The organism is Gilliamella sp. B2923 (assembly GCF_026536565.1).
Taxonomy (GTDB): domain Bacteria; phylum Pseudomonadota; class Gammaproteobacteria; order Enterobacterales; family Orbaceae; genus Gilliamella.
In genome coordinates this window covers 576,715-627,132 of the sequence record NZ_JAFNNZ010000001.1, presented here as the reverse complement: position 1 = coordinate 627,132, position 50,418 = coordinate 576,715, and the positions used below count along the sequence as shown (strand labels likewise).

The 50,418-nt window shown below is 37.7% G+C and carries 47 protein-coding genes and 1 riboswitch (1 of these 48 only partly in view); of the genes, 17 read left to right on the top strand and 30 right to left on the bottom strand.

All coding sequences use genetic code 11. From position 1 onward, the window contains the following. The 3 genes from J3U42_RS02695 to J3U42_RS02685 all read left to right on the top strand — a co-directional run. Positions 1-222, top strand: a 222-nt coding sequence (locus J3U42_RS02695; RefSeq protein WP_267335390.1) for a hypothetical protein, incomplete at its 5' end; no start/stop codon positions are given. A gap of 267 nt (positions 223-489) precedes the next feature. Further along, a complete protein-coding gene (locus tag J3U42_RS02690; RefSeq protein ID WP_267335388.1) occupies positions 490-1,080 on the top strand; it encodes an imm11 family protein in 591 nt (196 codons plus the stop codon). Between the two features lie 285 nt (positions 1,081-1,365). Continuing rightward, positions 1,366-1,911 carry an imm11 family protein gene (locus J3U42_RS02685; protein ID WP_267335386.1) on the top strand — a complete coding sequence of 182 codons (546 nt, stop codon included), beginning with the start codon at positions 1,366-1,368 and terminating at the stop codon, positions 1,909-1,911. Positions 1,912-2,104: 193 nt separating this feature from the next. Here the strand turns inward: J3U42_RS02685 and J3U42_RS02680 are convergent, their stop codons facing one another. From J3U42_RS02680 to J3U42_RS02655, 6 genes are all read right to left on the bottom strand, one after another. Beyond that, positions 2,105-2,239 carry a YhcH/YjgK/YiaL family protein gene (locus tag J3U42_RS02680; RefSeq protein ID WP_267335384.1) on the bottom strand — a complete coding sequence of 45 codons (135 nt, stop codon included), beginning with the start codon at positions 2,237-2,239 and terminating at the stop codon, positions 2,105-2,107. After that, positions 2,226-2,690 (bottom strand): YhcH/YjgK/YiaL family protein, encoded by a 465-nt coding sequence (locus J3U42_RS02675; RefSeq protein ID WP_220217673.1) that lies wholly within the window; start codon positions 2,688-2,690, stop codon positions 2,226-2,228. Before J3U42_RS02675 ends, J3U42_RS02680 begins: the two co-directional genes overlap by 14 nt. Positions 2,691-2,766: 76 nt before the next feature. Continuing rightward, positions 2,767-3,951: a sialidase family protein gene (locus J3U42_RS02670; RefSeq protein ID WP_267335381.1), complete on the bottom strand. Its 1,185-nt coding sequence runs from the start codon at positions 3,949-3,951 to the stop codon at positions 2,767-2,769. A gap of 28 nt (positions 3,952-3,979) precedes the next feature. After that, positions 3,980-5,368: a sodium:solute symporter family protein gene (locus J3U42_RS02665; RefSeq protein ID WP_267335379.1), complete on the bottom strand. Its 1,389-nt coding sequence runs from the start codon at positions 5,366-5,368 to the stop codon at positions 3,980-3,982. 41 nt (positions 5,369-5,409) lie between these two features. Further along, entirely contained in the window at positions 5,410-6,288 is an 879-nt protein-coding gene (locus J3U42_RS02660; RefSeq protein WP_267335377.1) for a dihydrodipicolinate synthase family protein, read from the bottom strand. 25 nt (positions 6,289-6,313) lie between these two features. Continuing rightward, positions 6,314-7,450, bottom strand: a complete 1,137-nt coding sequence (locus J3U42_RS02655; RefSeq protein WP_267335375.1) for an iron-containing alcohol dehydrogenase — start codon at positions 7,448-7,450, stop codon at positions 6,314-6,316. A 227-nt stretch (positions 7,451-7,677) separates the two neighbouring features. Here J3U42_RS02655 and J3U42_RS02650 point away from each other — a divergent pair, with 227 nt between their 5' ends. Genes J3U42_RS02650 through J3U42_RS02640 form a run of 3 tightly spaced genes read left to right on the top strand, consistent with a single transcriptional unit; the run spans position 7,678 to position 10,747 of the window. Continuing rightward, entirely contained in the window at positions 7,678-8,961 is a 1,284-nt protein-coding gene (locus J3U42_RS02650) for a four-carbon acid sugar kinase family protein (RefSeq protein WP_267335373.1), read from the top strand. A gap of 12 nt (positions 8,962-8,973) precedes the next feature. Further along, on the top strand, positions 8,974-9,954 hold the full coding sequence (gene pdxA / locus J3U42_RS02645; RefSeq protein WP_267335371.1) for a 4-hydroxythreonine-4-phosphate dehydrogenase PdxA: 981 nt from the start codon (positions 8,974-8,976) through the stop codon (positions 9,952-9,954). Between the two features lie 31 nt (positions 9,955-9,985). Beyond that, the gene (locus tag J3U42_RS02640; protein WP_220217680.1) at positions 9,986-10,747 is read left to right on the top strand and encodes a DeoR/GlpR family DNA-binding transcription regulator; all 762 of its coding nucleotides are present in this window, start codon (positions 9,986-9,988) and stop codon (positions 10,745-10,747) included. 96 nt (positions 10,748-10,843) lie between these two features. Here J3U42_RS02640 and ndk read toward each other — a convergent pair whose 3' ends face one another. From ndk to coaA, 9 genes are all read right to left on the bottom strand, one after another. Beyond that, entirely contained in the window at positions 10,844-11,266 is a 423-nt protein-coding gene (gene ndk / locus J3U42_RS02635) for a nucleoside-diphosphate kinase (protein WP_220217681.1), read from the bottom strand. Positions 11,267-11,281: 15 nt separating this feature from the next. Continuing rightward, positions 11,282-13,579: a penicillin-binding protein 1C gene (pbpC, locus tag J3U42_RS02630; protein WP_267335369.1), complete on the bottom strand. Its 2,298-nt coding sequence runs from the start codon at positions 13,577-13,579 to the stop codon at positions 11,282-11,284. 120 nt (positions 13,580-13,699) lie between these two features. Next, positions 13,700-18,787, bottom strand: a complete 5,088-nt coding sequence (locus tag J3U42_RS02625) for an alpha-2-macroglobulin family protein (protein WP_267335367.1) — start codon at positions 18,785-18,787, stop codon at positions 13,700-13,702. Positions 18,788-19,066: 279 nt separating this feature from the next. Beyond that, the gene (locus J3U42_RS02620; protein ID WP_220217684.1) at positions 19,067-19,753 is read right to left on the bottom strand and encodes a 7-cyano-7-deazaguanine/7-aminomethyl-7-deazaguanine transporter; all 687 of its coding nucleotides are present in this window, start codon (positions 19,751-19,753) and stop codon (positions 19,067-19,069) included. A 117-nt stretch (positions 19,754-19,870) separates the two neighbouring features. Continuing rightward, the gene (locus J3U42_RS02615) at positions 19,871-21,031 is read right to left on the bottom strand and encodes an acyltransferase family protein (protein WP_267335365.1); all 1,161 of its coding nucleotides are present in this window, start codon (positions 21,029-21,031) and stop codon (positions 19,871-19,873) included. 21 nt (positions 21,032-21,052) lie between these two features. After that, positions 21,053-21,712 carry a 7-cyano-7-deazaguanine synthase QueC gene (gene queC, locus J3U42_RS02610; protein WP_267335363.1) on the bottom strand — a complete coding sequence of 220 codons (660 nt, stop codon included), beginning with the start codon at positions 21,710-21,712 and terminating at the stop codon, positions 21,053-21,055. Between the two features lie 27 nt (positions 21,713-21,739). After that, positions 21,740-22,213, bottom strand: a complete 474-nt coding sequence (gene queF, locus J3U42_RS02605; protein WP_220217687.1) for a preQ(1) synthase — start codon at positions 22,211-22,213, stop codon at positions 21,740-21,742. Positions 22,214-22,215: 2 nt separating this feature from the next. Then, positions 22,216-22,260, bottom strand: a riboswitch (PreQ1 riboswitch). Between the two features lie 256 nt (positions 22,261-22,516). Beyond that, positions 22,517-22,954 carry a DUF1090 domain-containing protein gene (locus J3U42_RS02600; protein ID WP_267335361.1) on the bottom strand — a complete coding sequence of 146 codons (438 nt, stop codon included), beginning with the start codon at positions 22,952-22,954 and terminating at the stop codon, positions 22,517-22,519. 17 nt (positions 22,955-22,971) lie between these two features. Then, positions 22,972-23,907, bottom strand: a complete 936-nt coding sequence (gene coaA / locus J3U42_RS02595; protein WP_220217689.1) for a type I pantothenate kinase — start codon at positions 23,905-23,907, stop codon at positions 22,972-22,974. Between the two features lie 165 nt (positions 23,908-24,072). Here coaA and yihI point away from each other — a divergent pair, with 165 nt between their 5' ends. Next, positions 24,073-24,573, top strand: a complete 501-nt coding sequence (gene yihI, locus J3U42_RS02590) for a Der GTPase-activating protein YihI (protein ID WP_220217690.1) — start codon at positions 24,073-24,075, stop codon at positions 24,571-24,573. A gap of 289 nt (positions 24,574-24,862) precedes the next feature. Next, entirely contained in the window at positions 24,863-26,263 is a 1,401-nt protein-coding gene (gene hemN / locus J3U42_RS02585) for an oxygen-independent coproporphyrinogen III oxidase (RefSeq protein WP_267335360.1), read from the top strand. Between the two features lie 218 nt (positions 26,264-26,481). On the opposite strand, the gene rsmC is transcribed toward hemN, so the two are convergent. Beyond that, a complete protein-coding gene (gene rsmC, locus J3U42_RS02580; protein ID WP_267335359.1) occupies positions 26,482-27,519 on the bottom strand; it encodes a 16S rRNA (guanine(1207)-N(2))-methyltransferase RsmC in 1,038 nt (345 codons plus the stop codon). A gap of 89 nt (positions 27,520-27,608) precedes the next feature. Between rsmC and J3U42_RS02575 the strand changes: the two genes are divergently transcribed. From J3U42_RS02575 to cyaY, 6 genes are all read left to right on the top strand, one after another. Next, entirely contained in the window at positions 27,609-28,010 is a 402-nt protein-coding gene (locus J3U42_RS02575) for a DNA polymerase III subunit psi (protein WP_267335358.1), read from the top strand. Next, positions 27,985-28,446 (top strand): ribosomal protein S18-alanine N-acetyltransferase, encoded by a 462-nt coding sequence (rimI, locus tag J3U42_RS02570; RefSeq protein ID WP_267335356.1) that lies wholly within the window; start codon positions 27,985-27,987, stop codon positions 28,444-28,446. Before J3U42_RS02575 ends, rimI begins: the two co-directional genes overlap by 26 nt. Before the next feature lie 19 nt (positions 28,447-28,465). Continuing rightward, on the top strand, positions 28,466-29,101 hold the full coding sequence (locus J3U42_RS02565; protein ID WP_267335354.1) for a thiamine diphosphokinase: 636 nt from the start codon (positions 28,466-28,468) through the stop codon (positions 29,099-29,101). A 72-nt stretch (positions 29,102-29,173) separates the two neighbouring features. Further along, entirely contained in the window at positions 29,174-29,947 is a 774-nt protein-coding gene (locus J3U42_RS02560; protein ID WP_267335352.1) for a hypothetical protein, read from the top strand. Continuing rightward, positions 29,947-30,486, top strand: a complete 540-nt coding sequence (locus tag J3U42_RS02555) for a surface-adhesin E family protein (protein WP_267335350.1) — start codon at positions 29,947-29,949, stop codon at positions 30,484-30,486. The genes J3U42_RS02560 and J3U42_RS02555 overlap by 1 nt, the downstream gene beginning before the upstream one ends. Positions 30,487-30,591: 105 nt before the next feature. Continuing rightward, positions 30,592-30,903: an iron donor protein CyaY gene (gene cyaY / locus J3U42_RS02550; RefSeq protein ID WP_220217698.1), complete on the top strand. Its 312-nt coding sequence runs from the start codon at positions 30,592-30,594 to the stop codon at positions 30,901-30,903. Positions 30,904-30,980: 77 nt separating this feature from the next. On the opposite strand, the gene uvrD is transcribed toward cyaY, so the two are convergent. The 13 genes from uvrD to pmbA form a co-directional block, all read right to left on the bottom strand. Beyond that, on the bottom strand, positions 30,981-33,203 hold the full coding sequence (gene uvrD, locus J3U42_RS02545) for a DNA helicase II (RefSeq protein ID WP_416380434.1): 2,223 nt from the start codon (positions 33,201-33,203) through the stop codon (positions 30,981-30,983). 198 nt (positions 33,204-33,401) lie between these two features. Further along, positions 33,402-34,115 carry a 5-amino-6-(5-phospho-D-ribitylamino)uracil phosphatase YigB gene (gene yigB / locus J3U42_RS02540; protein ID WP_267335345.1) on the bottom strand — a complete coding sequence of 238 codons (714 nt, stop codon included), beginning with the start codon at positions 34,113-34,115 and terminating at the stop codon, positions 33,402-33,404. Further along, positions 34,115-35,038: a tyrosine recombinase XerC gene (gene xerC, locus J3U42_RS02535; RefSeq protein WP_267335343.1), complete on the bottom strand. Its 924-nt coding sequence runs from the start codon at positions 35,036-35,038 to the stop codon at positions 34,115-34,117. Before xerC ends, yigB begins: the two co-directional genes overlap by 1 nt. 9 nt (positions 35,039-35,047) lie before the next feature. Further along, positions 35,048-35,782, bottom strand: a complete 735-nt coding sequence (locus tag J3U42_RS02530) for a DUF484 family protein (protein ID WP_220217702.1) — start codon at positions 35,780-35,782, stop codon at positions 35,048-35,050. A gap of 104 nt (positions 35,783-35,886) precedes the next feature. Then, positions 35,887-36,711 carry a diaminopimelate epimerase gene (gene dapF, locus J3U42_RS02525; protein WP_220217703.1) on the bottom strand — a complete coding sequence of 275 codons (825 nt, stop codon included), beginning with the start codon at positions 36,709-36,711 and terminating at the stop codon, positions 35,887-35,889. Positions 36,712-36,835: 124 nt separating this feature from the next. After that, positions 36,836-38,083, bottom strand: coding sequence for a diaminopimelate decarboxylase (lysA, locus tag J3U42_RS02520; protein ID WP_267335341.1), 1,248 nt, complete (start codon positions 38,081-38,083; stop codon positions 36,836-36,838). Between the two features lie 17 nt (positions 38,084-38,100). Then, on the bottom strand, positions 38,101-38,235 hold the full coding sequence (gene lptM / locus J3U42_RS12380) for an LPS translocon maturation chaperone LptM (protein ID WP_220217705.1): 135 nt from the start codon (positions 38,233-38,235) through the stop codon (positions 38,101-38,103). A 917-nt stretch (positions 38,236-39,152) separates the two neighbouring features. Beyond that, positions 39,153-41,246: an ATP-dependent DNA helicase RecG gene (gene recG, locus J3U42_RS02515; protein WP_267335339.1), complete on the bottom strand. Its 2,094-nt coding sequence runs from the start codon at positions 41,244-41,246 to the stop codon at positions 39,153-39,155. Positions 41,247-41,251: 5 nt separating this feature from the next. Then, positions 41,252-43,360 carry a bifunctional GTP diphosphokinase/guanosine-3',5'-bis pyrophosphate 3'-pyrophosphohydrolase gene (spoT, locus tag J3U42_RS02510; protein WP_267328989.1) on the bottom strand — a complete coding sequence of 703 codons (2,109 nt, stop codon included), beginning with the start codon at positions 43,358-43,360 and terminating at the stop codon, positions 41,252-41,254. Positions 43,361-43,379: 19 nt separating this feature from the next. Next, positions 43,380-43,670, bottom strand: a complete 291-nt coding sequence (gene rpoZ, locus J3U42_RS02505) for a DNA-directed RNA polymerase subunit omega (protein ID WP_220217708.1) — start codon at positions 43,668-43,670, stop codon at positions 43,380-43,382. A 141-nt stretch (positions 43,671-43,811) separates the two neighbouring features. Further along, entirely contained in the window at positions 43,812-45,035 is a 1,224-nt protein-coding gene (locus tag J3U42_RS02500; protein WP_267335337.1) for a CinA family nicotinamide mononucleotide deamidase-related protein, read from the bottom strand. A gap of 43 nt (positions 45,036-45,078) precedes the next feature. Then, on the bottom strand, positions 45,079-46,818 hold the full coding sequence (locus J3U42_RS02495) for a SulP family inorganic anion transporter (protein WP_220217710.1): 1,740 nt from the start codon (positions 46,816-46,818) through the stop codon (positions 45,079-45,081). An 8-nt stretch (positions 46,819-46,826) separates the two neighbouring features. Beyond that, the gene (gene pmbA / locus J3U42_RS02490) at positions 46,827-48,179 is read right to left on the bottom strand and encodes a metalloprotease PmbA (protein ID WP_267335336.1); all 1,353 of its coding nucleotides are present in this window, start codon (positions 48,177-48,179) and stop codon (positions 46,827-46,829) included. 77 nt (positions 48,180-48,256) lie between these two features. Between pmbA and yjgA the strand changes: the two genes are divergently transcribed. The 3 genes from yjgA to J3U42_RS02475 all read left to right on the top strand — a co-directional run bounded on the left by yjgA (position 48,257) and on the right by J3U42_RS02475 (position 50,001). Then, positions 48,257-48,793 carry a ribosome biogenesis factor YjgA gene (gene yjgA, locus J3U42_RS02485; protein ID WP_267335334.1) on the top strand — a complete coding sequence of 179 codons (537 nt, stop codon included), beginning with the start codon at positions 48,257-48,259 and terminating at the stop codon, positions 48,791-48,793. Positions 48,794-48,865: 72 nt separating this feature from the next. Beyond that, on the top strand, positions 48,866-49,396 hold the full coding sequence (ppa, locus tag J3U42_RS02480) for an inorganic diphosphatase (protein ID WP_220217713.1): 531 nt from the start codon (positions 48,866-48,868) through the stop codon (positions 49,394-49,396). Between the two features lie 395 nt (positions 49,397-49,791). Further along, the gene (locus J3U42_RS02475; protein ID WP_025315032.1) at positions 49,792-50,001 is read left to right on the top strand and encodes a cold shock domain-containing protein; all 210 of its coding nucleotides are present in this window, start codon (positions 49,792-49,794) and stop codon (positions 49,999-50,001) included. A gap of 138 nt (positions 50,002-50,139) precedes the next feature. On the opposite strand, the gene gapA is transcribed toward J3U42_RS02475, so the two are convergent. After that, on the bottom strand, positions 50,140-50,418 hold the final stretch of the coding sequence (gene gapA / locus J3U42_RS02470) for a glyceraldehyde-3-phosphate dehydrogenase (protein WP_220217714.1). 717 nt of this gene lie beyond the right edge of the window; only the last 279 of its 996 coding nucleotides appear in the window; the start codon falls outside the window, past its right edge; it ends in the stop codon at positions 50,140-50,142.

The following is a 50,418-nucleotide window of genomic DNA, read 5'->3' as shown; positions in this document are numbered from 1 at the left end:
AAACAGGCGTCAATCGGTGTCAGTGTGATGGTGGGCACGCAGCGCACTGAGCGGGAGGTCAATCAGGAGCAACATAATGTTATCAATAGTACACGATTATCTATTAGTAATGAAATAACTCGGTTTTTAGCATTTAAAACCCATACACATTACAAAATCCAGCTGTGCTTCTTGGCACTTTTGTGCCGGCTGGATTGTAGAAAGGTACCAATCGAAAAATAATAAAAGAGAAATACGTTGTAAAATAGATAGTATGCTAAAAATCATCTGAATTGATAAAAGTTCTCTTTGTACACTCACCACCGACCGATTTGATATTCAAAAATAAATATGGTTATTGAGATCCAAATTCCCTACCAACTACAAGATTTAAAAGAAACTATTGAGTTAATTTAAATTAATAAACAAATATGATATTGATTGAAAATTAGACTGGATTCAACAATAATGATGAAAAACCAATAACATTAAATAAAAGGAATATGAAACATGAATAGTACAAATGACGAACTTGAGTATTACGTACTACAACGTAATCCAAGTCATTCCTATCCCTTAATTATGTGTGATCCTGATTCGGAACATACGGAAGAATATCTATATGATTACGAAAATGAAAAAATTCCCAAACCGAAAGTGATGGAATTTACATTTAGTGAACCCTATTTTGCCAGCCCAGTCATTGGTGATTATTTTTCCCAACCTGAATCAGTAATCTCAGATAAGTTAAAAAAAATATTGTCTTCACTCAATATATTTGGAATTCAACTAATTCCAGCTATGATTACAAGTAATAAAGGTGATATTTTTAAGGATTACTTTTATATACATATTTATAATATTATTAATGCAATGGATAAACTAAACTCTAAATTCGACGAAGGGGATGATTGCTATTTTATCGATAAATTTAAGCTTGATGAAAATATTTTAAAAAATATTCCGTTAGAAGAAAGATTAATTTTTAAATTAGGAGAAGATCACACAATAATGCTTTATCACCGATCTATAGTTGAAGCATTAATGACTGTTAAACCAACTGGTTTAAAATTTATTAAAGTAAAAGATTGGCATATTTAAGCCATTACTGAGCCAAATATTAGCCTATCATTTAGCGCAATTTAAACAGTTATATGACTAACAAATAGCGTTCATGAATATATCAACAGAGAGCATATAGAAGGAGATTAAACCCAATCTCCTATTTATTTTGTTATTCAAAGCTTTGAAAAACATAATAGATAGGTAAAATAATTACAAAAATAACCACTTCAGAAAACATACTTCATGCTACTATTTTAACCAACAATCAGCAAATCTATTTTATCCCCCCAAAAAATACAACCTGTTAAAGAGAAATAAAACATGGAAAATTATTATTTTATACAGAGAAAATCCGACCAAGCCTATCCATTGATTCGAATAACCAATCGCGATGCTCACTTAAACCCCACTTTAATAAATTTGGAATTTAATGGAACTATACCCTCTCAGCCCGTTATGTCTGATTTTTTGTCTGGCCCTGAGATTTTTATTACCGATAAAATTGCCAATGTCATTAAAAGCTTTAAGCCTAAAGGGATAAAAATTATTGACACTGAATTAACAACCCCACAAGGTAAACTCATTAAGGACTATTTTTGTCTACTTTCTGACAACATAATCGAGGCTTTAGATAAAGATAAATCCGATTATGAAAAGCCTAGAAGAACATATTTTATAAAAAAACTCATTTTAGACAGAAAAATTTTAAATGAAATTTCTTTGGAACAAAGATTAGTTTTTTTATTAAGAGAATCGCTTCACATCGTTTTTCATGAAACATTAGCCAAAGCCATCATGGCGGTAAACCCTACCGGTATGGAATTTATTAATATTGAAACCGACGGAAAACCGTTAGAAGTAAATTAATATTCTTAACTATGGTTCGATATAAAGTTAGTTTATATCGAAATACACAGCATCTTATTCAGCAAAAATTTAGAGAATTAGAAGCGAAAAACACCAATTAATTTTTAATAAAGCAAGTTGTATATTTTCACTTGCTTTAGAAACAGAGATTTAATGAATCTAAAAAATGGCCGTAACTGAAACGGGTAAACCGTTAAATAATATCAATCGGTACCTTGAACACCGCTTTACGTACTTTTTTAGGTTCATCAACCATGCATGACGCTTGATGTAGCTCGCCCGGATAAAAGGCCGTAACTGAAACGGGTAAACAGTTAAATAATGTCAATCGGTACCTTGAACACCGCTTTACGTACTTTTTTAGGTTCATCAACCATACATAGCGCTTGATGTAGCTCGCCCGGATAAAAGGTCACAAACTCACCTTCGGTTAAATGAATAAAGTTATTTAAGCTGGCTTGATTAACAATAAACAGATCAGTTTTCTTTTCATAACAAGGTAAATGTGAGGCATCTAGCAAACTGTAGGCAATAATCTCTTCACCTCTGAGGATTAATTGAATATCTAAAAACTGTTTATGAAATTCACAGTGCCGCTCCTGCCTAGGTGAAGTCCAAGCATCACCAATGGTGTAAAACCATTGTTCTCCTTCCATTTGATAACGTCCGTCGGCCTGATTTTGAAGTGCATTCAAGCTTAGCTCAGCGCTCGATAATATTGTGTATAATGTATCTGGTAAAGTTGCTAACTTTAGATTGTTTAAGTGACCGGCAATCATCTTTCATCTCCTTATACTGCATTATTCTACAGTGTCAAAATGTTGCGCACCTATCATGCGATAAGTGCACAAGCGGTTAGTTGAAATTTTTAACCCAATTTTCATCAATCACAACATATTTAATAGCCATACGAAAATAGGTATAAGCAATATGTAATTTGCCGTCTAAACCCTGCTTAATAGTGGGATAAGAAAATTCACGATTTAAGCTATCTTTAGAATTATTTGTCATGCAGTAACCGTCGCCTTCATCCATATGCCGGATATAAGGCCAAGTTTCACCATTATCCATTGAAATTGCTAATGACATAGGTGCTCGTGGTGCGCCCCAAAAAGCATTTTTTTGCCCGTCAATAATTTCGGCCTCTTTTTTATTGGCACAACTTTCATCTTCAATTTCATCATAAAGTGATATACGCCTTGCAATTGCATCTTTAGCACTCGATTGATTAAACACTAAGGCAATATGCCCGTTATTTAAAACGGTGGCTTGAATGGAGGAGTTATTATTAGGTAAATTGGTGGCTATTGGTGTAGACCAATGATATCCGCCATCGGTCGATCGGCTAGCATAAATATTATCTGCCCAACGACTGCGGAAAAGCGCATACAAACTGTTGTCTTTCAATAATAAAATATTCATATGCACACAGCCTAAACTATCGGGCACATCAACATTAAACCAAGTTTTCCCGTTATCTTTAGAGATCATCACACCACTTGTATCATAACTTCCTACCCATTTTTCACCGGGTTTTGCAATACAGTAAAACACCGGTAATAACCAATCCCCGTTTGGCATTACTGTAATAGGCTGACGAATAAAAATACCTTTATTGGGATCTTCCAGTAACGTTTTAATTGGTCCCCAAGTTTCACCAAAATCATGCGATTGACGATATCGTACAATTGCCGTATCTTGATTGCCGGCGATTTGCGCGGTATACAGTAGCCACAATACATTATCTGGAGCCAGAAAAAACAGTGGGTTTTGTTCTGATCTTGTTGCGTCATTGGAAAGCTTGACCGCTTTAGTCCAAGTTTGACTGCCCTTTTTTAGTCTTGAATAATAAGCGGAAATATCAGCTATCCCCTCTTGCGTACCGCCAAACCAAGTGCAAAGTAGATCACCATTTGGTAATGGTAGTAAATTAGCCGCATGGTTTTGTACACATTCGGTTGGTAGAAATGCCTCAATTCGGGCACTATCATTTTTATTAATACTCAATCTGCCGCAGCAGTCCGGTTTAATTTGGGTCATGAGGTAATCTCCCTATAAACAATCAACATTATTTTTTAGATTTAACAAAAGGGCTAATTAAACATTTGTCTAACAGCATGATTACAGCAGGCGAAAGAAGCGCAACATACATGTTATTCACGCCTAATGGATCGCCTAAGTAAAACCAAACCGATGTAATAATAGCCGCCCCAATCAAGGCCATATTTGCTGCTCGGGTACTATTTAAAAAAGGTAAATAGAAAGCAATCATTGCCACAATAGTGATTGATAGCCGAATAGCACGAGTAAAAAATGAAAGCTTTAACACTTCCGGAAATGCCAGTACTAACAGCAAAGGAGCAAAACCAACGAAAACCGAAATCACTTTGGTTGCTTTAAACTCTTTTTCTTGTGAAGGTTTGAAATATGGCACATAAAAATCTTTAACAATCAGTGAGGCAATCGCTAAAGCAACGGTACTGACGCTAATAAAAATTGAAGCGACTAAGGAAGTGGTAATCACACCGGCCATAAATGGATTCATATCCTGTATAAACACCGGTAAAGCATATAAGCTATTTATATCCGGATGAAGAAATTTGGCACAAACTCCAATTACCGCAATAGCTATAGCAATAGGCAGGCAGAAGAAGAAAGCATACCAGCAAGCACGTTTTGCCGATTTGGCATCTTTCGTTGACGAGATAGCTTGAATCACAAATTGAGTACAAAAGATCGAGCCAATAGTACCGATTAACCAAGCAAAAATAGTACTGGCACCGATTGAACCGTCCCAAGTCCAGTAGTGTGGCGGCATCTGTTCAATCATGGGTGATATACCACCGGTTAAATACAATGCCGTTGCTAAAATAAATAACACCCCAAAATATTTCACGGCACTATGGATGATAGTGACATAAGCCACCCCTTTGAGTCCCCCGAAAGCAAAATAGAATGTGCTGACAACAGCGGTAATAAAAGCGGCAACCGGTAACGAAATTTGCAGCACGGTTGAAATCGCTGCCGCACCGCTTATATAGTTACCCACATTAACCAATAGCAGAGCATAAATCATAATGATCGAAATAAGATTTTTAGTTGAATGCCCATATTTTTGAGCAATGGCTGCTGAAATAGTGATTTCCCCAGTGTTGTAAATCTTTTTAACTAATAACAGACCAAACAGCGGAAAACCAATTGCGGCGCCAATCACTGACCATGACGCGGCAATCCCATTATCAAAAGCTGATTGCGCAGTACCTATAGTCGACTTAGCGCCAATATATTCGGTCATTAATAAAACACCGACAACGATTGCAGGTACCGCACGCGATCCTTCCATAAAATCACTATTATTTTTACTTCTTAAAAAATAGGTCATTGCAGAAGTAGCTAAAATATAAATCACCACAATACTTATAATAATGATTGTGTCCATTGTTCCAAAGTAATGCATAAATCACCTTCTTTACTTTATCAGTGCATGTTAAATAGTTATTACAATCGCTTCACAAGATCGTTAATTGTGGCAATATCAGAATCAGAAAATAGGATCGGATAACGGCTTTCACCCACCTGCTCGCCCATTAATGACAACGCTTTTTTGACAGCAGCCGGCGAAAATACCGTGGCATAAAGACGCTGCCGCAAATCACCGACCAACTCTTGCGCCGCTTTGGCGTGGTCAAGATCACCGGCTTTAAAGTGTTGCCAAATCGCCTGTATATGTTCCGGTACGACATTGGCAAGGCCTGAGATAGAGCCAACGGCTCCGCCAACAAAACCTTGATAAATTAAAGAGTCGGGTCCAGTTAACACATCAAACCCTTCAAATTGTTTGGCTATATCAATAAACCCTTGCAAACTTTCAATACTGCCCGCACTGTCTTTGATACCCCAAATATTCGGATGTTCTGCCAGTATGGCGGCGGTTTGCGGTTCGATTTTATTGCCCGTTCGAGCAGGAATGTTGTACAAATAAATCGGTACGGTTAATGCATCGGCGACTTTGGTGTAGTGGTCGATTAGCTCTTGTTGTTTTAATGGAATAAAATATGGGGCAATGACCGACACGGCATCTACGCCTAATTTCGCTATCTGTTTACCCAGTTTTATTGTTTCCTGACTTGAGATCTCACCTATATGCGCCATGACAGGGAAGCGCCCGCCAACTTCATCAACACAAACTTCAGCAACTTTGATTTTTTCTTGCTGAGTTAAAACGAAAAATTCGCCATTGGTGCCGTTACAAAAAATACTATTTCCATGGTGTAATTGGCGCTTAACTTGTTTACGCATCCGACTGGGGCAAAAATTGCCGTTATCATCAAACGTTGTCACAATAGCGGTTAAGATTCCTTCTATTTTTTTACTCATGTTAATTACTCCTGCTTAAAAGTTTTTATAAAAGCGATTGATAGATAGCCAATACATCTTGTTCGGTAATGGGTTTGGGGACATTGTTCATTAACCGTTTTACATTAAGTGCGTTATCAACGAGATAAGGGAGGTCATGGCTTGAAATGTTTAATTGCTGTAATTTAGTCGGCAATCCAAGCCGAACAATTAATTGGCTGAAATAGTCAACTAAAGCATAGGATTTTTCTTCTGTAGTCAGTGCCAACTGCGCATCGGGTAATAAATCGTAAGCTAAGGCAAACTTATCGACAACCGCATCACGCACAAAAGCCATGCAAGGCACAAGTAATATGGCATTGGCCACACCATGGGCAATATGATATTTGCCACCTAGCGGGTAGGACATTGCATGAACTAAATGGGTACCGGCATAAGTAATAGCTGCACCACCATAGTAAGATGCCCAAAGCATGTTGAGCCTTGTGCCAAAATTATCTTTATCCACAACCGACTTTTCGATAGCGGCAAACAATTTCGACAAACCTAGCATCGCATAATTATCACTGACGGCATTGGACAAGTTAGAGGTTAAACACTCAATTAAATGGCACAATGCATCAACACCTGTTGAAGCGGCAACCATTTTGGGCATTGAGCTAGTTAGTTCGGGGGCTAAACAGACATAATCGGGTAGCATTACCGATGAAATAATACCTTGTTTGGTGGCTTTTTCAGGTATGGCTAAAATAGCGTTAGGCGTCGCTTCAGATCCGGTACCGGCAGTAGTTGGAATCAACAATGATGCACAACGCCTTAGCGGTTGCACCCCGTCTAATAGCTGCTTCAAGGTCAAATTGTTATTTGCTATAGTTAAAACTGACACCAATTTAGCCACATCAAGAACACTGCCACCACCCACACCTATTACAAAATCCGCAACAGGAAGCGATAATTTTGCTAAAACGTTGGCAACATCATGTTGGCTAGGCTCTGGCGGGATATCATCAATGCAGGTTACAACCGGTACGATTGTCTTAATTGTTGCAAGCAAAGAGGATACTTGGGGTAAATTAATGACATTTTTATCGGTAATAAAGACAACATGATGATGTGCTTTAAATAACCAATGAAGATCGTTTAAAACCCCCTGCCCACTTAAAATTGTACTATTTATGTGCATAATTCGCTCCCAAAACACAAAATAAAATGAAACATTTAAATCACATTGATTTAATTTAATCATTTAATATTATTTTATGTGCTAATTTTGATCAAACTTAATATTTAAAATTGGGATCATGATCACAATACAATTAAAATGATTACATTCAATCAAAATGTTAGTGTTTTTTAATTGGAAATCGGTATAATTGCAGAAATGACAGATTTTATGATTGGAAATAATCAATGGTTAGATTAATTATTGCTGATGATTTCACCGGATCCAATGATGCCGGTGTGCAACTGGTCAATAAGGGATTAGCGGTAAATGTCGTTTTTGATTGGCAAAATGCTGACTTAGCAAATTCTTTCACACTAAACCTCGGCCAAGACGATAACAACGCGGTCATTGTGGTCAATTCAGAAACTCGTTCAACCTCAGTGATTGAAACCAAAGCAAGAATAAAAAAAGTGTTAGAAAACTTTTCCCACTTTAAACCAATTTATAAAAAAATAGACTCTACTTTACGTGGCAATATTGGTACTGAAATTGAAACATTATTAGACCATAGTGAATACCAAGCAGCACTAGTTATACCTGCTTTTCCGAAGATGAATCGTATCGTCAAAAATGGGCTATGTTATGTTAACGGCGTTGAGTTACAAAACACCGAATTTGCAACCGATCCAAAAACACCAGTGCTATCTTCAAACGTAAAAAATAACATTGACCAGCAAACACGCCTTTTATCTGCACAAATTAATTTAGAAACATTGAGAAATAATCAGCTAAAACAGACGATTGAAAATTTAATCTCTGCAGGTTATAAAATTCTGATAGTAGATAGTGAAACAGACAACGATTTACAGTTGATTTTAGGGCAGTTAAAGCCACTGCTTGATAAGCTATTATTAGTTGGTTCGGCCGGTTTGCTGGATTTTATGCCCAAAGCAAAAGAAGAAAACAAACAGCAAAAAACTAAAACCAGCAACGCACCACTTTTAGTTATTGCCGGTTCAATGAGCGAAATGACTCAACAGCAGATAAGTTACGCAATGGAGAATGGTGGCAGTAATTGGAGACTTTTTACTATCAACATAATTGATTTACTCAACCACTCTATTTCTCACCAATTAACACCTTACCAGACCGAGATTCAAGCGAGTTTAGACTCAGGTCATCACTGTATTGTCAGTACTTGCGCCAGTTATCGTGATCGGTTTGCAATTGATCTGCATTGCCAGCACTACAATCTATCGCGGATTGAGCTTGGTGAAAAGATCGCTACGGCTTTAGGCCAGTTAGTTAACCAATTAAAGTTTGATAATCTTTTTTTAACCGGTGGCGATGTGGCAATATCCGTAGCGAAATCTTTAGGTGCTAAAGGTTTCACTATAGAGGGAGAAGTCTGCCATGGCGTTCCCTATGGCAGATTGATTAGCCAACCCCCACTGACCTACCGAGTATTTACCAAAGCAGGCGGCTTTGGCGCTAAAAATATTTTATTGAAATCATTAGCATTTATTTAAAGGAGGAAAATTGTGTCAAAAATTATTGCTATCACCATGGGCGATCCAGCCGGAATTGGTCCGGAGATCATCATCAAGGCGTTACAATCCGACGTTTTAAAAAACACCCAATCAATTGTTATTGGATCGGTCGATTTGCTAAAAAAACAGTTAAAAATGGGACTATTCAATAATGTTATCATCAACCCCATAGAGCAAGTAACTGATGCCAAATTTAGTGCCAACGTGATTAATGTGATTGACATTGCGTTAGCTGACATTCATGCACTTAAGCCGGGAATAATTCAGCCACAAGCTGGTGATCTGGCATACCGATGTATTAAAAAAGCAACTGAGCTGGCCTTAAATGGTGAGGTATCGGCCATTGCCACCGCACCTTTAAACAAAGAAGCATTGCACGCAGCCGGTCATATGTATCCCGGACATACTGAATTATTAGCTCAATTAACCGATAGTAAAGATGTTGCCATGGTGTTATACACCGAAGCACTTAAAGTTATTCATGTTACAACACATGTATCATTGCAGAAATTTTTAACGACTTTGAGCAGCCAACGAATTGAAAAAGTGATAGGCATTGCCAACGATTTTTTGCAAAAAATTGGTATTGATCAGCCTAAAATAGCGGTTGCCGGTGTTAATCCACATGCAGGAGAACATGGCCTATTTGGTGATGAAGAGATCAAATTTGTGACGCCGGCTATCGAGAAAATGCAACAAATTGGCATAAACGTTGTGGGGCCTTGTGCACCTGACACTGTTTTTTTACAAGCTCATCAAGGGAAGTTTGATATAGTTGTGGCAATGTATCATGATCAAGGACATATTCCACTCAAACTGCTCGGTTTTTATGACGGGGTGAATATTGCAGCCGGCTTACCCTTTATTCGAACATCCGCTGATCATGGCACAGCTTATGATATTGCTTGGCAAGGTGTTGCTAAAGCAGATAGTATGATAGAATCGATTCGCTTAGCAGAGCTATTATCTTAACGACTGATCGATTAATAATGAGGATTAAACGGTGGCAAAATATAATCGACTTGATCAAATCATGGAGTATCTTAAAATTCATAATCTGGTGACAGTCGAACAATTAGTTGTGGCAACAGAAGCTTCACCTGCCACAATTCGTCGTGATCTAATTAAATTAGATCAACAAGGCGTAATAAGCCGTACCCATGGTGGGGTGACCTTAAATAGATTTATTCCTGCGCAACCAACAACTTCTGAAAAGCTACATAAAAGTTTTATCGAAAAACAGCGAATCGCAAAGACCGCAGCCCAGCTTATTAAAGCTGGAGATTCGATCGCTTTAGATGCCGGCACCACAACTCGTGAAATAGCCAAAAGAATTACCCAAATACCCGTTAGAGTTATCACTTCTGATCTGCATATTGCTCTTTTTTTGTCAGAGTTTAAGCAGATTGAAGTGACGATTATTGGCGGTAAAATTGATGACAGCAGCCAATCTTGTATTGGTGAACATGGGCGTTCACTATTGGAGCAAATCAATCCCGATATCGCATTTATTAGTTGTAACTCATGGAGCCTTAATAAAGGCGTTACTGCACCAACTGAAGATAAGGCTTTAATTAAATCTAGCTTTGCCGCTAAAGCCGATCGAGTAATATTGGTCGCCGATAGTAGTAAATATAATTGTCACTCGTTATTTACTGCTATTGCCCTCAATCGCTTTAGCGATATTATTACAGATAGTCACTTAGATGCAGAAACAAAACATCTTTTACAATCACAGCCGTTTAAGTTGCATATTGCAAGTTAATAAGATTTTACTTTAATTTCAATGATATGCTAAATACAATCATGATAAGCGCCATGCTACCGGTCAAAGAGATTTGTAATTAGCAGTAAAACTTGATTAAGCAACAATCTCACTATCTACAAAAAAATAAGCAATTTCTCTTTGAGCGCTTGCCAATGAGTCAGATCCATGGACAGCATTTTCAGTTACACTATCAGCAAAATCGGCACGTAGAGTGCCGGCATTAGCTTTAGATAAATCTGTTGGTCCCATTAGATCACGATAACGCTTAACAGCGTCTTCACTTTCCAGTACCTGCACAATAATTGGGCCGGATGTCATAAATCTAATCAGATTATCAAAAAAAGGTTTTCCTTGATGTTCGCCGTAAAAACCTTCCGCTTGCTCTTTAGTTAATCGAAGCATTTTTAAGGCTACAATTTTGAATTTAGCTTGTGAAATTCTCATTTCGATTTCACCAATTAGGTTTTTTTTCACCGCATTAGGCTTTATGATTGATAGTGTTTTTTCTATTGTCATGTTTCACCAATCCTGTTAATCAAAGGTAAATTTGATTCGAACAATTTGTCCGCTTTCATCTATTACCAGCAATTTATGATTTCCTCGTTTAGTTATCGGTAATGCGATCTTTTCATTACCTTCAGATTGGACAATAAAGTTGCCATCTAAAAACCACGTTTTTTTACCATACCCCCCATCGGAATTTAAATCAATAGTCACTTGAGTTTCACCCGGTAGCGCTCTTATCAATTGATTTTCTTCCAGTCCGTCAACGCTCAGAGGAGAAAATATATCTTGTCCCATAACAGGGCAATTGGGATCAACCGGTGGCAATAGGTTTTCTCTACGTTCTTTCGATAATAACCAGTTATCCAGTGAAACAGGCCATAAGGCTAATGTTTTCTTTTTAGCGCCTTCACAGTCAGAGGCAACACGTTTATTTTCTTCATTGACCCAAATATCTACCCAGCCAGAACGATAAGCACTATTTTTCAGTTGATTTAATGTGGCAAGTGTTGGTGGCACCATATGATTAAGTACAAAAGCTCTTTTTTGTCGGTGACAATTTTCGTCATCAGCAGGCAATGGTTGCCCGATTGGCCAACAAATTGACTCTACCGTCACTGAATCGGGTTGTTTAAACACCGGAAGTGGGCGATTAAGTCGCCTTTCTTTATTAAGCAATAATGAATTTACTTGCAATAAAATCGGTAAGGCTGATACAGAGCCATATTGTCCTAAAACTGGCGTTCCGTCGGGGCGCCCTATCCATACACCCACGATATAGCGTGGGTTAATTCCCACAGCCCAAGCATCACGATAGCCATAACTTGTACCGGTCTTATATACCATTTGTTTGACATTTCCCAGCATTTTCTGGATCATCCATGCACTACCTTCTGAGATAAGCGGACGGCTCGTTAATGGTTCGTTTTGGATAAAACGCAGTGAGCTGGCATTACCTTTTCGAGCAAAAGCACTATAAGCACTCACAAGTTCATCCATTCTCAATGAAGCACCACCCAAAATATAGGAAAGATTAGGAATATTTTCGATTGAGGATAAATTCAAGCCAACAGAAGCTAGTTTACCGGTAAACCGTTTAGGTCCATAGAGTTCTATTAATTGCACTGCTGGCAGATTTAACGATTTTTTAAGTGCTTCAGAAGCGCTAACTGGTCCATAAAAACCGTCATCAAAATTGGTCGGCCGATAATCTGTACTCATACGCGGAACATCTTGCAATAGCGATTCAGAATGGATCATACCTTCATCGATAGCAAAGGCGTACATAAAAGGTTTCAAGGTTGAACCGGGTGAACGTAAAGCACTGATCATATCGACCTGTCCATACCTATTTTGATCATTAAAATCAACAGAGCCGATGTAAGCTTTAACGTTCATATCGGTATGGTCTACAACCAAAATAGCCATTGACGCATTAGGCGGTAACTGTTTTTTGCGGTTAATGACCATATCCTCTAAATTTCTTTGCAATGACAAATCGATAGTTGAATGGATAATTTCATCATTTGGATACTGTCGTGAAAGTCGATAAGCCAATAACGGGGCATTTTTTGGCGCTTCACGAGGTTTAACCCAAACTTCATCTTGTCTAGTTTGCTCGATAATCTCTTTAGGCCATACTTGAAATTCTTCCATACGATCTAAAACTTTATCTCGAGCTTGCTGAGCACGCTCAGGATACCTGTCAGGACGCAATCGACTAGGAGCTTGAGGTAACACCGCAAGTAAAACAGCTTCACTACGACTTAACTTACTTGGTGGTTTGCCAAAATAAGACCAACTGGCCGCACCGATACCTTCGATAGTTCCGCCATAAGGGGCATGGTTTATGTATAAGTTAAGAATCTCTTTTTTACTATAATGTAACTCTAACTGTAGCGTTCGAAAAATCTGCTTAAGTTTGCCCGTTAGCGTGCGATCATGAGGATATAACAATCTGGCTACTTGCATTGAAATCGTGCTACCGCCAGATACGATTCGATTATTGCTGATATTTTGCCAACCAGCACGAAATAAGGATATCGGATTGACACCAAAATGGTTGTAAAAGTGGCGATCTTCATAGTTCAATAGCACATCAAGGTAGTAATCGGGTACTTCTTCAAGAGTGACCGGATAACGCCAAATGCCATTTTCATCAGCAAAGCGCCATAAGGGTGTATTATCTTGCGCAACAACCGTTTGAGTATTTTTCTTAGCTGTTACAGAAATTGGAAAAAGGAAATCTGCAATAAAAAAAACAGCGATTAAAAAAAGGATAAAAAGTACAAAAAACTGAAAAATTTTCTTAAGACGCTTTTTCATTTTTAGCTGTCACATTTAATTAATAAAATTATTTTAATTATAAAAATACCGCCAATTATTATTGGCGGGTATTTAATTGTTTGTATCGTTCAATCACTTCAATTCAGTGATACTGACTGATTATTCAACTTCCGGTTGTTCCGTTTGATCGGATGTAATTGTAATAATTTCCGGTGATTGGCCAATAGCAAATATCGATGGGCGATACATAGACTCAACATATGGATTTGGTACCACAAAATTACCCGGTGTCACTGCTCTTACAAGATATGCGACACGCTTGTGATAAGTATATTGGCCATTACTTGTGTAGCCATCAACATCAACTGCCGCCACATATCTATCATCGCGGAACTCTTGATATTTCACATTACTGCTATCTTCACCATCGAGTAAGTTAGCAAGTTGAGGTAGTGATGATAGATTAATACTGCTATTAGTTAAGTTTTGATTTTCAAGTTCTAAACCAGCAGGTAAGTAATCGATAATCATTGCATCAGGAATATCTTTTTTGCTTGATACTTCTAACACAACCGCCATTAAACTATTTATTTTTAATTCAGAAGGATCAATTTTATTGCCTTTCAAATCATAATAACTACGTTCAATTTTAATCTCATTACCTGTTTCTGTTGGTACAGGTGGAATTTTATTATAACCAGATACCGTCAATTTAACATAAAGCAGTTTATCATTTTCTGTATTGGTTAGGGTTAATCCATCAATGAGATCATCATAGTCATAAGATTTGTTTAAAGTTGAACCCGCATTTTCGGTTTCCGAATTAATTTTAAACGTAAAACTATCTTTACCACTATTTTCCTCAACTGACAGACCTGCAATAAATAAAGCCCCCAATTCTTGCGTTGATAAATAACGATTATCCATGAGTAAATCGGATAAAGTAACAAGATAATCAGAGATATTATTAGAACTTATTTGGTTACTAACTAATAATGCCAATACTAATGCATTATCACGTATTTCACTGCCATAATCTCCAACCCATTCATCTGTATCTTGATAAGAAGTCTTCATTGCTGTTTGAAGCATATCTTCATAGATTGTTTCAAAACCTGCTTTTTTAGCCGCAACAGCTAACTGCAAGACAGGTAAAGGTGATATTACGAAATTCTCGTCGTTTCTTTTGACTTGTTGATACAAAGAATTGATTTCGTTACGCACCGATGAGTCAAGTTGATTTTGTTTAGCTAATACCATTAAGGCATAAGCTTTAATAGCAAGTTGATTATAATGAATGACTTTACGACTACGATAATAATTATCTCTATCATCTATTGATGAGTTGTCATAAACATATTTTTTAAGTTGAGAAACTGCTTTGTCAAGTGGATACCAAGGAACGTCATAGCCTCGTTCTTTCGCTTCCAACAAGAAGTCTGTTGCATACACAGTTAGCCAAAACTCTTCTTCACTTTCACTACTCCACAATCCAAAACCGCCATTATCTCGTTGCATACCTAATATGCGTGAAATGCCTCTTTGAATTTTCGAACGGCGAGTTTCATTTGATTCTGTAGCAATTCCCATTGCTGCAAGAGCGGAGTTATTAGCAAATAAAGAAGGATATAATCCGCTAACGGTTTGCTCTAAACAGCCATAAGGGTATGCATATAACTCTTTAATGTATTGTGCAATATTAAGTGGTGGTGTAGTTGAGACAACCAATTTTGCATCAACTGAATTACTAATCAAATCATTTAAGACATTAGTATCCATTTTCCACTTCTCGCCACTATCAAGTGCAAATACATAATTTATGTTAGTAGGAGAATAACCAGGTCTGACACCGATTGTCCATTGATCATTAGTTTCATATTTATGATTTTCATCACCTATTTGTTTAATATTGGTATTTACAGAAAAATGCCCTAAACCATAATCGGCGGTAACCGGAATGTATATGATATCTTTTTGTAGACTATCAAGTGTCACTTCAGTTGTTTGAGATAAATCCGGGAATATTAACCCATCACTTGAAATGTTTACTTGCAAAGTTTGCTTTTCATCGGTCATATTATGTAACTTCAAAGCTAATAATGCTTTATCGCCACCTGCCATGAATCGCGGTTTAGTTAACTCGACAACAATCGGTGCTGCAATGGTCATAGTTTGTTCAGCTTTACCAAAACGGTCATCATCCCATGCTTGCGCCATAATGCGTAGTTCACCATTAAATTTTGGTAATGGTAAGTCAATTATGCCTTCGCCATTCTCATCAAGTTGAACGGTATCGAGTTGTTGAGCAATAATTTTAACATCATTTAGTGGTTTCTTCTTACTGTTTTCAAATACGGCATCACCACCAAAGCTGAGATTTACATTTCGACCCGAGCCTTCAATTAATCTGCCATAAACATCATAGTAATCAACATCAAAACGTTTACGACCTAAGAAGTAGGCATAAGGATCAGGTGTGGCAAAATTAGTAATATTTAATACACCAGAATCCACTGCTGATACCAGAACAGTTATATTGCTATCTTCCTTAATAAATTGTTTATCCAATTTAATTTTAACCGGAATAGTTTGTTCAGGCTCTGTTTTTGCTGGTAAATCCATAGTAAAAGTTAATTGGCGTTCGCTAGTATCGATAGGTAAATAAAGTAAACCAATTGCACGTTTTACTGTCTGAACTTTACTATCAGTTGTCGGGCGTACGATCATCGCATTAATGTAAACATCATGACGTTCCCAATTTTCAACTGGTATTTCAACCTCAAGCCCTTGTTCATCAATCGTGATATCTTTCTTCCAAATCGTTCCATCATTAGTTTCGAGTGAAATATAGCCCGAACCTGCAACTGGTGCTTGAACATGAACTTTAGCTATATCGCCTGGTTTATAGCCTTTTTTATCAATACTTAATTTCACTTGATCTGGGCGTAAAGCATTTGTACCATCAGTATTATCTTGCCAATCATAGCCTGACCAAAAACGCAAGCTTGATTTCGCACCTGTTTTGTTATCAACAACCTCAATTAAATATGAACCATATTCATTAGGTTGAAAACTTACTCTTGCAACATTATCAGAGGCAATCGATAATTGTTCTTCTTGAACGACAAACTGATTGGTTTTATATTCTTGTCTCCATCCACCATAATTCTCCCAAGACCAATAATAATTACGGCGTTCTCTGATAATGCGTGTGGTAAGATTATTGGTCGCCAATTTTTCACCGTCGGTATTGATGTACGCTATATCAAATTCAGCGGTCTTATCCTTATCTATTGTGTAGCGTTCATTATAACTATCTGATCTATAATTATAATATTCGCTTTTAGAAAACATTGGACGGATAGCTGGCATGTTTTCTGTTGGCCAAACCTGTTGAGTTGCATTACGAGTAACAGGTCGACCGCCAGGATCGAGTAAACTAACTGACACACCAATTAATGTTGGTTCTTTAAAGTCTTCTGATGAAGTCTTTATTACTGTCTCACCATTTGAATCTAATTTTTTTTCTTCATCGAAAAGTTCATCAAAATCTCTATCTTCAATATACTGACCTATTATGAAATCATTTAAACCGGCAAGCTTATCAATTTTTTTCATGTATGCTCTTACTTCAATCGTATTGCCCGAAGTTGGAGCCCCATATAGATAACGACCTTTAATATCAAATTTAACATCTTCATTAGCTAATATAGGTTTAGATGACGACGAATTAATGTCCAAAGCCATTCGTTCCGGCAAAAATTCTTCTACATTAAAATAGGTAATATTTTCTTTATCATCACCTACATTAAATTGAAGCGACCATTTACCGGTTGCTGCATCAAGAGGGATAGTATATTTGAATTGATATAATCCATGGTTATCAGATTGACTTGGTATAGAACCATTCCCAATAGATCGTCCTTCTGGTGTTTTTATTTCAACAACAATTGGTTGATCAGGTAATATCTGACCGTCGGCATTACGCAATAGCGCATTGTAAAAGATTGTTTCACCAGGACGATATAAATCACGAGGACCAAAAACAAAAAGTTGTTTATCCCTATATCGATCACCGGAAAGATTAAAATCCGTCAGATTTAAACCATTAAATCTGACGTCAACAAATGAAATTTGCTGATCATCGCTTGCCGTCAAATAATAATAACTGCTATCTGGCATTGAAATTTCTGCATAACCTTCTGCATCAGTTCTTACAGTGATAGGGCCCTTACTATCATCAATACTATGTAATGTTATTTTAATATTGCCTAATGGTGCTCCATCATCTAGTGCATGGGTCATTACCAGTAGATTTTTATTTGAATACTTATGAACTGAAATACCAATATTACTAATTGAAAAAACAGAGGATGGAGCGGCTCTGACGAGATCGCCAGTCTTAGTCATTATCGCTAAATAGACACCTTCTTCTTTAAGCTCAGGTATATTAGAAATATTAATTAACATATTTTCCTGAACATTTGGTTTAGGATTTAGCTCAAAGCGAGAGGAATAAACTAAATCGAAATATTGTTTCATATAATTAAAATCGTAAGCATCAACAGAAGTTGATAGATTACGGCTGTTCGAAAAAAAAGAGGCGAATTTTTCTGGCTTCACTTTAAAAAAATTAATATCAACTTTATTGACATTCAACGTTGTTACAGGGATTCCACTCATTGATTTACTTGGTAGTAAAATACCTGAACTAGTAAATTTGATGATAGGCTCGCGAGAACTTGTCGTCAAATAAGTTTGATAAACACTTTGTAAATGACTGTCATTGATGCCTGATAGCAATTTATCAATTGTTAATAGTAATCTACGATTTGGTTCTAAATATCGAAGTCTTAATTGCAATCCATCGTTTGATAGTTCCCATGCACCATCAACAGTCCCTTTTTCAGTATCCACTAGTCTTAGTAAATTAGAAAAATTGAGTTGTGGATTAATAGGAACAGAGAAAGTAACGACCAATGTGCTTGAACCATCAATAATTGCTTCAGAAGCATCAATAACTTTCAATTGTTTGCCGTTATACTTTTGAATTAATTCAGATGTAGGCGAAAAATTCGGTTTGTTGGTGGATTGTTGTTCAGTGGGTGCAATAGAACTACTAGCCGACTGCATTTGGGAATTGTTATCGATTGGCTCACTTCCAACATTTTGATTCTGATTGCTATCATCGCAACCGGAAAGAGCCAGAAATACACTAAAAACAGCTAACTTCTTGATAAATTTCATTATTTCACCGTTCCTTAATTATTTTAATTTTCTTTGAATTATATATACTACTTTTTGTATATATTATGCACTGTACTGACCAATAGACAAAGCGCTTTCTAAAAAATTTTGAAAAAAAGAGAATTAATGAATAACCCTTTTGAGATAAAGATTATTTAGAATTCGAATCTTTGAGAGAAAACTCATCTAAATGGGCAAAACATAAGATGAGTTTTTTAGGATTTTTTAATGATTTTTGCGGTTTAAATTCAAGTAAGTTAACTTAATTAAAGCAAAGAATTAAAATTGACTCACTTTAGGCTTCGAAATTAATCTTTTTAAGATCAAATTTAAAATTACACCATAAAGCGGTAAGAAGAATAATCCACAAATCAAAATTTTAAAACTATAGTCAATTGCAGCAATCTCGATCCAATGATTGGCCATAAATTCGTCGCTACTTTGATAAAAGGCAATGGCAAAAAAGACGATAGTATCTATACCATTACCTAACACCGCTGATGCCGAAGGGGCAACCCACCATGCTTTATTTTTACGTAAATAATTAAACACAGTAATATCCATAAGCTGCCCAACCAAATAAGCGGCAAAACTGGCTAATGCTATTCGAAAAACAAAAGTATTAAAATCAGATAAAGCTGAAAATCCCATCCAATGCCCTTCAAAAAACACAACCGAAATGGAATAAGAGAACAGTAATGCCGGTATCATAACAACAAAGATAATTTTTCTGGCAAGACTAGCACCAAATACCCGAATGGTTAAATCGGTGGTTAAAAAGATAAATGGAAAGGTAAATGCTCCCCAAGTGGTATGAAAACCGAAGATATCAAATGGGATTTGTACCAGATAATTGCTTGATGCAATAACTAAAATATGAAAAAAAGAGAGCCAGCAAAGCGCCTTGCGCTGCTGAGCTGAATTAAATTTGTTCTGAAGTGTTTCAGAGTGAATATTCAAATACATATTCGTTTCCTTTTTTAAATGGGGTGAGAGAACCCATAATCTTTAACGTAAAAATGATGTAATTAAGGTTAAAAATGTCGGATAAGCCGAATTTAATTACATCGATATCTAATATTTTTAAATTGTTATAAAAAAATGCTTTTTATATAAAATAAAAGCAATCAACCAACAAATCACGACAATGAATAAGGCATAGATAAAAGAACTGGGATAGTTTCCAAAATATTGCGCTAAAACTTTTGAATACAGAAATTGTCGCAAACTGAGTGAATCAGAATGAAAAACCAGCGTCATTCTACGCGTTATAATCGAAATAATACCGGCGACAACAAAAATGAATAAAGAATTCATGCCAAAGGGGATAAAACAATGAACGGCGTTTTTGTATTTTTTGATATCAATCAACCAAATTAATAAGGCAAATAAGACACAACCTATAGCACAAGTCACCAATACAAATGACGGTGACCAGATTTTTTTATTAATTGGGCAGATAAAACTTAAAATAAACCCTATTATTGAAAAAATTATTCCGTATTTAATCAAGATTTTTATTTTGTCGACATTGACATTAGTTGCAAATATTTGTTTGGCTATACAAAAGCCGATAAGGACTTGAGCAATGGCCGGAAAAGTACTTAATACCCCTTCCGGTTCAAAATACATACCATTATCCAGATACATACGCTCTTGACCCAAAATCATTCTATCGACTTTAGCAATAATGTTGTTATTTTTTTGCTCAAACCCGTCGCCCAAATATAAGATGAAAAAATAAAAGAGTAATATTTGAACGATCAGAACAGGCAAATATTTTCTATCAAAACATAAAATAATAAGAGAAGAAAACAAATAACAGATCGCTAAACGTTGTAAAATGCCCATAATTCGGATTTGATCTATGCAAGACAAAGATTCAACCATCCGCTCATGAAACGGCAGCCAATTAAAATGCTTATACAAAGCAAGAAAACCCGAAAACCAAGCAATGAATAATCCAATAGCAAAAATGATCAGCGTTCTTTTCAAAATTTTAATTAGCAGAATCTTATTAAGCTTAAATTCTAATTTATTTAAGGAAATATAAGTCGACACTCCCATAATAAACATAAATAATGGAAAGATGAGATCGGCAAAAGTCAGCCCGTTCCATTTAGCATGCCTAAGTAAAGGATAAATAGCATTTGGCGACCCGGGATTATTCACTAAAATCATTCCTGCAATGGTCATTCCTCGCAATACATCCAATGAGACTAATCGTTGATGATTGTCAGACATGCATTTCCCCTTTAAATAATGCTATCTAGTGCTATGGGTTAGATACTCATTTAACCCTTTGTCACGTAACTCGCAACTAGGACACTGACCACATCCGCCGTCAACCCCATAATAACAAGTGTGAGTGTGTTGCCGGATATAATCAAGATAACCGAGTTTATCAGCCATTTCCCATGTTTGCGCTTTAGTCAGATACATTAATGGGGTGATGATGTTAAACGTGTAATCCAAGGCTAAATTCATCGAGACATTCATGGATTTAATAAAGATATCTCGACAATCCGGATAACCACTGAAATCGGTTTCACATACGCCAATAATGATATCTTTAATACCTTGCTGTTTGGCATAACACCCGGCTAACAATAAAAATAGCATATTACGCCCGTCAACAAAAGTATTAGGATAATTCCCTTCTTGAGCTGATTTAATCTCTTGCGAGTCATCAATCAAGGCATTATTGGTCGTTTGTTTAATCACTGAAGTGTCAATGACGGTTTGCTTTACACCAAGATCGTCAGCAATCCATTTGGCTTTTTCAAGCTCAATGGCATGTCGTTGACCATATTGAAAGCTGATTGTTTCAACGTTTTCACGCCCATAATCAGCAATTGCTTGCAGTAGGCAAGTGGTTGAATCTTGCCCACCAGAAAATATCACAAGTGCTTTACGATGTTGCATTAAAAATTTCCTGTTAGGATGATGAGATTAACGATTATCGACTTTTTCAGGATAAAGATCGTGATTAGCTAAACGATTAAGCGCAATTTGTTCCCAGTTAGTGCCGGGTTTACCGTAATTTGCATATGGATCGATAGAAATACCGCCACGAGGTGTAAATTTACCCCAGACTTCAATGTATTTTGGATCCATTAATTTAATCAAATCTTTCATGATGATATTAATACAATCTTCATGATAATCACCATGATTACGGAAGCTGAATAAATAGAGCTTAAGTGATTTACTTTCGACCATTTTAATATTCGGCACATACGAAATATAAATCGTCGCAAAATCAGGTTGACCTGTGATAGGACAAAGGCTGGTAAATTCCGGGCAATTAAATTTAACAAAATAGTCATTACCGGGATGTTTATTGTCAAACGTTTCGAGAATTTCCGGACAATAGGTAGTTGGATAGCGAACAGACTGATCGCCTAGTAGTGTAACGTTACTCATAATTTTCCTTAGTTTTTTTGCGTGGGAGGTTTACGAACCACGTGATAAGGCGCACACCTTACCTTTTTTTGTTCTAAAAGTCCAGCCTGCTTGTGAATAACTAACCATAACGGTGTGAAGGCAAATTACACTGGATTTAAATTAAACTGGATTTACATAGAAAACGCCGTCATTTTGCTTATTCAATATCAATGCGTATTAAGTTAATGAGTTGTCATCATAAGCAAAATAACTCACATAGTTACTCTGCTTAGGATGACTAATTTGTAGGATAATAGAGATTAAAGCTTGCAAAAATAGCGTTTATTTTGATTTCAGTTCTTTGTAAAAATTGTCTAATTTGTCTTTAGCTTGCGCTAACTCTTTTTCAGCATCATTTAATTTCGAGGTTTTTTGGGCAATTTTTTGCTCATCGCCTTTGAGTTTTGCTTCAGCTAAATCTTTTTGTCGTTCGGCAACTTTTTCAGTTTTTTCATTAATATCTTTTTTATATTCGGCCTCTAAACTATCATCATTACAATGCATTTTGACATTTAATAATGCTTTTTCTAATCCTTGAACAGGCTCAAGATTAGCGGTTTTTTGTGCCTCAGCAATTTGCGCTTCAATCGCCTCTTTTTTGCCGGCACAAGTCTGCCCTTGATGATCATCAACGTTTGCTGCACAAACACCTAGGGTAAGTGTTGTTAAAAATGAAAGCAGTGTAAACTTACTTACAGACGACTTAATTATTGATTTCATAATGTTTCCTCTTAAGTTTATTTTCTTAACTGCACACAATCCACTTGGTGATTCTTACCTTTTGTTAAAATTAAACTGGCTCTTTCACGAGTCGGTAAAATATTTTCAATTAAATTTAATTCATTAATCTCGTGCCAAAGCCGGTTGGCAATATTAATCGCTTCTTGTTCCGGGAGCTGAGAATAGTGATTAAAATAAGAGTTAGGATCACTAAATGCCCCTGCTCTGAATTTTAAAAATCGATTGACATACCAATCATGTAAAAGCGACAACTCCGCATCGACATAGATCGAAAAATCCACATAATCAGAAACAAATACTCGATTATTCGCTTGCGGATAGTTAATGGTGCCTTGTAACACGTTTAAACCTTCTAAAATGAGAATATCTGGGCTATCAACAATAATCTCTTCGTTTTCAACAATATCGTAAACTAAATGTGAATAAACCGGCGCTTTAACTTTCGCTTGACCGGATTTTACATCGGCCACAAAGTTGATCAGCTTTTTAATATCATACGATTGCGGAAAGCCTTTTTTATTCATAATACCTCGTTCTTCGAGATATTTATTGGGATATAAAAATCCATCAGTAGTCACTAATGCCACTTTTCGATGTTCAGGCCAACGTGTTAACAGCGCTTGTAATACGCGCGCTGTCGTACTTTTCCCTACAGCTACACTACCGGCAATGCTAATGACATAAGGTATTTTTTGGCTTTTACCTAAAAATTTGGCCAATACTGCCTGTCGACTAAAACAGTTGTTAATATAATAATTGAGCAATCTGGATAAAGGTAAATAGATTTCACTTACTTCATCCATAGATAGATCTTCATTAATCCCTTGTAAGGAGCTTAGCTCGGTTGAGCTTAAAGTCATTGGTACCGCATTACGCAAGCTTGCCCACTCTTGACGGCTAAATTGCATATAAGGGCTCAAATGATTGTTCATGTTATATTCTCACTGCTTCACACTAACAAATTATTGGGCTCAGATTATACACAATTGCCATGTTTTACAATCAGAATTTCACTTAGCGTGTTCATCATAGCTATATTCATCAGTTACTGTTAAAATATAGCAGGTAAATATTTAGTCAAATTAGACAGAGATTGTATGTTAAAAAATAAATCGAAACAAAAACCCAAAAAAACGCGTCAAGAGATTAATGAAGCATCTCGTGAATTGAAGCGTAAACGCAAACACAAAGGGTTACCGAGCGGCTCACGCTTTAATGGCGATAGTGACAATCGCCAAAAAAAGGCAAACTCAGTTAGTCAAGACCCTCGAATAGGCAGTAAAAAACCGATATCATTAGTGGTTGAACCACAAGCAACCCACACTCCGGCTGTTAAACAATCTAAGCCTGTTAAGCAAACCTTAACACCACAGCAAGAGCTAGAACAGTTGGAAAATGATCCAAAACTTGATCAGCTACTCGATCTGGTTGAACAAGATCATAAGCTAACTGCCGAACAGCAAAATTATCTGGATAAGCAGTTAAATCGTATCGATCAATTGATGCAAGAGCTTGGTTATACCGACGAAGATTTTGACGAATTTGAAGACGAGCTAGACAAGAAAGAAGATATAGTCAGTTTGTTAAAGCGCAATTAATTCATCTTAACCATTTTTCAATTAAGTTGTAATATAATCAATATTATTGGGTAGAATATAATGACGGTTAATTATATTCTACCTGTTAATTACACCTTAAATAGGTATTTTGATTATGAATAAATTTATTCCGGTGAGCCAATCATAATGCCAATGTTAATTATGTTAAGTTTATATTTTGGGTTACTTATTTGCGTGTTATTATTTTTACATAAGACCAATCGAATCAAAATGAAAACCAGATCAAAGACAAAATATAAAGCCACTGAAAAAGGTTATAAAAAAAGCAATGTCAAATTCAGGTTTAAATCAAAATAATCCCACGCAAACTCAGTTATGGGATCAAGCGTTAATTGAAAAATACAATTATTCCGGCCCACGTTATACCTCTTATCCAACGGCGCTCGAGTTTAATGAGAGTTTCAATGAGCAAGATTTTATCACCGCAGCGACACGCTATCATGATCGCCCATTATCGCTCTATATCCATATTCCGTTTTGCCATAAACTTTGTTATTTTTGCGGATGCAACAAGCTCATCACCCGGCAAACACACAAAGTTACCCAATATTTAGATGCGCTTGATGTAGAGATCGAAAGTCGTGCCCCGCTATTTAAAAACCGCACCGTATCACAAATGCACTGGGGAGGCGGCACCCCTACCTTTTTAACCGATGAGGAAATAGCACGACTTATGGCATCGCTTAAGCAGCATTTTCATTTTGCTGATGATGCCGAGCTATCGATTGAAATCGATCCACGTGAAATAACGCCCGATACAATCGACCATTTAGCTAATTTAGGCTTTAACCGATTAAGTATGGGAATTCAAGATTTTAATCATGAAATCCAAAATTTAATCAATCGTGAACAGGACGAAAACTTAATTCGTCAATTGATAAAACAAGCACGTAAAAACCATTTTGCTTCAATCAGTTTAGATTTGATTTATGGTTTACCCAAACAGACGGTTGCAAGTTTTACCGAAACGTTAAATAAAGTGATTGATATCTCGCCGGACAGACTAAGCGTATTTAATTATGCTCATTTACCTTCACGCTTTGCCGCTCAACGTAAAATTAAAGACTATGATCTGCCGAATGCAAGCGAAAAACTGCAAATCTTACAAACCAGTATTGAAAAATTAACGCAATCAGGTTACCAATTTATTGGTATGGATCACTTTGCTAAACCGAGCGACGAACTCGCCATTGCCCAACAACAAAATAAACTCCACCGTAATTTTCAAGGCTATACCACACAAGGAGAAGCTGACTTATTAGGACTTGGGGTATCGGCGATTAGTATGCTTGGCGATAGTTATGCGCAAAATCAAAAAGATCTCAAGATTTATCAAAATCAGATTGCTACAAAAGGTAATGGTTTATGGAAAGGGTTTAATTTAAGCCTTGATGATAAGATCCGCCGTGATGTTATTAAGCAACTCATTTGCCATTTTTACTTAGATAAAACCACTATTGAGCAACAATATCATATTGTATTTGATGACTATTTTGCTCAAGATCTCGCTTTGTTAAAACCGCTTGAAAACGACGGCTTAGTCACCATTCGTCAACATGTTATTAAAGTGCAGCCAAAAGGTCATTTATTGATTCGCAATATCTGTATGTGCTTTGATACCTATATGCGCCGTATGGCTCGTCAGCAACAGTTTTCAAGGGTGATTTAACGTTAGACAGAGTAATTTTAGATAGCCTTATCATTGCAACACAGCAGTAGGTAAAGCATGACAGCCCAAATTGTTATCTACTGAAGATTTCGGTTTTAGATTTGTTGCTGAATCTTTTCCCTACTTTCTCCAATTGCCTTTAGTGCTAATATCAATCGAGAAAATTGACCAATTGTTGCTTTGATTAAATTGACTTTCAATCAAAGCAACATACCTTCTTAGTGACTGGCTAAATAGACTTTAAATTTAGTTGTTTGTGCAATCAATTCAACACTTTTAAACGTTTCATCTAAAATGGCTTGATACGGTAAAAATGAGTTTGCCACAATACATAGATAGCCATTAAGTTTAAGATGTTTTTTAGCTTCTTTAATCAAGGTATTAACAGCGGTATAGCTGGTCTCCTTGCCGTCATGGAAAGGCGGATTAGAAATAATCAGATGATACTTATCCGTTAAATTGGAAAAGACATCACTCGCCACCACTGTTCCTTTAAGCTGATTTGCAGCTAACGTCGCATTGCTTGAAGCAAGCGCTGCACTACTGACATCAGATAACGTTAAATCAACGTCCGGATTGAGTTTGCCGATGACGGTTGATAAGATCCCCGATCCGCACCCAACATCCAATACTTGACCTTTGACAATATCTTGCCGGTCAAGCAGTGCATTTAGCAGTAATTCACTTCCGGCATCTAACCCTTTTTGGCTAAACACGCCCGGCAAACTTTTTACTTCAATATCATGATTATCAATGGTTAAATGATAAGTTAACCACCATTGGCTAAGCTCGAATGCTAACCGGCTTTCAGCTTGAAAATGGTACAAGCCACAGCGCCTTGCGCTATCAATTTTTTGGATTGTGCCAAAATCGGCCAACAGTGCTTCAACACTTTTTACACCTGTTCTGTTCTCACCGACGATAAAAATATCGCTGCCTTTAGGCATATTATGCAATAAATAAGAGAGCTGAAACTGGGCTTCACTTTTGGTTTTTGGCCAATAATAGATTAGTGTATCCATGCCAACATAAAACTCAGCTTCGGGCAGTAATGAGAAGCTGACCTGTGCACGATGACTATTTTTTAAACGCAAATAAGTATGAAACTGCGTGCAATGAATTTTGACCTGTTTAGCGGATAAAACAGTTGGGTAGCTATCTTGAATATCGCCAGCGATGATCACATTTTTATCGTTAAAAAATGTTTGATGTCGTTCAATAACCTGACTGGCGGGAGTGTAAGCAGATGTTGCCATATTACCTCAATGAAAAAACCTTTATAATTTTAGTGGATGATTATACAATTAAGCCCTCTTAATCTCTAACAAAAAAACCGTAATTGATAATGACTGAACAAGATTGGTATCTGCAACAATGCCAAATTACGCAGTACGTTTTGCGTAAACCAACTGTTTTTAAAGGCGAAATGGCAACACAGATTAGCGACCAAATCCGTTTAATTGTGGTTGCCGAACAAAAACCGATGCAGAAAATCTATTTTGACATTTTAAGAGCCATTAATCTTGACCAAGACCAAGTATTGGTGCTCACTCCTGCGCAGTTAATCGTATCGCCTGATGAAATCAAACAAGTGGTTTGGTTTATTGATACACAACCGGATGAGCGCTGGCAAAATCAGTTAATTATCACAACCACCAGTTTAGAGACACTTGCTAATGCACCACAACAAAAACGCCAACTATGGCATCAATTATGTCAATATGAAGACTATTTCCACCCTAACTGAAGCTGATTTAGACGAGGCGTTTGCTTTAGAAAAGCGTTGTCATGCTATTGCATGGTCACAACAGACGTTTTTTTCGAATCAAGGAGAGCGCTATTTAAATTTTAAAATCACTATCGATAATAAAATTGTTGGTTTTTGTATTTGCCAACAGGTGGCCGATGAAGCGAATTTATTTAATATTGCTGTTGATCCTGATTACAGAAATCAAGGATTTGCTAAAGCACTACTTAGCCACTTAATTGATCAGTTAATGGCAATAACAACCCCAATGCCAATTTCAACCCTTTGGTTGGAAGTCAGACAATCAAATACCGCTGCCATTAATTTATATTATTCACTGGGCTTTAACCAAATAACTATTCGCAAAAATTATTATCCAACCACTGATGGTAAGCAAGAAGATGCCATAATCATGGCATATACATTAGCCCTATAAGGCGTTCAAGGAGGGTTTGATGAAAAAACAGCAGGCATTACTTTTTGTTAATGGTGAGCCGCCAGAGCATTACCCTATAGATCTTCAAAACTATCAATATATTGCTTGTACTGACGGCGCTTACCATAATTATCTGTCGCAAACAGCAATCATCCCCGATTTTATTATTGGTGATTTAGATAGTTTTGATGCTAAGGGCTCCGTGCCTTGCACAACCCAAATTATTCATACTCCCGATCAAAATAAGACTGATTTTGAAAAAGCGATCTTATTTCTTGCCGATAAAGGTATAACAACCTTTACGGTATACGGCGCTGCCGGGCGCAGCAGTGACCATTTTTTAGGTAATTTATCGGTGGCGCTGCAATATCATCAGCAGTTTAATATCACTTTTTATGACAATAGTTGTCACTTCTTTTTTGCCAAATCCGGACAAACAATTCATAAAGTAAAAGATCGGATTATTTCCTTACTGCCATTTTGCCAAGCGACCGGGGTGAGTGTGACCGGTGTTGCCTATCCATTAATCAATCAAAATTTAACTTTTGGTGGGTTGGTGAGTGTACGCAATAAAGCCATTTCAGACGTAGTTGAAGTTGTTATTGAAACAGGTACGTTACTAATTTTTATTGAAAATTTTTACTTAAGCAATTGACAATAACATTTACACTACTTTACAATATACTTACAATATATATAATTTATTATCAATTAAGGGTTTTAAACCATGTGTCTGAAAAAATATTCTTTACTTATATGTGCAACGCTCGCTTCATATGCGGTGAGTGCTCAAGCAGATGAGCAACACAGTCACACAGATAAGATCATTGATACATTTCTTGCATGTGATAACCAGTTTTTTGAACAATTAGCGGATAATAAAACACTTTTCAATGAATATATTGATTTAACTACTGAAGAAAATGTCACCTTTATTCCGGTTAAATCTGTTGTTGAACCAGATAAATATACAGCAACGTTTAAGAAAGCTTTAAGCTATCGTGGTTTAACCATTACTGGCTATCAAAATATTTATATCCCAACAGCGTTATCAGGCCAGTTTTATTATTGGGGCTTTATCTTTGATAATAGCGAAGATGAGATAAAAAAAGCATTAAGTGAAATAAAATGGAATGGCTATAATACCGATGTGTATATCGCCAATTCAAAAATTTACAATTCTAATACAAAAGTATGGCAGGACAACCCATATTCTATTGACGGCGTCATTCCTAAACAAGGAACTGTTGAAAAATCGCTTTATTTGGAACCATTTACCGATAATCAAAATCGAATAATGTGCTCTATTCAAGGTGATGTGAAAAAAAGTATCCTTTATGCAAGCCGCCCGGATATGAGACCGATTGATATAAAACTGGAAGGCGAACGTCGTGAAAAATCTGAAGCATTAAGAATTCAAAAGGAACGCCAAAAAGCCCCGGAAACACAAACTAATTCGACTCCCAAAAATAATATCCCTAAAGACGGAGACAACATTTAATGAAAACACTAAGTCTATTATTCATGCTGATTTCTTTTTCAGCAATAGCTCATGTTATGTCAGATGATGAAAACACCAGTGAAAATCTCCAAGATAAAATCGAAGTAGAGAATCACGGCAAAGCGTTAACAGAAGAAATGGATAAAGGCAATTTGACAACAATAATCCATCGTTTCATTCCATTAACAAAATTGAATCAAGGTGAATCAGTCGGGCAATCGTATCTTGATCGAATATCGATCAAATTACACAGTTATAATCCAAAAATACGGATGATTGACGAGTATATCAACTACTCGCCGGCGTTAGTACAAGAAAACCATGAAACAGGCAAAAAATATTATAGTTCCATTAAAATCGAATATTTTCTTAACTGCGATAAAATGGAGTTAGCGAAAGGCAAAGCTGAGATGTACCAAGCTGAATATGGTCAAGGCGAATTGATTGAAAGTGTTAATCTCCTTAATCGTTGGATTTCGCCAAAACATGACAGCCATGAACATAAGATACTGCTTATTTCATGTTCATTACCAATCTAGCATTAATACCTTCACTTATTTTACGCTGACCGCCAGGGCGGTGGCAGAGCGTAGGCATTTATGTTAATATCGATACATTGATTATCTTGATAAAACAGTATTTGTATGAATATCCAGCAATTCCACGCTATTACTGAACAATTGTTTAATGAAATTGAACTCTTTTTAGATGATTATGCTGATAAACATGATGTCGATATTGATTATGAAACTAACGGCAATGTGATGACGATCAGTTTTCCAAATGGCAGTAAAATGATCATTAACACGCAAGAGCCGCTATTTCAAGTTTGGCTGGCAACAGCTCGTCAAGGCTATCATTTTGATTATGTCAATGAACAGTTTATCTGTAACCGTTCCGATCAAAGCTTTACAACTATTTTTAGCCAAGCGGTAACAGAGCAAGCAGAACAATAGAACTCAAAGCCAAAAAGGGAACAAATATGATCGATTTGTTCCCCTTTTTTTAATCGATTTTACTTTCGTGTATTAGCTTATAATAAGGTTAGATTAGCCAGTTTAACCACCAGCCATTTAATCCCTTCATTCACAAAAGCGATCTGTACCCGTCTGTGGTCACCTTCACCGTCAAGATTGACAATTGTGCCTTCACCAAAGCGGTTATGTTTGACTTTGCGCCCTAAAGTATAACCGTCGCTTTCACGGCTTTTTTCCCAATAAGATTTTTTACGCTCTTGATAAAATTGTTCATCTTTTGTTAACTCATGGCCAGCGCCAGAGCGATGGGTTAAGTTGCCTCGATAACTAATTTCATTGAGATTATCAACCGGCAATTCAGCAAGAAATCTTGACGGTAAATTACGCTCTTCGCGTCCATATAAACGTCTTAGTTCCGATAAAGTCAAGGTTAAGCACTTGCGCGCTCTGGTGATCCCAACATAAGCCAAACGCCGCTCTTCTTCCATTCTATCGGTTTCTTGCGAAGATTTCTGAGCCGGAAATAGCCCCTCTTCTAATCCGACAATAAAGACATTATCAAATTCCAAGCCTTTAGCGGCATGCAGTGTCATCAATTGCACACAATCTTGATCTTTTATTACATCCCGACTTTCAAGCGAAGTATAGGCTAAAAATGACTCTAACACGGTAAGGGTTTCACCTGTTTGGCTATCTTCAATCACAGCATTTTCATTAGTGCGATAAAACTGTTCAGCAGCTGAAACCAGCTCTTCGAGATTTTCTAATCTTGATTGCCCTTTAATGCCTGGCTCTTGTTCGTACATTTGCAGTACGCCGGATAATTTAAGTATCACATCAAGTTGCTGGTAAAACGGCAGGTTATCAACTTCATGATAAATGGAGTCGATCAGTTCCAAAAAGCGACTTATGCCGGAGCGTTGCCTTTCCGTTAATGCATTCATCTGTATCAACTTCAAACAGGCATTCCATAGCGAGATTTGATGTTGGTTAGCCGTCAGCCTGATCTTATCTAATGTAACTTGTCCTATCCCACGACTAGGCGTGTTGACGGTGGCTTCAAATGCCATGTCATTATTGTGATCGTGCAATAAACGTAGGTAAGCTAGCGCTAATTTCACCTCTTGCCTTTCATAAAAGCGGATAGATCCATAGATCTGATACGGCAAGCCATTTTGCAATAACGTGTCTTCAAAGATACGAGATTGAACATTATTGCGATATAAGATCGCACAGCTAGCGTATTTTTCCCCTTCTTCATGCCGCTTTTTGATTTGACCAATAACAAATCGTGCTTCGTCAATATCATTAAACCCAACATAAAGTGAAATTTTTTCACCGTCACCGCTATCAGTCCATAAATTTTTACCTAGCCGGTTTTGATTTTTAGCGATTAACTCATTTGCCGCCTGTAAGATAATGCCGGTTGATCGGTAATTTTGTTCAAGGCGAATAATCTCCGTATCCGGATAATCCCGGATAAACAGTTGTAAATTATCGGCATTGGCGCCTCGCCAACTGTAAATGGATTGATCATCATCGCCAACAATCATCACATTAGCGGTATCGCCCGCTAGTTTTTGCACAAACTGGTATTGAATTTGGTTAGTATCTTGAAACTCATCGATTAAAATATTCGAAAAACGCTGATGACAATAATTCAACACGTCTTTATTACGGCATAATAGCTCATATGCCCTTAAGATTAATTCAGAAAAATCGACATAACCGACACGATCACAAATCGCTTGATAATCACGATAAATCGTTTGCCACATCACTTGTTTTGGGTCTTCCGGGGCAATGTCATTGGCTCGAAGCCCTTTCTCTTTTTGCGAGGAGATAAAACCAGCACACTCTTTAGGTGACCACTGCTTTTCATCAATTTTTAATTCACGAAAGATGCGTTTAATTAGCCGAATCTGATCTTCGGAATCAATCAGTTGAAAGTTAGAAGGAAGATGCGCTTGTTTAGCAAACATGCGTAATAAACGGTGTGTTAAACCATGAAAGGTACCCACCCACATACCGTTGAAATAACCTTCACCCACTATAGCTTGTATCCGCTCTTGCATTTCAGCAGCAGCTTTATTGGTAAAAGTTACAGCAAAAATGGAGTTAGGCGAATAGTGTTTTTCAATACAAAGCCAGGCAATGCGGTGGACTAAAACACGTGTTTTACCACTGCCCGCACCGGCAAGCACAATGGTGTATTGGTTGTCGGTTGTGACGGCATTTTGTTGTTCAGTATTGAGGTCATCTAATAATGATGTTTTTATTTCCACTATATCTTAACCTATTGCCCTATTAGCAAGCGCTAATTAGCCTTAATTTAATAAAAACGATGAATATATATATTTTTAATTCTGAATGTTTTGTTGAATCTAATCAAAAGGGATCTTAAGATAGGTTTCTGGTTAACAATAACGTCATAATACTGTTAACTTCACTGTCTATTTATACAGATACCGATTAGATTATAACAGATTATCTAATTCTGGCAATTGTGTTATTTCAATATGCGGCAAACATCTGGCATCGGCGAGGTGATAAATATCTTTGGCAAAAATATTTATCCAACAGGCTAAAAATCCACTATTGATTGCGCCATTGACATCGGTTGATAAATTATCGCCAACATGTAAAATTTGGTCAGCTGGCAGTGCTAGTTTTTGCGCTGCTAACTCAAATATTTCCGGAAAGGGTTTTGATCGCCCGTCGGCACCGCCTCGTAATGAGAACTGAAAGTAATCATTTAAACCAATTTTGTCAATTTCAACATTACCATTGGTGATGACAGCTAAAGGATATTTTGTTGCGAGTTGAGTTAATAATTGATGCGTTGCGTTGGGGACATGCATTTTGTGACGCCAAAAAGTAAAACACGCCATTGCTTCATCCGTTATTGCCGGGATTTGCACCGGGCTTACTTTGGCTTTAGTTAAAACAGAGCTAATGGTTTTAATTCGCCAAACAATGACATCATGGTAAATTTCCGGATCAAGCGCTAACATCGCTTTTTTTTCGGCATGAAAATCCGCTAAGGTTAAATGTTGTAAAGCATCATATTTTTGTAAAACCTTAATCATCTGCGCTTCGGCATTTTCAACAATCAAACTATTGTCATATAAGGTATCGTCAAGATCAAAAGTGATGGCTTTGATGCAATGGATTGAACGATAAAAATGCATTATTTTTTTCCCCTTTTGGCTCTTGGGTGTGCGGCATCATAAACTTCAGACAGATGTGAAAAATCCAAATGAGTGTAGACTTGCGTTGTTGATAAGTCCGAATGCCCGAGTAGCTCTTGCACTGCTCGCAAATCGCCACTGGATTCTAACATATGAGTGGCAAATGAGTGGCGTAATTTATGTGGGTGAACATGTGCGCTTAAACCTTGTTTCACGCCCCATTGAGCAAATCGTTTTTCCACGTTGCGGGCTGAAATTCTTTTACCTAATTTGGAAATAAACAGCGCATCATCTTGTGGCGCTAAAAAATCCCGCATTGATAGCCAATGTTTGATCCATTTAATCGATTCTCGCCCTAACGGTAATTTGCGCTCTTTATTACCTTTCCCCATTACCCGTACTTCACCGTCTTGCAAATTCAGCTCCCGGCAATTAAGGTTGACTAATTCAGACAGTCGCAAGCCGGAACCGTACATCACTTCAAGCATGGCTCTATCACGCACTGAGAGCGGGTCGTTATATTCAATATTAAGCAGTTGATTGATTTCATCGATATCGATATTTTTAGGCAGATGTTGCCCTAATTTAGGATTCAAAACACTTCGAGCAGGGTTGGCGCTAACCAGATCACACTTAATCATCCAATCATAAAAGCTACGCAAGGCGGATAAGCGTAATGACAGACTTCTTGCCTGCAATCCAGCCCGTTTACTCTGACTGATTAATAATCTGACGGCTGATGAATCGAGATCTTGCCAGCGGGCTATCTCGCTATCTTTTAATAAGCCGATAAGTGCATAAAGTTGGCGTCGATAATTAATTTGGGTATTTAAACTAAGCTGTTTTTCAGATTTTAAATAATCTAGAAATTGTTCAACTGGCTGAGTTAATAATGGTAAATCATGTTGTGCAGATTGATCCATTACGATTCCTTACTTTTTACGCATTACCCATCTTTCAATTAAAATGGGTAATATTTCGCAGATTTTTTCTAAAAGTAATGTGCCTTGTCCTGCTTGATAATGCTGTGAATCCGGACTGGTAAAGATTAAAAGACCTAAATCACCAAATTTACCAAATAATGATAACGCCACCGATCCAATATAACCATGTGTTGGAAATAGAAAATCGACTTCTGTTGAATTTAACCTGCCTAAATAATATTGGCTATATTGTAGATGCCTAACACGGATAAAATCAAACTGTGAAGCGTTTAAAGCGAGGTTGTGATAGTTTGACGGCGCATTTAGTAACCATTTGTCATCAAACAGATATAAATAAGCGCCGCTAAGTCCTAGCGCTTTTGCCCAGCTATTGAGCGAGAGGATAAGTTCATCTAAGCTATTGGCTTTGATTAATTGAAGCTGTAAGTACAGCATATCACTAAATAGTCGTTCATTAGCGATAGCGTGCTCCATTAATAATGTGATTTCAGATTCCAACTGGCTGATTTTATTACGCTGCCTTGCCATGTGCCATTCAGGTAAGGAAATAATCCCCCGCACCGGATGCGGTACCCGCATCTGTTCAATACGTGCCGCATTACGGATAAAAAAATCCGGATTATCGATAATATATTGACTAACAATTTCATCATTTAATTCAATCGCTGAATTTTGATGCTCAGCGCATTTTGCGCTCTCTATCTGGGTATCTTTAGCAACCATAATCAACTTCTATTGTTTTATCATTAGTAAGATTTATTTTCGTTATGCGATAAACGCCAGTTTTCGTAGCAAAATATGGCTAAATTTGGTTATCACAAAATCGACTATACTGCTATAAATCCGTCATAAACGTGTGTCGCCGGACCTGTCATAAACAGCGGGTGATCATCGCCTTTCCATTCAATCAGTAATTTACCGCCCGGCAAATTCACATTGACACTTTGATTTAATAAGCCTTGATTAATCCCGACAGCAACGGCTGCACAAGCGCCTGTCCCACAAGCTTGAGTTTCGCCAACGCCTCGTTCAAAGACCCGCAAATTGATATTATTGCGATCGATAATGTGCATAAAGCCAATATTAGCCCGCTCCGGAAAGCGTTCATGCTGTTCTAATAATGGCCCTATGGTTGCCACAGCGGCAGTGACAATATTATCCACTTGTACAACGCAGTGTGGATTACCCATTGAGGCAACACCACATAAAATAGTCTGCTCTTGCGCCCGAATGATATAAGTCTTCTCTTCTTTATTGGCTTTAAAAGGAATTTTATTCGGTTCAAATATTGGTGTGCCCATATTGACTCGCACGGTTTCATCATCGTTGACGGTTAATACGATGTTGCCTTTCATTGTGCTAACTTTTAAGACTCGTTTTTTGGTTAAGCCTTTTAATCGAACAAAACGGGCAAAACAGCGTGCACCATTTCCACACTGTTCCACTTCGCTACCGTCCGAATTAAAGATTCGATAATGAAAATCACTCTCTGGCGAGTAAGGTGGCTCAACAATGAGTAATTGATCAAATCCAACGCCGGTATATCTATCGGCCATACGTTTAATCATTTCAGCAGAAAGATGAACATTTTGCGTCACCGCATCAATAACCATAAAATCATTACCGAGTCCATGCATCTTTGAAAAGTTCATCTTTGTCTACCTTCTGTATTAACACACTGTTTTTTTAGTTTATTATAATTAATGGCTATCACCTATTTTGTTTAGCCACAAACTGTCAATTGTTTGCTCAGTCAATCTACCATTGAAACAATAATTAAACCTGTTCACCACGCCATAAATCAGCAAACGTTTCACGTTCACGAATGATTTTATGTTGATCATCAATCAACATCACTTCGGCGGGGCGTGGATGACTGTTATAGTTTGATGCCATACTAAATCCATAAGCGCCGGCACTGCATATCACTAACAGATCATCTTGTTTAACGCTAAGCTCACGTTGATAAGCTAAAACATCACTCGATTCACAAATGGGTCCAACGACATTATAAACATAGCTTTGATCGCAAGATTGTGGCGCTTTTGCCGGTAATACTTTCATCCAAGCTTGATAAAGCGCTGGTCTGATTAAATCATTCATACCCGCATCGACAATAGCAAAATGTTGATCATCTTGATGTTTAGTATATTCAACTTTAGTAATCAATATGCCACTATTGGCAACAATAGATCGCCCCGGTTCAAAGAGAATTTCCAGTTCAGGAAAAGGGGCTAATTTTTGTTTTAATGCGGTAATAAGGGCTGATATTGAAGGGGGCTTTTCGTTATCATAACACACGCCCAGGCCGCCACCTAAATCGATATGTTCAAGGGTGATGTTATGCGCTTTGAGCTTATCAACTAACGCTAAAATCCGATCAGCAGCATCAACAAAGGGTGATAGTTCTGTCAATTGCGAGCCGATATGGCAATCAACACCGACTATTTTAATATGAGGTAATAATTGCGCTTTTTGATAAGTTTCTAAGGCTAATTGATAGCTGATTCCAAATTTATTTTCCCGTAATCCGGTTGAAATATAAGGGTGGGTTTTTGCATCAACATCGGGGTTAACTCGTAACGAAATGGCGGCAATTTTACCTAACTGTTCGGCTATTTCGTTAATGCGGTATAGTTCCGCTTCGGATTCAACATTAAAGCATTTAATACCAACTTCTAAAGCCCGTTTGATTTCAGCAACAGATTTTGCTACACCGGAAAAGACAATTTTTTTCGGATCGGCTCCGGCTTTTAAAACACGTTCAAGCTCGCCTTGTGAAACAATGTCAAATCCAGCACCTAATTTAGCTAATAAGCTTAATACCGATAGATTGCTATTTGCTTTTATCGCATAACAAATTAAGTGCTTACATTCTGATAGTGGCGCTTGATAAGCCTTAAACTGCTCAACTATATCATCTGCCGAATAAACATATAATGGCGTCCCATAGTGCTCAGCCAGATCTGTTATAGCAATGTTTTGAGCCAATAATTGGCCATTGCGATAATGTAGAAAATCCATATTTGCTTCCTGTTAAACTATTTTAATAACATAAAAGAAATGCTCGATTGATAAGAGTTATTGGTAGGATGATAAAGAGGCCCTTTTAACCCACAGCCAACTAAAGTCAATACGACTAAACATAGAGAAAATAATTTTATTGTAGATTGCATAGATTATTCACAATTTATTCAATTTGATAATTGTTATCTATATTACACGATAGCCCTATTCGTGCAAAGAATAAATCTCGATAACTTAACTTATTATCAAGGTTTTTGGCAGAAATTGGTAAATTGGTAGGCATTTGTTATAGGCTAATATAGGTTAATATTTGAGCGATAAATTGTGTGGGGATTAAAGGTGGAGTGGTTTTTATATGGAAACGTGGGTGTTTTCTGAAAGTTCTGGTCAAAGATTTGTGTTTTTTTTGCTTAAACGCCTATATTTTCTGAAAGTTTTTGACAAGGTTTTTATTTCGTTAAAAGTTGCGGGTTTTTGGTTTGTAGGTTTCGGACGCTGTTAATTGGTTGATATTTTCATTTCGGTGCCTGCGTCCGAATAGGGGGATTTTATGCGAAATCCCCCTATACCCCCTCGCAGCACCGCCCAAAGCGGTCTTCGACTGCCCTCCGCCTTCGTTCGGTCTTAACGCACCGGCGCTGATTTGTTCCGGACAAAGCAGCGCCTCGCCAAACATCCTTGTTTGGCGTGCTAACCTCACTCAGTTGTCGGCGCTTTGTGAAGGTGCAATCTGGTGCACTTGTTTGCTTTTGTGAAAGGCAACGGTATGAGTTTTTGGGATATTTTTAAAAATATCTTAAGATTTTGTTTTTATACTAAAACACGGGTATTTTCTGAAAGTTCTTGTCGATGTTTTGGATTTTTGCTTAAACACCTATATTTTCTGAAAGTTTTTGACAAGGATTGTTGGCGTTTTTGTATGTATTAATATTGGTTTTTAAAAATTTTTAAAATATCCTTTTTATACTAAAACATAGGTATTTTCTGAAAGTTCTTGGCATAGGTTTATCGTTTTATACTGAAACGCATACAGTTTCTGAAACTTTTTGACAAGTTTTGGCGGTTTTTAGGCATTGATGTATTTTTGCCGTTCGGGGAGCCAGCAGTCGATGAGTGCTTTGGCTTGTTGTGGGTGGTGTTGTTGGATGTTTTGGGCATAGTTTTGTATTTGGCTTATTAGATGCTGATCACGCATTAAATCGACGACTTTAAAATTGGCCACGCCCATTTGTCTTGTTCCTAATATTTCGCCACTGCCTCGAATTTCCAGATCTTTTTGAGCGATGACAAAACCATCGTTACTTTGTCGCATGACTTCCATGCGTTCTCGTGCCACTTTACTCAGTGGTGCTTGGTACATTAGTATGCAATGTGATACGGCGCTTCCCCGCCCTACCCGGCCTCGTAACTGGTGTAATTGTGCTAAGCCTAAGCGTTCAGCGTTTTCAATAATCATCAAGCTTGCATTAGGAACATCAACGCCGACTTCAATGACGGTTGTTGCTACCAGCAGTTGAATTTGTCCTTCTTTGAATTTTTGCATTACGGATTGTTTTTCATCCGATTTCATTTTGCCATGCACTAGTGCTATGGATAGATGCGGTAATTTTTGTTGTAACTCTTCAAGGAGTTGTTCCGCTGCTTGAGCATCGAGCGTTTCGGACTCTTCAACTAATGTGCACACCCAATAAACTTGACGATTTTCAAGGCATGCTTGGCTCACTTTTTCGATAATTTCATCACGGCGAGAATTTGGTATCACCACTGTTGTTACCGGCGTTCTACCGGGTGGTAATTGGTCAATGATTGATACATCTAAGTCAGCATATATGGTCATTGCCAGTGTGCGTGGTATCGGAGTTGCGGTCATGATTAGTTGATGCGGGTGGATGGCTTGTTTGATCCCTTTTTGCCAAAGCGTTAAACGCTGATTAACACCAAATCGGTGCTGTTCATCAATGATGACTAATCCCAATTTAGCAAACTCGACTTTATCGATAAATACGGCGTGGGTGCCGATTAATAAAGTGATCTCACCACTTTTGATACCTTCATAACGTTGCTTTTTATTTTTGGCGGTTAATCGTCCGGATAACCAATCAACGTTGATGCCCAGTGGCGTAAACCATTGTTTGAAATTATGATAATGTTGTTCGGCAAGGATTTCTGTTGGCGCCATTAACACCACTTGTTGGCCATTTTCAATCGCATTTAACGCCGCTAAGGCAGCAACTAAGGTTTTACCCGATCCCACATCGCCTTGAATTAACCGCATCATGGGTACCGGTTTGGCCATATCTTGATAAATATCATGCACTACTCGTTGTTGGGCTTGAGTTGGGCTAAACGGTAGTGAGGCTAAAAATGGGTTGATTAACTGCCGAGTGATATGCATTGGATAAGCTTGCTGTTTTTGATTATCGGTCTTTAACAGCAACATGCTTAAATGGTAGCTGAGCAGCTCTTCAAATATAAATCGCTTGATAGCGGGATGTTCGCCGTTGGTAAGTTGGTTGATATCGGTATCAATAGGCGGATTATGAATGATATTTAATGACTCAAGTGCCGGTAAAAATTGGCTTGCTAACGGTTGCGGTAATACCTCTTGAGGTGGATTACGTTTTAATAGCAATAGTGCGGCTTGAATCAGTTTGCGAATAACATTTTGGGTTAAGCCGTGGGTTGTTGGGTAGATCGGCGTGTACCTTTCTTGAGTTGCGTCAGCGTGTAAAGATTGACTATCACGGTTTGAGTGCACTTTATATTGCGGATGAATAATTTCCCGATAGGTTTTACCACTTTTAATCTCACCGTAAGCACTCACCCAGCTTCCCACCGCTAAGGAGGCTTTTATGCCGGCATTAAAGTGCATAAATCTTAAAACCGCCATGCCCGTTTCATCTTGAATATAGCACAGCAACATCTGTTTGCGCCGAAAAACAACTTCAGTTTTGATGATGCGACCTTCAATAGTGGTATGCTCACCGATAGCCGCTTGATTAATGGCACAAGTGGAGGAGCGATCTTCATAGCGCATCGGAAAATGCAGTAACAGATCTTGAACGGTATCAATCCCTAATGCATGAAATCTTTTTTCTAAGTTATTGCCTATCCCGCTTAATTGAATTAACGGGACACGGCTAAAAAAACGATCGTTCATCATCACTAGTTGATATTACGTGTAACACTCACCACGTCTTGTTGTAGTGAGAGTTTTCGCATCAGTTCATTAAGTTGTTGAGCGTTTTTGACTTCAATTTGCAAAATGATTGTGTAAATTTGCCGATCTTTCTCTTCGGTATTAAGCCATTGCAAATGCGCTTTTTCGTCATTAATAATGGACAGTATATGACCTAATGAACCTTGATTATTTAAGATATCTACCCAAATTTCAGCAACAAAAAATTGCTCGATATTTGGCGCCCATTTTAAGCTGATGTACTTTTCCGGGTTATTTTGATAGCCAGTGATATTACGACAAGATTCGTGGTGCACCGTTAATCCTTTTTCGGGACTAACATGGCCGATTATCGGATCGTTCGGAATAGGATGACAACATTTAGAGAATGTCACTAACACCCCTTCACTGCCGGTGATAACTAAGGTTTTATTTGAATCTGAGTCATTGTGCAAAAGCTCTTTATGCTCTAAACCTTTGGCAATGAAATGACTCATAATATTACCTAAGCCAATTTCCGCCAATACATCATCAAACGTTTGTAATTGCGCTAATTCAACAATACGAGATTTTTGCTTCTCTGAAAGCGATTCAATACCACCCGATTTGATTAACGAAAGATTGAGCAAACGTCGACCTAATTCGATCGCATCTTCACGTTTTAAGGTTTTTAAGGCTTGGCGAATACGTGAACGTGCTTTAGCGCTCACTACAAAGTTAAGCCAATTGGCATTTGGTCGCCCTTCCGGCGAGGTAATAATCTCAACTGTTTGCCCGTTGCTTAATGGTTGAGACAGTGGATAAGGTTTGCGATCAACAACTGCGCCGATACATTGATAACCGATATCGGAGTGAACGGCATAGGCAAGATCTACCGGTGTCGCCCCTTCCGGTAATTGAACGATACGTCCTTTAGGCGTAAAGACATAGATCTCTTTTGGGAACAGATCGGATTTGACATTTTCGATAAATTCAAATGAATTACCGACACTTTGTTGCAACTCTAACAGACTTTGCATCCAGCGTTGCGCTTTAATTTGGGCGGTGGTGTGGGTTAACTCATCGTTTTCATTATAAACCCAATGCGCAGCTACACCCATTTCAGCCATTTGGTCCATATCTTCGGTACGAATTTGCACTTCGACCGGTGTACCATGCGGACCAATCAGTGAAGAGTGCAAAGATTGGTAGCCATTGGCTTTGGGTATAGCGATATAATCTTTAAAGCGATTGAGTCGAGGCTTATATAAATTGTGTACTAAGCCCAGCGCACGGTAGCAAGCATCGACATCTTTCACCACAATCCGAAATATGTAGATATCCATAATGGAGTGAAAGTGTTGTTCACGAAGTTGCATTTTTTGGTAAATGGCATAGATATTTTTTTCCAGCCCTTCAACTTGTGCTTCAATGTTGGCTTCGGCTAATCGACCTGTGATTTCAGATAAGATCTGTTGGATTAACTCTTTTCGGGTGCCTCGTGCCGCTTTAACAACCTTTTCCAGCACTTTGGCTCGATTAGGGTGCATGGCGGTAAAGCCTAAGATCTCAAGCTCAGTTTTGATGTGATGAATCCCTAGGCGATGCGCTAACGGCGCATAAATTTCCAACGTCTCTTTGGCAATACGACGGCGTTTATCCGGTCTTAATGCACCTAAAGTGCGCATGTTATGGGTTCGGTCGGCAAGCTTGATTAAAATGACACGAACATCTTCGGTCATGGCGAGTACCATTTTACGAAAATTTTCGGCTTGGGCTTCTTGTCGGTTACGAAATTTTAATTTATCAAGTTTTGAAACACCTTCAACCAATATGGCAACATGTTTTCCAAACTCTTTAGTAATATCTTGAAAGGTGACAGGCGTGTCTTCGATTGTATCGTGTAATAATGCGGCGATAATGGTTTCATAATCAAGCCGCATATCCGCTAAAATGGTTGCGACCGCAACCGGGTGCGTTATATAAGGTTCGCCACTGCATCGGAATTGCCCTTCATGTGCTTTTTGAGCAAAGAGGTAGGCATTTTGAATAAGTTCAACTTGTTTAGCCGGAAGATAAGATGCCACAACCTCTTTTAAGCTATCAAAATATTGCATAGGCAATTCTCAGCAAAGCTTATTCGTACGAGGGAGTATTTTCTAAAAGAACTGACTCGTGAAGTGTTGAACGTACTTCAGCCTCTTCATCCTGACGCGCTTGGAAATCAGCAGTATCTAAAATCTGTTTATTAACAAGTCCATCTTCGATTTCACGTAAAGCAACCACGGTTTCTTTATCGTTTTCTTCAGGGATAAGGGGTGATTTATTTTCGACTTGCAATTGACGAGCACGGCGTGCCGCAACTAAAACGAGATCAAAGCGATTACCAATTTTTTCTACTGCATCTTGGACAGTTACACGTGCCATTTTTACCTCTAATATTTTTTACTTAATTGCTTCAATTGAAAGATCCAGTATTCTACTTAATTTTGTATGGAATTGTCCATACTAATCTTGTTTCGAATAACCAAAATCAGTGAGTAATAAAATCAGACAAAGCAGAATTAGCTAGTTGATTATGTCTAACCAAGCATTTTTTCCAACAATTTCGGGCATCTTTAATAGAAATCGACGCAAGCTATCTAAAGCGATTGCAGAAAATATCCGTTGCTCAACTGATCGATTGTGCGCTCGACCAGTATACTTTAAATTAAATGTGCATACCTGTTTTGCGGTTGCAATCATTAACATAAATTGACTGTTTTTTTCTCTAAAATTAACAATGCCTAATGCGATATCGGCCTGTTGTTGTTTTAGAGCTTGTAACAAATAACTTTCGGGATCTACAGTTAATATGGGGACAACTTCTGATTTAACAACTGGCGCATCCGATTGAAATAATTGGTAGCCAATCATGCCGGCCGACTGCTGCTCAATCACAATCAAAGTTTGATTAGTTTCATGCAACAATTTTGCAACCACTTCAGCAAGACCGACCTCGCCATGCTCAGCCAATACGCCTTCATAAAGTAAATTGTCGGCAACAATCTGTTTTATTTGTGCCCATATTTGATCCATTTGGTTTTGCAGATGCTCAAAGCCGGTTAGCTTGATTTCAATAATCGGCATAGCGGCACGATAACCAACCACAATATTGGACGGAATATCGAGCTTTTGTTCGATTTCGCTGGCAAGGTCACTCTCCGTTCGTCCCATAGTAGTTAACCTATAGCACAGTGGCTTTTCTAAGATTGGAAATGTCGATTTTATCTGTGGCAAGATTGAAAGGCGCATCATCTCCTGAAATTCTCTCGGTACGCCGGGGGTAAAAAATACCTGACAACCATTAATTTGCATCTTAAACCCACAAGCGGTACCTATCGGATTATCAATGACGCTCGCACTTTGCGGCAACATCGCCTGCTTTACGTTGCTAGCTGGCATGGTTTTGCCACGGCTTAAATAGTAATGTTCAATGTGCATTAACCACTGTTGATTGAGTTGCAACATCTCATTATTAGCGTTTGCAGCGGCTTGCGCTGTTAAATCATCGCTGGTTGGTCCCAATCCGCCATTAACAATCAAGATATCATTACACAAAGTACGTTCTTGTAGTGTCTGGCTCAATTGATGCAAGTTATCGCCAACGGTATGACGAGCGGTTATCAAAATACCTTCGTGAAATAAAAAATCAGAAAGCCAAGCGGCATTGCTATCGAGGATTTGGCCGTATAAAACCTCATCACCGGTACTAAGCATTTCAATCCTAATACTATTTGTTCGCTGTTTCATAACATTCCTTAATCATGCATTGACAATCGGCAAAGTAATTTACTTAATCATCATCGATTTCATCTTCGGTCTTGTTTTCCATATGCTCTTTACTTTGGACTAATCGAACGGCGAAATAGAGATCATAAGCAAAATCCAGATAATGACTATCCGGTTTAATATTCATCTGTTTGAACCAATTTTTCAACGTCTTTCGTCGGCCGGATAAGATTAATGTCACGTTTCGCACTTTCAATGATTTCACTAGCTCATCAATGCCGGATAATACGCTAACATCTTTATAGGTAAAACAAGGGATAGCATCGACTATAACATAATTAATCGGCTCTTCAGACTCGTCAATATAGCTAATAATTCTGCGTTTAAAATAAGCGATATTAAAATAGGTCAACGGCGAATTAAAACGATAAATAAGGGTGTTTTTTAACGGCTGTACATCTTGCCCGATTGAGTGAATTCGGCCGCTTTCATCCATACCTAATAGCTGATCTTTTGGTCTAAATACTCGGCGCAAAAATAAAAACAGCCCTAACAATACCGCTAACGCCATGCCAGGAATAATGCCAATAACTAACACCGAAATAAATGTTGTTAAACTCAGGTAAAACGCATCACGATCAAATTTAAAAAAGCGCTTTATAGTTTGAAAGTTAATTAGCGAAATCGAAGAGTAGATCAAAATCACGCCTAAAACGCAAGTTGGGATATATTTTAAGGGTGATAAAAACAGTAACACCACAAGACCAATAATAATAGCGGCGATAATTGAAACCAGTTGCGTTTTACCGCCATTGGCATCGTTAACGGCTGTTCGGGAAGATGTGCCACTGACCACAAAACCTTGCGATAAACCGGCAGCAATATTGGCCATTCCTAATGCTTTAAATTCGACATCGGCATTGGTTTCATAATTATTTTTCGAGGCAAAACTACGCACGGTTATCATCATACTAACAAAACAGATAATAGCGATATTGAGCGACGGCACTACCAGATCCCGCATCAATCCTTTATCAAAATCAATCCAAGATTCCATTGGGATAAAATCACTGGTCACATCACCGATTATGCGAACATTGTAACTGTCAAAGTTAAATAACCATGAAAGGAAAGTCATAATTACAACGGCAAAAAGTGGCGCCGGATAACGGGGTCTTATCCGTTTTAAGCCAACTAAAATCACTAAAGTTAAAAACGAGACGAACGTTGTTAACAGGTGAATTTGCGATATCTTAAATGGAAAATAGACAACTCGCTCAATCAAATAGGAATAATCGTAGCGAAAACCTAACGCCTTAGCCAACTGATCCACCATTATGGTAATAGAGATACCATTTAACAGACCAATTAAGATAGGTTGACTAAGTAAATCCGCCAATGCGCCAAGATGAAGTTTACCGGCGATAATGCACCAAATACCAATCATAATGGTCAGTATTACCACAAGTTGCCAACGCAATATTGGGTCATTGGCGGCTAAAGGAAACACAACGGCAGCGACCACAGCACACGTTGCGGTATCGGGACCAACAATTAATTGTCGGGACGATCCAAAAAGCGCATATACAATTAGCGGTAAAATGGTTGAGTATAATCCGGCAATCGCCCCGACTCCCGTCAGCTCAGCATAAGCGATAGAAACCGGCAACGAGACAGCTGCCACTGATAAACCGGCTTTAACATCATTTCCAAAATAATGACGTTTATAGTGCAACATCGTGGCAAGTCCAGGCATCCATATTAATATTTTTTGCCATATTGATTTGTTGGTCGCTTTTTCCATGATGATCCCTACTTTCCGGCTATGCTCATATTATCTATCAAAATAGAACCACATTTAATGCTACTTCGGGTTTCAATATCATTGCCGATTGCAACGATATGTTGATACATATCACGCAGATTGCCCGCAACAGTAATTTCGTTGACTGGATATTGGATTTGGCCGTTTTCGACCCAAAAACCGCTGGCACCTCGTGAGTAATCGCCTGTCACATTATTTACCCCTTGCCCCATTAACGAAGTAATGAGCAAGCCTCTATCTAATTTTCTCAACATCGCCTGAAAATCGGCATCAGTTTGGCTCGGCGAGACAAACCAGTTATGAATACCCCCAGCGTGCCCGGTAGTGGCTAAGCCCAGCTTACGGGCTGAATAGTTGCCTAATAGGTAAGTTTGTAATACACCGTCTTGAATAATATTACGCTCAACGGTTTTCGTCCCTTCACTATCAAACGGTGATGAACCAACACCTTTTAACACATGGGGATCTTCAAAAATAGTGAGCCATGAAGGAAAAATCTGCTTGCCAACGCTATCTAGCAAAAAAGAGGATTTACGATAGATAGCACCACCACTTATCGCCCCGCACAGATGCCGGATAAGCCCAACAGCGACTTCAGCAGCAAAAAGCACCGGTACTTGCATGGTCGCCATCTGTTTGGCGCCTAAATGCGATACGGTGCGCTCTGCCGCTTGCTCACCCACCCATTTCGCCGACTTAAGTAGATCGAGGTCACGTGATGAGGTGTAAGCGTAATTTCGCTCCATTTGCCCATTTTGCTCCGCAATGACCGAACATGATAATGAGTGAGAGCTAGTGCAATAGCCCTCAAGCATCCCCAAACTATTACCATAAACATACACCCCATATCGGCTGCTAAAATAACCGCCGTCACTACTGACTAAATTAGAGTGATTCAGCGCCATTTGTTCCGCTAAGGTTGCTTGTTCTATCGCTTTATCAACATTTAAATCACTTGGGTAAAAAAGATCTAAATCCGGTGCATTAAACGCTAATGACTCAACATCACCCAAACCCGAACAAGGATCGGGTGAGGTGTATTGCATAATATTAATTGCCATATCAATGGTTTGTGATATCGCTTGCGCCGTAAGATCGTTGGTTGAGGCGCTGCCTTTTCGTTGGTTTTGATAAACGGTAATGCCTAAAGCGCCGTCACTATTAAATTCGACATTTTCAGCTTCGCCTGACCGAGTACTCACATTAATGCCGGTAGCTTGATTAATTGACACTTCAACCGAATCAACTCTGGATTTAGCTTGTTTAATTGCATCAGCTACCACATTAGATAAATGCGCTTTTTGCTTGATAGCTTGTTTTTTTATTTGATCAATACTCATTTCATTATTTTCTACAATTCTGCTAGTGATACGTTATAATAAGCCAGAATTGAATTTTAGTTAACAAAAGAAATCATATGAACAACAATCAAGAGACAAATCTAGCGCCAAATTTTGATCCAGACAGTGCTGATGAGGAAATTATTTACGTCAGTAAAAGCGAAATAAAAAGAGACGCTGAGGCACTTAAAAAATTGGGTATTGAACTGATCAATCTGAGCAAAAATGAAATTGCCAAAATTCCACTCGATGAAGATCTCCTTTACGCTATTGAGTTAGCCCAAAAAATCAAAAAAGAGGGATACCGAAGACAAGTTCAATACATTGGTAAACTTTTGCGAAGCCGTGATATCGAACCCATTACACAGGCACTCGATAAACTGAAGAATCGTCACAATCAACAAGTTGCCATGCTGCATAAACTTGAAAAGTTGCGTGATGATCTGATTCAAACCGGTGATGCCGAAACGATTATAGGTCTATTCCCCTCAGCTGATAGACAACAGTTACGCACATTTGCCCGTTTAGCAAAAAAAGAGTTAGAAGCGAACAAACCACCTAAAACAGCGAGACAGATTTTTCAATACCTAAAAGAATTGAGCGACGCAGAATAAATTTTATACTGTGTGCTTATTACTAATCATTAATCAATATTTATTAACAAATCAAAGATAGAGGATACAATAATGGGACTTTTAAATGTACCAGCAGGTAAAGAATTACCAGATGATATTTATGTTGTGATCGAAATTCCGGCCAATGCTGACCCGATCAAATACGAAGTTGATAAAGACACCGGTGCTGTTTTTGTTGACCGTTTTATGGCAACAGCTATGTTTTACCCATGTAACTACGGTTATATCAATCACACATTATCACTAGACGGCGATCCTGTTGACGTATTAGTTCCGACTCCTTACCCATTACAACCAGGTTCAGTGATTCGTTGTCGACCTGTAGGCGTATTAAAAATGACTGACGAAGCAGGTAGTGACGCTAAATTAGTTGCTGTTCCACACACCAAACTTTCAAAAGAATATGATCACATCAAAGATGTTGATGATTTACCGGAATTATTAAAATCGCAAATCAAACACTTCTTTGAGCAATACAAAGCGCTTGAAAAAGGTAAATGGGTTAAAGTCGACGGTTGGGATAATGCCGATGCAGCTCGTAAAGAGATTATTGAGTCTTACGAAAGAGCCAAAAATAAATAACCCTTATTTTTGACAAAAAAGTAAACGTTTTGATAAAGCCATAAAAAATTTTTTATGGCTTTTTTATTTTTGAACTTATTTTGACTTTCGAAATAACTTAAAAATCTCAACGATACAACAATTTGCCTTAAATCAAAATACCATGGTTTATACAAAAATTTTATAAAAAACTTCACCCTAACATGAAAAATTTGTCATTAATTTCTTGCTTTCGATTATAAATTATGCGGTAATAGTAATGGGCGAACAACACAAAGCATTATTATGAAAACGATTAACTACTGTAATTTACATTTTGTACATTATTTTAGGTAAGAATTTGACTATTAATCTTGTGTTACAGCCTACACGAGCCGAAAAGGCAAATTATTAATTATTGTTAGGATGTCTAGTAAATGAATAAGAAAACAGGCCAAGTAAAATGGTTTAACGAAAGTAAAGGTTTCGGTTTTATTACCCCAGCCGATGGTAGCAAAGACGTATTTGTTCACTTCTCAGCTATCTCTGGCGATGGATTTAAAACCTTAGCCGAAGGACAACAAGTCGAATTTGCGATCCAAGATAGCCCTCGAGGACCAGCAGCGGCTGAAGTTGTTGTTATCTAATTAGTATTAATATACTAAGCAAAAAACGTCCATTTTACTCAAATGGACGTTTTTTTATGCCGATAAATTACTTATTTATCAGAAATAAAAAAAGCGACCATAAAGGTCACTTTTTTTAATAATCTAAATTACTGTTAATTATTTAGCAACAACAGCAATTAAATCTAATACTTTGTTTGAGTAGCCAACTTCGTTGTCATACCATGCAACAAGTTTAACGAAAGTATCGCTGATTTGGATACCAGCAGTTGCATCAAATACAGAAGTACAAACTTCACCTAAGAAGTCAGTTGATACAACGGCATCTTCAGTGTAACCAAGAACGCCTTTCATTGGGCCTTCAGAAGCGGCTTTAATCACTTTACAGATATCTTCGTATTTAGCAGGTTTAGCTAAACGAGCTGTTAAGTCAACAAC

Coding starts and splice junctions, on each gene's coding strand:
- hemN (WP_267335360.1), top strand. CDS start 24,863: ATGTCAAATTCAGGTTTAAATCAAAATAATCCCACGCAAACTCAGTTA.
- J3U42_RS02555 (WP_267335350.1), top strand. CDS start 29,947: ATGAAAACACTAAGTCTATTATTCATGCTGATTTCTTTTTCAGCAATA.
- rimI (WP_267335356.1), top strand. CDS start 27,985: ATGAAGACTATTTCCACCCTAACTGAAGCTGATTTAGACGAGGCGTTT.
- queC (WP_267335363.1), bottom strand. CDS start 21,712: ATGCAACATCGTAAAGCACTTGTGATATTTTCTGGTGGGCAAGATTCA.
- queF (WP_220217687.1), bottom strand. CDS start 22,213: ATGAGTAACGTTACACTACTAGGCGATCAGTCTGTTCGCTATCCAACT.
- cyaY (WP_220217698.1), top strand. CDS start 30,592: ATGAATATCCAGCAATTCCACGCTATTACTGAACAATTGTTTAATGAA.
- rsmC (WP_267335359.1), bottom strand. CDS start 27,519: ATGGCAACATCTGCTTACACTCCCGCCAGTCAGGTTATTGAACGACAT.
- pmbA (WP_267335336.1), bottom strand. CDS start 48,179: ATGAGTATTGATCAAATAAAAAAACAAGCTATCAAGCAAAAAGCGCAT.
- pbpC (WP_267335369.1), bottom strand. CDS start 13,579: ATGAAAAAGCGTCTTAAGAAAATTTTTCAGTTTTTTGTACTTTTTATC.
- J3U42_RS02670 (WP_267335381.1), bottom strand. CDS start 3,951: ATGACCCAAATTAAACCGGACTGCTGCGGCAGATTGAGTATTAATAAA.
- J3U42_RS02495 (WP_220217710.1), bottom strand. CDS start 46,818: ATGGAAAAAGCGACCAACAAATCAATATGGCAAAAAATATTAATATGG.
- J3U42_RS02600 (WP_267335361.1), bottom strand. CDS start 22,954: ATGAAATCAATAATTAAGTCGTCTGTAAGTAAGTTTACACTGCTTTCA.
- yjgA (WP_267335334.1), top strand. CDS start 48,257: ATGAACAACAATCAAGAGACAAATCTAGCGCCAAATTTTGATCCAGAC.
- lysA (WP_267335341.1), bottom strand. CDS start 38,083: ATGGATTTTCTACATTATCGCAATGGCCAATTATTGGCTCAAAACATT.
- J3U42_RS02615 (WP_267335365.1), bottom strand. CDS start 21,031: ATGTCTGACAATCATCAACGATTAGTCTCATTGGATGTATTGCGAGGA.
- J3U42_RS02575 (WP_267335358.1), top strand. CDS start 27,609: ATGACTGAACAAGATTGGTATCTGCAACAATGCCAAATTACGCAGTAC.
- J3U42_RS02625 (WP_267335367.1), bottom strand. CDS start 18,787: ATGAAATTTATCAAGAAGTTAGCTGTTTTTAGTGTATTTCTGGCTCTT.
- J3U42_RS02655 (WP_267335375.1), bottom strand. CDS start 7,450: ATGCACATAAATAGTACAATTTTAAGTGGGCAGGGGGTTTTAAACGAT.
- rpoZ (WP_220217708.1), bottom strand. CDS start 43,670: ATGGCACGTGTAACTGTCCAAGATGCAGTAGAAAAAATTGGTAATCGC.
- J3U42_RS02690 (WP_267335388.1), top strand. CDS start 490: ATGAATAGTACAAATGACGAACTTGAGTATTACGTACTACAACGTAAT.
- spoT (WP_267328989.1), bottom strand. CDS start 43,360: ATGCAATATTTTGATAGCTTAAAAGAGGTTGTGGCATCTTATCTTCCG.
- ppa (WP_220217713.1), top strand. CDS start 48,866: ATGGGACTTTTAAATGTACCAGCAGGTAAAGAATTACCAGATGATATT.
- J3U42_RS02675 (WP_220217673.1), bottom strand. CDS start 2,690: ATGATTGCCGGTCACTTAAACAATCTAAAGTTAGCAACTTTACCAGAT.
- ndk (WP_220217681.1), bottom strand. CDS start 11,266: ATGACAATAGAAAAAACACTATCAATCATAAAGCCTAATGCGGTGAAA.
- yigB (WP_267335345.1), bottom strand. CDS start 34,115: ATGCATTTTTATCGTTCAATCCATTGCATCAAAGCCATCACTTTTGAT.
- lptM (WP_220217705.1), bottom strand. CDS start 38,235: ATGCAATCTACAATAAAATTATTTTCTCTATGTTTAGTCGTATTGACT.
- recG (WP_267335339.1), bottom strand. CDS start 41,246: ATGAACGATCGTTTTTTTAGCCGTGTCCCGTTAATTCAATTAAGCGGG.
- J3U42_RS02560 (WP_267335352.1), top strand. CDS start 29,174: ATGTGTCTGAAAAAATATTCTTTACTTATATGTGCAACGCTCGCTTCA.
- yihI (WP_220217690.1), top strand. CDS start 24,073: ATGTTAAAAAATAAATCGAAACAAAAACCCAAAAAAACGCGTCAAGAG.
- J3U42_RS02650 (WP_267335373.1), top strand. CDS start 7,678: ATGGTTAGATTAATTATTGCTGATGATTTCACCGGATCCAATGATGCC.
- J3U42_RS02500 (WP_267335337.1), bottom strand. CDS start 45,035: ATGAAACAGCGAACAAATAGTATTAGGATTGAAATGCTTAGTACCGGT.
- J3U42_RS02565 (WP_267335354.1), top strand. CDS start 28,466: ATGAAAAAACAGCAGGCATTACTTTTTGTTAATGGTGAGCCGCCAGAG.
- coaA (WP_220217689.1), bottom strand. CDS start 23,907: ATGAACAATCATTTGAGCCCTTATATGCAATTTAGCCGTCAAGAGTGG.
- dapF (WP_220217703.1), bottom strand. CDS start 36,711: ATGAACTTTTCAAAGATGCATGGACTCGGTAATGATTTTATGGTTATT.
- J3U42_RS02620 (WP_220217684.1), bottom strand. CDS start 19,753: ATGTATTTGAATATTCACTCTGAAACACTTCAGAACAAATTTAATTCA.
- J3U42_RS02685 (WP_267335386.1), top strand. CDS start 1,366: ATGGAAAATTATTATTTTATACAGAGAAAATCCGACCAAGCCTATCCA.
- J3U42_RS02530 (WP_220217702.1), bottom strand. CDS start 35,782: ATGGTTGCTAAAGATACCCAGATAGAGAGCGCAAAATGCGCTGAGCAT.
- J3U42_RS02665 (WP_267335379.1), bottom strand. CDS start 5,368: ATGCATTACTTTGGAACAATGGACACAATCATTATTATAAGTATTGTG.
- J3U42_RS02475 (WP_025315032.1), top strand. CDS start 49,792: ATGAATAAGAAAACAGGCCAAGTAAAATGGTTTAACGAAAGTAAAGGT.
- xerC (WP_267335343.1), bottom strand. CDS start 35,038: ATGGATCAATCTGCACAACATGATTTACCATTATTAACTCAGCCAGTT.
- J3U42_RS02660 (WP_267335377.1), bottom strand. CDS start 6,288: ATGAGTAAAAAAATAGAAGGAATCTTAACCGCTATTGTGACAACGTTT.